Annotated in this window: 49 protein-coding genes (1 of these 49 running past the window's edge); 32 read left to right on the top strand and 17 right to left on the bottom strand. The window is 32.7% G+C overall.

All coding sequences use genetic code 11. The annotated features are described in order from the left end of the window. Positions 1-173: 173 nt before the first annotated feature. The 5 genes from IW18_RS14850 to IW18_RS14870 form a co-directional block, all read right to left on the bottom strand. The gene (locus IW18_RS14850; RefSeq protein ID WP_041518680.1) at positions 174-1589 is read right to left on the bottom strand and encodes an amidohydrolase family protein; all 1416 of its coding nucleotides are present in this window, start codon (positions 1587-1589) and stop codon (positions 174-176) included. 178 nt (positions 1590-1767) lie between these two features. Further along, positions 1768-2052: a GNAT family N-acetyltransferase gene (locus tag IW18_RS14855; protein WP_041518681.1), complete on the bottom strand. Its 285-nt coding sequence runs from the start codon at positions 2050-2052 to the stop codon at positions 1768-1770. Between the two features lie 6 nt (positions 2053-2058). Continuing rightward, positions 2059-2454: an OsmC family protein gene (locus IW18_RS14860; protein WP_041518682.1), complete on the bottom strand. Its 396-nt coding sequence runs from the start codon at positions 2452-2454 to the stop codon at positions 2059-2061. A gap of 3 nt (positions 2455-2457) precedes the next feature. Further along, complete coding sequence (locus IW18_RS14865; protein ID WP_041518683.1) at positions 2458-3339, bottom strand: pirin family protein; 882 nt, start codon at positions 3337-3339, stop codon at positions 2458-2460. Positions 3340-3607: 268 nt separating this feature from the next. Then, entirely contained in the window at positions 3608-4708 is a 1101-nt protein-coding gene (locus IW18_RS14870) for a DNA alkylation repair protein (RefSeq protein ID WP_041518684.1), read from the bottom strand. Between the two features lie 256 nt (positions 4709-4964). On the opposite strand from IW18_RS14870, the gene nadC reads away from it, so the two are divergent. The 7 genes from nadC (at position 4965) to priA (ending at position 11795) form a co-directional block, all read left to right on the top strand. After that, positions 4965-5822, top strand: coding sequence for a carboxylating nicotinate-nucleotide diphosphorylase (gene nadC, locus IW18_RS14875; RefSeq protein ID WP_041518685.1), 858 nt, complete (start codon positions 4965-4967; stop codon positions 5820-5822). 44 nt (positions 5823-5866) lie between these two features. Then, the gene (locus tag IW18_RS14880) at positions 5867-6460 is read left to right on the top strand and encodes a hypothetical protein (RefSeq protein WP_041518686.1); all 594 of its coding nucleotides are present in this window, start codon (positions 5867-5869) and stop codon (positions 6458-6460) included. 78 nt (positions 6461-6538) lie between these two features. Then, positions 6539-7462: a YihY/virulence factor BrkB family protein gene (locus tag IW18_RS14885; RefSeq protein ID WP_041518687.1), complete on the top strand. Its 924-nt coding sequence runs from the start codon at positions 6539-6541 to the stop codon at positions 7460-7462. A gap of 2 nt (positions 7463-7464) precedes the next feature. Then, positions 7465-7896 (top strand): DUF2147 domain-containing protein, encoded by a 432-nt coding sequence (locus IW18_RS14890; RefSeq protein WP_041518688.1) that lies wholly within the window; start codon positions 7465-7467, stop codon positions 7894-7896. 11 nt (positions 7897-7907) lie between these two features. After that, on the top strand, positions 7908-8660 hold the full coding sequence (bla-B1-FLAV, locus tag IW18_RS14895; protein ID WP_041518689.1) for a subclass B1 metallo-beta-lactamase: 753 nt from the start codon (positions 7908-7910) through the stop codon (positions 8658-8660). A gap of 106 nt (positions 8661-8766) precedes the next feature. Beyond that, the gene (locus tag IW18_RS14900; RefSeq protein ID WP_123902509.1) at positions 8767-9318 is read left to right on the top strand and encodes a hypothetical protein; all 552 of its coding nucleotides are present in this window, start codon (positions 8767-8769) and stop codon (positions 9316-9318) included. Positions 9319-9344: 26 nt separating this feature from the next. Next, positions 9345-11795, top strand: coding sequence for a replication restart helicase PriA (gene priA / locus IW18_RS14905; RefSeq protein WP_041518691.1), 2451 nt, complete (start codon positions 9345-9347; stop codon positions 11793-11795). 1 nt (position 11796) lies between these two features. Here the strand turns inward: priA and IW18_RS14910 are convergent, their stop codons facing one another. Next, positions 11797-12495 carry a LytR/AlgR family response regulator transcription factor gene (locus IW18_RS14910; protein ID WP_041518796.1) on the bottom strand — a complete coding sequence of 233 codons (699 nt, stop codon included), beginning with the start codon at positions 12493-12495 and terminating at the stop codon, positions 11797-11799. Positions 12496-12672: 177 nt separating this feature from the next. On the opposite strand from IW18_RS14910, the gene rpsF reads away from it, so the two are divergent. From rpsF to IW18_RS14955, 9 genes are all read left to right on the top strand, one after another. After that, positions 12673-13014, top strand: a complete 342-nt coding sequence (gene rpsF / locus IW18_RS14915; RefSeq protein WP_041518692.1) for a 30S ribosomal protein S6 — start codon at positions 12673-12675, stop codon at positions 13012-13014. A 5-nt stretch (positions 13015-13019) separates the two neighbouring features. Continuing rightward, positions 13020-13316, top strand: a complete 297-nt coding sequence (gene rpsR, locus IW18_RS14920; RefSeq protein WP_002987043.1) for a 30S ribosomal protein S18 — start codon at positions 13020-13022, stop codon at positions 13314-13316. A gap of 66 nt (positions 13317-13382) precedes the next feature. Continuing rightward, a complete protein-coding gene (rplI, locus tag IW18_RS14925) occupies positions 13383-13823 on the top strand; it encodes a 50S ribosomal protein L9 (protein WP_041518693.1) in 441 nt (146 codons plus the stop codon). Positions 13824-13962: 139 nt separating this feature from the next. Further along, a complete protein-coding gene (locus IW18_RS14930) occupies positions 13963-14436 on the top strand; it encodes a DUF6495 family protein (RefSeq protein ID WP_041518694.1) in 474 nt (157 codons plus the stop codon). Between the two features lie 1229 nt (positions 14437-15665). Beyond that, positions 15666-25397 carry a T9SS C-terminal target domain-containing protein gene (locus IW18_RS14935; RefSeq protein WP_041518695.1) on the top strand — a complete coding sequence of 3244 codons (9732 nt, stop codon included), beginning with the start codon at positions 15666-15668 and terminating at the stop codon, positions 25395-25397. Positions 25398-25444: 47 nt separating this feature from the next. Then, on the top strand, positions 25445-26377 hold the full coding sequence (locus tag IW18_RS14940; RefSeq protein WP_041518696.1) for a PorP/SprF family type IX secretion system membrane protein: 933 nt from the start codon (positions 25445-25447) through the stop codon (positions 26375-26377). 11 nt (positions 26378-26388) lie between these two features. Beyond that, entirely contained in the window at positions 26389-28326 is a 1938-nt protein-coding gene (locus IW18_RS14945) for an OmpA family protein (RefSeq protein WP_041518697.1), read from the top strand. Between the two features lie 246 nt (positions 28327-28572). Then, positions 28573-30579: an NAD-dependent DNA ligase LigA gene (gene ligA, locus IW18_RS14950; RefSeq protein ID WP_041518698.1), complete on the top strand. Its 2007-nt coding sequence runs from the start codon at positions 28573-28575 to the stop codon at positions 30577-30579. Beyond that, positions 30566-31252, top strand: coding sequence for a hypothetical protein (locus IW18_RS14955; protein ID WP_041518699.1), 687 nt, complete (start codon positions 30566-30568; stop codon positions 31250-31252). Before ligA ends, IW18_RS14955 begins: the two co-directional genes overlap by 14 nt. On the opposite strand, the gene IW18_RS14960 is transcribed toward IW18_RS14955, so the two are convergent. Together IW18_RS14960 and IW18_RS14965 are read right to left on the bottom strand one after the other, a co-directional pair. Continuing rightward, complete coding sequence (locus IW18_RS14960; RefSeq protein WP_041518700.1) at positions 31249-32160, bottom strand: bifunctional metallophosphatase/5'-nucleotidase; 912 nt, start codon at positions 32158-32160, stop codon at positions 31249-31251. The two genes, IW18_RS14955 and IW18_RS14960, sit on opposite strands and share 4 nt — an antisense overlap. 165 nt (positions 32161-32325) lie before the next feature. Continuing rightward, positions 32326-33102 (bottom strand): 5'-nucleotidase C-terminal domain-containing protein, encoded by a 777-nt coding sequence (locus IW18_RS14965; protein ID WP_041518701.1) that lies wholly within the window; start codon positions 33100-33102, stop codon positions 32326-32328. 47 nt (positions 33103-33149) lie between these two features. Here IW18_RS14965 and IW18_RS14970 point away from each other — a divergent pair, with 47 nt between their 5' ends. The 15 genes from IW18_RS14970 to IW18_RS15040 all read left to right on the top strand — a co-directional run bounded on the left by IW18_RS14970 (position 33150) and on the right by IW18_RS15040 (position 48397). Then, positions 33150-33662: a DUF6913 domain-containing protein gene (locus tag IW18_RS14970; protein ID WP_041518702.1), complete on the top strand. Its 513-nt coding sequence runs from the start codon at positions 33150-33152 to the stop codon at positions 33660-33662. A 16-nt stretch (positions 33663-33678) separates the two neighbouring features. Further along, entirely contained in the window at positions 33679-34560 is an 882-nt protein-coding gene (dapA, locus tag IW18_RS14975; protein ID WP_041518703.1) for a 4-hydroxy-tetrahydrodipicolinate synthase, read from the top strand. Between the two features lie 136 nt (positions 34561-34696). After that, the gene (locus IW18_RS14980) at positions 34697-35491 is read left to right on the top strand and encodes an outer membrane protein assembly factor BamD (RefSeq protein WP_041518704.1); all 795 of its coding nucleotides are present in this window, start codon (positions 34697-34699) and stop codon (positions 35489-35491) included. A gap of 9 nt (positions 35492-35500) precedes the next feature. Next, a complete protein-coding gene (locus tag IW18_RS14985; RefSeq protein WP_007807938.1) occupies positions 35501-35818 on the top strand; it encodes a DNA-directed RNA polymerase subunit omega in 318 nt (105 codons plus the stop codon). Positions 35819-35827: 9 nt separating this feature from the next. After that, a complete protein-coding gene (coaBC, locus tag IW18_RS14990) occupies positions 35828-37042 on the top strand; it encodes a bifunctional phosphopantothenoylcysteine decarboxylase/phosphopantothenate--cysteine ligase CoaBC (protein ID WP_041518705.1) in 1215 nt (404 codons plus the stop codon). A 64-nt stretch (positions 37043-37106) separates the two neighbouring features. After that, positions 37107-37991: a type IX secretion system protein PorD gene (porD, locus tag IW18_RS14995; RefSeq protein WP_041518797.1), complete on the top strand. Its 885-nt coding sequence runs from the start codon at positions 37107-37109 to the stop codon at positions 37989-37991. A gap of 53 nt (positions 37992-38044) precedes the next feature. Beyond that, a complete protein-coding gene (gene recN / locus IW18_RS15000; RefSeq protein WP_041518706.1) occupies positions 38045-39697 on the top strand; it encodes a DNA repair protein RecN in 1653 nt (550 codons plus the stop codon). A 104-nt stretch (positions 39698-39801) separates the two neighbouring features. Continuing rightward, the gene (gene fabV / locus IW18_RS15005; RefSeq protein ID WP_041518707.1) at positions 39802-40992 is read left to right on the top strand and encodes an enoyl-ACP reductase FabV; all 1191 of its coding nucleotides are present in this window, start codon (positions 39802-39804) and stop codon (positions 40990-40992) included. A gap of 127 nt (positions 40993-41119) precedes the next feature. Then, a complete protein-coding gene (locus tag IW18_RS15010) occupies positions 41120-42118 on the top strand; it encodes a glycosyltransferase (protein WP_041518708.1) in 999 nt (332 codons plus the stop codon). 1 nt (position 42119) lies between these two features. Continuing rightward, entirely contained in the window at positions 42120-42716 is a 597-nt protein-coding gene (gene coaE / locus IW18_RS15015) for a dephospho-CoA kinase (RefSeq protein WP_041518709.1), read from the top strand. A gap of 59 nt (positions 42717-42775) precedes the next feature. Then, positions 42776-44362 (top strand): sensor histidine kinase, encoded by a 1587-nt coding sequence (locus IW18_RS15020; RefSeq protein WP_041518710.1) that lies wholly within the window; start codon positions 42776-42778, stop codon positions 44360-44362. A 3-nt stretch (positions 44363-44365) separates the two neighbouring features. After that, positions 44366-45082 (top strand): response regulator transcription factor, encoded by a 717-nt coding sequence (locus IW18_RS15025; protein ID WP_026985497.1) that lies wholly within the window; start codon positions 44366-44368, stop codon positions 45080-45082. A gap of 705 nt (positions 45083-45787) precedes the next feature. Beyond that, positions 45788-47179: an RtcB family protein gene (locus tag IW18_RS15030; RefSeq protein WP_041518711.1), complete on the top strand. Its 1392-nt coding sequence runs from the start codon at positions 45788-45790 to the stop codon at positions 47177-47179. A gap of 11 nt (positions 47180-47190) precedes the next feature. Further along, entirely contained in the window at positions 47191-47880 is a 690-nt protein-coding gene (gene prfH / locus IW18_RS15035) for a peptide chain release factor H (RefSeq protein WP_041518712.1), read from the top strand. Continuing rightward, positions 47867-48397, top strand: coding sequence for a hypothetical protein (locus tag IW18_RS15040; protein ID WP_041518713.1), 531 nt, complete (start codon positions 47867-47869; stop codon positions 48395-48397). The genes prfH and IW18_RS15040 overlap by 14 nt, the downstream gene beginning before the upstream one ends. A 227-nt stretch (positions 48398-48624) precedes the next feature. On the opposite strand, the gene IW18_RS15045 is transcribed toward IW18_RS15040, so the two are convergent. From IW18_RS15045 to IW18_RS15080, 7 genes are all read right to left on the bottom strand, one after another. Continuing rightward, complete coding sequence (locus IW18_RS15045) at positions 48625-49371, bottom strand: acyl-[acyl-carrier-protein] thioesterase (RefSeq protein WP_041518714.1); 747 nt, start codon at positions 49369-49371, stop codon at positions 48625-48627. A 287-nt stretch (positions 49372-49658) separates the two neighbouring features. Then, positions 49659-50573 (bottom strand): tRNA (adenosine(37)-N6)-dimethylallyltransferase MiaA, encoded by a 915-nt coding sequence (gene miaA, locus IW18_RS15055; RefSeq protein ID WP_041518716.1) that lies wholly within the window; start codon positions 50571-50573, stop codon positions 49659-49661. A gap of 156 nt (positions 50574-50729) precedes the next feature. Continuing rightward, complete coding sequence (locus IW18_RS15060; RefSeq protein ID WP_041518717.1) at positions 50730-51566, bottom strand: ion transporter; 837 nt, start codon at positions 51564-51566, stop codon at positions 50730-50732. Positions 51567-51596: 30 nt separating this feature from the next. After that, positions 51597-52958, bottom strand: a complete 1362-nt coding sequence (locus tag IW18_RS15065) for an exonuclease domain-containing protein (RefSeq protein ID WP_041518718.1) — start codon at positions 52956-52958, stop codon at positions 51597-51599. Positions 52959-53016: 58 nt separating this feature from the next. Beyond that, positions 53017-53676 (bottom strand): YggS family pyridoxal phosphate-dependent enzyme, encoded by a 660-nt coding sequence (locus IW18_RS15070; protein WP_041518719.1) that lies wholly within the window; start codon positions 53674-53676, stop codon positions 53017-53019. Between the two features lie 12 nt (positions 53677-53688). Next, entirely contained in the window at positions 53689-54582 is an 894-nt protein-coding gene (locus IW18_RS15075) for a 3-hydroxyacyl-CoA dehydrogenase family protein (protein ID WP_041518720.1), read from the bottom strand. Between the two features lie 90 nt (positions 54583-54672). Next, entirely contained in the window at positions 54673-55638 is a 966-nt protein-coding gene (locus IW18_RS15080; protein WP_041518721.1) for a Gfo/Idh/MocA family protein, read from the bottom strand. Positions 55639-55781: 143 nt separating this feature from the next. Here IW18_RS15080 and IW18_RS15085 point away from each other — a divergent pair, with 143 nt between their 5' ends. Next, positions 55782-56423 carry a protein-L-isoaspartate(D-aspartate) O-methyltransferase gene (locus tag IW18_RS15085; protein WP_041518722.1) on the top strand — a complete coding sequence of 214 codons (642 nt, stop codon included), beginning with the start codon at positions 55782-55784 and terminating at the stop codon, positions 56421-56423. A gap of 27 nt (positions 56424-56450) precedes the next feature. On the opposite strand, the gene IW18_RS15090 is transcribed toward IW18_RS15085, so the two are convergent. Both IW18_RS15090 and IW18_RS15095 read right to left on the bottom strand, forming a co-directional pair. Further along, the gene (locus tag IW18_RS15090) at positions 56451-57458 is read right to left on the bottom strand and encodes a helix-turn-helix domain-containing protein (protein WP_041518723.1); all 1008 of its coding nucleotides are present in this window, start codon (positions 57456-57458) and stop codon (positions 56451-56453) included. A gap of 102 nt (positions 57459-57560) precedes the next feature. Then, positions 57561-57671: the 3' portion of a DUF4136 domain-containing protein gene (locus tag IW18_RS15095; RefSeq protein WP_041518724.1), read on the bottom strand. Its footprint extends 531 nt past the window's final position; the window shows 111 of its 642 coding nt (coding positions 532-642); its start codon lies beyond the right edge, outside the window; the stop codon is at positions 57561-57563.

Consider the following 57671-nt stretch of genomic DNA (forward strand, 5'->3'; position numbering starts at 1 on the left):
CTAAACGATGACCTAAATATCCATCAATCGATGCGATGTATTGACTTGCATTTGCAAAATCAGCCTCGAATTGAGTTGCTAAATTTGGTTTTACATAAAGAAAAGCGGCTTCTAAAATCATAATTATAACGTTTAACAAACCCGACAGGTTTTAAAAACCTGTCGGGTTTCGTTTAGTTTTTGAATTTGTCTTCAAAAGTTTTAAATTTTGCATCCAAATCTTTGAGCAATTGTTTCTTTACCGATGCATCCTGAATAAAACTGAAATTAATACTGTTGTAAACATATTGTTTTATCGTTGAGTAGGTAACATCAGGATATCTTTTGGCAAGTAAAACATATTGCTCTGTCATGTTTGTTCTTAAAATTCCGGCATCGTCAGTGCTAATTACTATAGGAACATTAAATTCTTTGTAAAGTGTAAACGGATGTCTGTTTTCTTTTACTTTCAGAATAAATTCGTTGCTGGTTAAATTGATCTCGATTGGAATATTGTTTTTAGACATATATTTCAATAAATCGTATGAATTTGCTTCGTAAGCAATATCAACTCCGTGACCAATTCTGTTTGCTCCGGCAATATAAATTGCATCATTGATATGCCAGGTTAAATCTTCTGGCTGAACCAATCCTAAGGTTAATTCGCCTGCGTGAAGCGTATATTTTACATCCGGAAATTTAGAGTGACAATATTTAAACATTACCATGTGCAACCAATAATCCTTCATTGAGTTTTGACCGTGTTCTGGAGAAACAATGTTTACACCCGCGGTCAGTTTACTTTCGCTTGACGAAATAAAAGCGATTACTAGATTTTTAAATAAATCAACTGGTTCCATAAAACGAAGCACAAAATTTTGATAACGCATAGTAAAACGTTCGTCATCAATTTTAAGGTCTTTATGTAGTTTCGCTAAGAAATTATTATTGAAATCGATGGCGTATTTTTTAGCATCTTTTTGTTGAAGAGATTTATACAATTCGTCTAAGAGTTTCAGAACAGCTTTTTCGTCTTTTTGAGATGCTGCTTGACGTAACTTTGTACTAAAATCAGTTAAGTCAGAAACGTTCATGTCGCACGGAATTGTTGATAATTGAGTTTCGATATAGCTTACATTTTCGGCAATGGCACGTTTTTTTAATTCGAGCATTCCTTCGGCAAAATGACCAGCAATAGTTGGTTCAAATTTCATAAATGAATCAAAAAACAAATCGTCTGACGGAACTGAAACTCCATTATAATCCTTAGCTGACCATGTTTGCATGATTTGCTGTTCGTAATAATCTAGTTTTCCGTTATTTTTAATAGAAGAAAAGGTTTGCCAGTTTCCTTTTGCGGGTTTGGTTTTAGAAACTTCCATCGTTTCTATATTCAAATAAAAATCTTCGGCAATAGCTCTTTCTAAAAGAGGTTCTGCATAAATTGATCCTGAAAAATGATGGTGTAAATCCCCGCCTTTAGGCATTTGTTGAAAGAAAGCTGTTAAGAGAGCTTCGTTATTTCTGATTTTTTCTAAATAGTTTCCAGCTTGTTGAGAAAAGCCAAATTGTGCTATAAAAAAACAGAAAAGTGTAATTATCCTCGTCATACTCTAAGTTTAAATTACATGCAAATGTAAGAGTTTTAGAGGAGATTTGAAAATTTTGTTTTTGAAGAAACAAAGTGGCAAAGTTTTACAGCATGAATATTATAAAAATACAAAAGACGCACAAAATGCGTCTTCAATATAAAACCTCTGAACCTTTGTTCCTTTGCAACTTTGAACCTTAAGAAAAAAGTACATCACGAATATCCGGTGTTTTATCAAAAACACTTTTTGCAAAAGGGCAAAGCGGAATAATTTTTAAATCATTTGTTCTTGCATATTCGACAGCTGCCATAAGCAGTTTTTTACCTACGCCTTTTCCGTTAAAGTCAGGACTAACTTCGGTGTGATCAATAATAAATTTTGAATCTCCAGCCCAAGTGTAAGTCATTTTTCCGGCTTCTTTGCCATCTTCGATAGCTTCAAAATTGCCTCTTTTTGTATCGTTTGTTTGTTGGATTTCCATAATTATTTATACTAAAGAAGTTTCTATTTTAATTGTTTTTACAAGTGTTTTATGAACGGGGCAACTATTAGCGATTTTCAAAATGCGTTGTTTTTGAGAATCGTCTACATTTCCTGTAATCAGAATTTTTGTTGAAAATAACGAAACGGTATGTTCTTCATTTTTTTCGAAATCTACCCAAATACTAAGTTCAGAAACATCCCATGCTTTGCGGTCAATATACATTCGTAATGTAATAAGTGTGCAGGAAGCAAGAGAAGAAGCCAAAAGCTCAAACGGACTAAAACCTAAATTTTTTCCGCCAATTTCCTGAGGTTCATCCGCAATGAGAATGTTGCCGCTTTTTGATGTTATTTCAGTACGATATTTTCTTGTATCGATTGTTGCTTTTACTGTATCCATAATTTATTTGATTCTTGGTTCAGGTAATGGAACAAATTCTGTTTCGCCTGGAACTTTTGGGAAAGTTTGTTCTGTCCAGTCTTTTTTTGCTTTTTCGATTAAGTTTTTATCTGATGAAACGAAATTCCAAAAGATAAAATGTTCTTCGGGAAATGGCGTTCCTCCAAAAATGTAAACGGTACTGTTTTCTGAAATTTCAAATTCGCATAAAGTGCTGTCGTTTGTAATTAGAATCTGTTTTGGATCGTATACATGTTCACCGCTTTTAATGCTTCCCTCTAAAATATACAAACCGCTTTCGCCGAATAAATCTTTACCGATATTGATTTTTTTGGCTTCGGTACTTTTAATTTCTATAAAATAAAGCGGACTATAAACCGGAACCGGAGATTTTTTACCAAAAGCTTCACCTGCAATTAATTTGTATGAAACTCCATATTCTTCCCAAGCCGGAATATCATCGGCTTCGACATGAGTAAAATTAGGATCCATTTGTTCCAGTTCTTTTGGTAATGCGACCCAAATTTGCAAACCGTGAAGCATTTTGTCAGAATGTCTTAAATATTCAGGAGTTCTTTCGGAGTGAACGATTCCTTTTCCTGCGGTCATCCAGTTTACTGCTCCGGGTTTTATTTCCAATTCTGTTCCTAGACTATCACGGTGCATAATGCTTCCTTCGAACAAAAAAGTTAAAGTCGAAAGTCCGATATGCGGATGTGGAGGAACATCCATATTTTCATGGTCACTTAAATGTGCAGGCCCCATATGATCGATAAATACAAATGGTCCAACGGCTCTTTTTTCGCGGAAAGGCAATAAGCGCCCTACCATAAAATTGCCAATATTGGCAGCACGTTCTTCGATAATTAAACTGATATTTGACATGGTTTATTTGATTTGAAAACAAAATTACAGTAGTCGTGCTTGTCTGTAACTTAATTTAGATTAAGAAACTTGTTATTTTGTATTATTTATAAAAGTAAGGAAAATGTTGAAGTAATTCAAACGCTTCTTTTTTGTAGTCCTGTTTGTCAGACTGAGCGAAGTCGAAGTCGCGCATGCTAAATCACTTTGTGGGACTTCGACTTCGCTCAGTCTGACAGTAGCAATTACTAAACTTGGGTGATCGCGAACTGGTGAAGCAAATTAATATTTAATCAATCAATTCAAATTCTAAAACTTCACTTTCTGTTCCATTAATAATAATCGACAATTGATGTATTCCGGTATGAAAAACACGAGTTGTTATGATTTTAAAAGACTGATTTCTGTCAACTTTTATTAATTGATTAGGGAGATAGATTTTCTCACTGATTTTGAACACTTTTTTAGCCAAATGTCCTTTTGCTTTTTTGTAATGAACAGCATATTCTAACCGAACGGTTTTAGCTTCTTCATTCTTATTATTTAAGTGAAAATGAAACTGTAAATAATCTCCAATTTTTACAATTGGTGTTTTAATTTCAAATGACGAAAGTTCGATATTGGTGCTTTCTAAACCGTAATGATTCAGAATTTTAGGATGACCTTGTTTTAATAAAGTACGAGAGCCGTGTTTTATAATTCCGTCTGTTTCTTTGCTGAGACCTTTCCATAAATTAGCTATTTCAAGTACAGTCTCAGGATTGTCTTTTGCTATATCATTTAAACTATTGGCAACGCTTCTACGCACATATTCTGAGGGATCGTTTTTTAGATTCTCTAAAATAGGCAGGATAGAAGCGGGATCTTTTTTTAGAAACGGAATTGCCATTGCCCAAGGCAATCTAGAACGGCTTCCTTCGCTTGACAATCTTCGGACATGATGATTTTCATGCAAAGACCATTTTACCATTTCATCGATCATTTTTTCTTTATACTTTAAAATAAACGGTCGAACGGCAAATTCGCAACTTATAAATTGAGTGATCGATACAAAGGCTTTTGCCGAAGTTTTAAAATCATTTAAGCCGTATATTTCGATATAATCAGCAAAGAAAATAAAAGCCAGATTTCCATCTGTGAATTTATTTTTCTTAAGATTATTAATGATTTTATCAATTGCAGCAACTGCTTCGGGAAAATTTTCAGGCATAAACTGATGAAGCACAACGGTTGTATGTTTCATGCGATCTTTCCATTCTTTTTGCGCAAAATCACCTTCATAAATAGTGTCGATAAATTTTTGTTTATCGAAAGTTGGATGTACTTCGGCTACAGCCTGACTAAAATTTTCGTAAAAAGAAAGAGAGTAAATGTCCTTGATTAAGCCCATGATTTTATATGAATGAACTTCAAAGATATTTAATGTTTTGAATTTAAGAGATAGATTTTATTTTAAAAATTATGCTTACAGAAGTAAAATAACTTTAAGTATCATTAAAAAATATGTTTTTGTCTGTTTAGAATTTTTAATACTTTTCTGCCTAATATAATGGTATATTTTGATGTTTTTGGCTTTTAAAATCGAATTGAAACTTTCAAATCCACAAAATATGTCCTACTTTAGCATCTTATAAAAACGAAGAAAAATGATTAGCGAAGCACAATTTCAAGCCGAATTACATTTATTAATTAGTAATGCAATTCGAGAAGATGTAGGCACAGGCGATTACAGCTCATTGGCTTGTATTCCTGATACGGCGCACGGACAAGCTAGATTGTTGGTAAAAGATCAGGGAATTATTGCTGGTGTTGAGTTGGCAAAAATGATTTTTGAATATGTTGACCCAAATTTAAAGGTTAGAACTTTTATAGAAGATGGAACGCATGTTGAGTTTGGGGATGTTGTTTTTGAGGTTTCGGGTAGTTCTCAATCGATTTTAAAGTCTGAAAGAGTAGTCTTGAATACTATGCAACGAATGTCTGCAATTGCATCAAAAACGGGTCAGTATGTAGCACTTTTAGAAGGTACTGGAGCTAAAATTTTAGATACTCGTAAAACGACACCAAATTTTAGGGTAGCCGAAAAATGGGCTGTGAAAATTGGCGGTGGAGAAAATCATCGTTTTGCGTTGTACGATATGATAATGCTAAAAGATAATCATATTGATTTTGCTGGAGGTATTACGCTTGCGATTAAGAAAACGAAAGAGTATTTAAAAGCAAATAATTTAGATTTAAAGATTATCGTAGAAGCTAGAGATTTAGATGAAATTCGCGAAATTCTTTTAAGCGATGGTGTTTACAGAATTTTGATTGATAATTTTAATTACGAAGATACTAAAACGGCTGTCGCATTAATTGGTAAAAAATGTCAAACAGAATCATCAGGAAATATTAGCGAAAAAACACTTCGTGAGTATGGACTTTGTGGTGTCGATTATGTTTCATCTGGAGCTTTAACGCATTCTGTTTATAATATGGATTTGAGTTTAAAGGCTTTTTAATGAGATTTTAGGGTCGGTAAATATTGTTTAAAAGGAACAGAAAAATGAAGAAATTTTTTGGATTAAGTTTTATTGTTCTTTTTATAAGTTGTTCTCATTATTTGGTGAATAATGAAGGATTTGTTCGGCCTCCAAAAAACTATAGATTTAGTTACCAAAAAAAATCTGCCAAGTTAATTGACAATAAAATAATTGACACAACTGTAATTTATTATTTGTCTAATAGTAATTATTACAGGAACACTGATGAATATAAAAATGACGATGGGTATATAAGATTTTATGCAAATGGAAAATTTAAAATGCAAGGTCTTAAAGCAGAGCCAAAGATAGAAGACGTGAATAATGTCAATTATGGAATTGTAGGTTATTTTAAAATTAAAGGAAACGTAATAAAGTTGCAGCTGTATACAGATATAAATGCCGGGTCAGACCAATTAGAATTTGGAATTATTGATGATAAAGGGGACTTAATTTTATTAAATGAAAATCCAAGAACTGATTTTGGCCTCGGATATTCTGAAGAAATGATAAAAGAAAAAATAAATGAGGTATCTGTTTTTAGACAGAATCTCAATCCGAAAATTTATAAAAAGCTAAAAATGGATGGAATGATATATACTCCTCCTAATTGGTAAAATAATAAAGAATTGTGTACTATGAGTTCTCATGGAGATTTTTAATCTAAATTCAACAATTTAAACTCTAAAAAAAATATGTCTCAAGAAATAGAAGATCGGATTGAAAAAGTTCCTGTAGTGCGGTCACTTGCCCGATTTTTAAAGAGAATAAAATTGCCTTGGTTAGAAGGTTTTTCATTATATGATTTGCTGGAAATGTATACCATCGGGATTATTGATGGTGCATTTTCATATCATGCAAGTGCGGTTTCTTTTAGCTTTTTTATGGCTCTGTTTCCTTTTGCCTTATTTATTTTAAACTTAATTCCTTTTATACCTATAGATAATTTTCAGAATGATTTTCTACTTTTTGTGCAACAAAGTGTTCCGCCAAATACGTATGATGCCATTAGTAAAATTATTAGCGATATCTTAAATAATAGTCATTCGGGATTATTGTCGTCGGGATTTTTGCTTTCGATTTTTTTGATGGCAAATGGTATTAATGGAATTTTAAGCGGGTTTGAATCTTCAAAACACGTTTTTGATAAACGAGGTTGGTTTAGCCAGTATTTAGTAGCATTGGCTATTTCGCTTGTAATGACAATAATTCTGTTTGTAACCGTTGCAACAATTGTTGTTTTTGAGGTGTTTATTCAAAAAACAATTATTCAGGATGTTCTTAGCGATCGAATTCCGCTCATTATTTTAGGACGATACTTGTTTGTTATTTTAATGATTTTGATAACATCTTCAATATTATTACGTTATGGTACAAAGCAGTATAATAAAGTGCCATTTATAAGCATTGGATCTGTTTTTACAACTATTTTAATTGTTATATCTTCGTTCTTTTTTGGGATTTGGGTTATAAAATTCTCAAAATATAACGAACTTTATGGTTCGATAGGAACATTATTAATTCTAATGTTTTATATTTGGATAAACTGTATGATACTGCTTTTGGGATTTGAACTGAATGCTTCTATCAGAAAACTAAAACAAAAAAAAAATAAATAGGTATGAAAAATTGGATTTTAACAATTGGTGTTTTTTTCTTCGCATTAAGTACAATGCAATCTCAAAGTGTTGTTGGAAAGTGGAAAACAATTGACGATGAAACAGGTGAAGCAAAATCTGTGGTTGAGGTTTATGAAAAGTCTGGAAAGATTTATGGTAAAATAGTTGAAATTCTTCGTGCTGATCATAAAAAAGATGTTTGTGTTAAATGCGACGGAGCAGATAAAAATAAGCCTATTTTAGGAATGGTTATTATGAATGGTCTTAAAAAAGATGGTTCTGAATATAATGGAGGAACAATTCTGGATCCTACAAATGGTAAAAAATACAAATGTTATATTTCATTAGAATCTGCAGATAAATTGAAACTTCGTGGTTATGTTGGAATTTCTTTAATGGGAAGAACACAATACTGGACTCGAGTGAAAAATTAATTTTTTAAAATATGCGAAAATTAGCATTCATAATTTTATTCTTAACTATTTTATCCAATAGTTTTGGACAATCTAAGAATTCGCCATTACAAATAAGTCATCTTACGGGTGACTTTTATGTTTATAAGACGTTTCATGATTATAAAGGAACATTGATTTCGGCAAATGCAATGTATTTTGTTACAGATAAAGGTGTTGTGTTGTTTGATGCACCTTGGGATAAAACACAATTTCAGCCTTTGCTAGACAGTATAAAAGCAAAACATAATAAGAATGTTATTATGTGTTTTGCTACGCATTCGCATGAAGACAGGGCAGGTGGTCTGGAGTTTTATGGTAAAAAAGGAATTAAAACGTATACAATAAAATTAACCGACGACATTTTAAAAAAGAATAATGAAAAAAGAGCCAAATTTGTAATTCCAAATGATACTATATTTACCGTTGGAAAATATAAATTTGAAGTTTTTTACCCTGGTAAAGGTCATGCTCCTGATAATATTGTAGTCTGGTTTAATAAAGAAAAAATACTTTATGGTGGTTGCTTTATCAAAAGTACTGAAGCAAAAGACCTTGGATATCTTGGTGATGCTGATGTGAAAGAATGGGAGAAATCTATTAAAAAAGTACAATCAAAATTTAAAAGTCCTAAATATATTATTACTGGCCACGACAATTATAAAGATCTAAATTCTTTAAAACATACGCTGAAATTGGTTAAGGAATATAATACGGTTTCTGGTAAGTCATCAGGTAAAAAGTAATTTTTGATTGGGTTTTATCGTGAAGTTTTTTTTGAAAAAAGAAGTTGTTTTTGCTTACTTGAAATTAAATCGAGTAGATAATTTAAAATAAAAAAAAATAATTTAAATGACTGATTATTTGCCGTATGTTTTCGGGATTTCGTCCCTTTTCTTAGGAATGACTATTCTTTTGCTTTCATTTGGTTTTTATAAGGGGAAAAATAAAACAGAAGAACAAATTGAAAAGAGTAATACTTTTTATTCTAAATACGGAATTCTAATTAAAATTTGTGGTTTTATATTGATATTTGAAGGGTGTTCAAATCTTTTATTTCCTAATCCTCATCGTTATGTAGTAGGAGTTGGTAAAGTAGTTTTAGATAAAAATGAAAAAAAAGATCAAGGTAATAAAATATGGGAAACTAAAGATAGGGAGATATTAGTAGAGAAGTGTATTAAAGAAAGTGGACTAATCGGTACTAAGTATCCTCAGATTCTTAGAGATTATTGTGAGTGTTCGATGGATAATATTATGATTGCGATGAGTAAGGAGGAATATTTGAAAAGTTTACAAAAAACAATTGAAGAACAAACAAAAGAGCAACTACCTCTTTTTCAATCTTGCTATGATGAGATGTCAATTAAATTAGATAGTTTAAATAATCAAGTTTCGAAGTAATATAATATCCTCAAAAGAAAAAAAACATGTTTTTTGTCGAAGTCGTTTTACCGCTTTCCTTAGCTAAAACTTTTACATATCGTATTTCTGAAGCCGAATTTCATTTCATTAAAAAAGGAATGCGAGTGGCAGTGCCTTTTGGTAAAAGTAAAATTTATACAGCATTGGTTATTGATATTCATGAAAATGCGCCAAGTTTGTATGATGCCAAAGAAATTCATCAAATATTAGATGAAAAACCTATTGCTACCGAAATTCAGATTAGACATTGGCTTTGGGTAGCAAATTACTATATGTGTGGTATTGGCGATGTGTATCGTGGTGCTTTTCCGAGTGGATTACTATTGGAAAGTGAAACGATTATTTCGCATAAAATTGATGTCGAGGTAAATCAAGATGAGCTTTCTGATGAAGAATTTTTGGTTTATGAAGCTTTGCAGCAACAAAGTTCTCTTAAGGTTCAGGAGATTATTGCGATATTAAACAAGAAGAATATTTTTCCAATTCTTCAAAAATTAATTGCAAAAGATATTATTGTTCTTGAAGAAGAAATAAAAGAAAGTTACAAGCCAAAACTGGTTCGTTATGTGAAATTGCATACCAAATATGAATCTGATAATGGTTTAGGAGAATTGTTAGAGGTATTGAAAAATGCGAATAAACAAAAAGAAATTGTTTTAGCTTATTTTCAAAGTATGGCTTCTGAAAAGAAACCGATTACTGTAAAGAAATTAGTTGAGGTTTCAAATTCATCTTCGGCTGTAGTAAAAGCTTTAATTGATAAAGAAATTTTTGAAGAATATCTTTTACAACACGATAGAGTATCGTTTACAGGACAAGCGACAGAAAAGCAATTGCTGTTGAGTAATGCTCAGGAAAAAGCTTTTTTGGGACTTAAAGAAAGTTTATTAGAAAAAGAAGTTTGTTTGCTTCACGGTGTTACCTCTAGTGGAAAAACAGAGATTTATATAAAATTAATCGAGGAATATCTGGTTACCGGAAAACAGGTTTTGTATTTGTTGCCAGAGATTGCTTTAACAACTCAGTTGGTGTCACGTTTGCGACTTCATTTTGGTGATAAAGTGGCTGTTTTTCATTCAAAATACAGTAACAACGAAAGAGTTGAGGTTTGGAGACAAACGCTTGAGAATTCTGATAAAGCACAAATTGTAATAGGGGCGAGGTCGGCCTTGTTTTTGCCTTTTAATAATTTAGGTTTATTGATTGTTGACGAAGAACATGAACAGACTTTTAAGCAAACAGATCCGGCACCAAGATATCATGCAAGAGATGCGGCAATAGTTTTGGCTAATTTTCACAATGCGAAAGTACTTTTAGGATCTGCAACTCCAAGTATTGAAACCTATTTTAATACCCAGGTCGAAAAATTTGGTTTGGTTGAACTTTCAGAACGTTATAATAATGTTCGAATGCCTGAAGTTGTTTTGGTAGATTTAAAAGACAAGCATTTTAGAAAAAGAATGACTGGACATTTTAGCGATCTTTTAATTGAAGAAATAGCTGAGGCTTTATCTTTAGGTGAACAAGTGATTTTGTTTCAAAACAGAAGAGGTTATTCGCCAATAATTGAATGTATGACTTGCGGACACGTACCGCATTGTCAGCAATGCGATGTGAGTTTGACTTTTCATAAACATAAAAATCAATTGCGTTGTCATTATTGCGGATATTCGATTGCTAAACCAACACATTGTCATAGTTGTTCAAGTATAGATTTGACAACAAAAGGTTTTGGAACAGAACAAATAGAACAAGAATTATTAGCTCTTTTTCCAAAGGCTAAAACAGGCAGAATGGATCAGGATACAACTCGTGGTAAATTTGGATTCGAAAAAATTATTGATACTTTTAAAAACAGAGAAATTGATATTTTAGTTGGAACACAAATGCTGGCTAAAGGCTTAGATTTTGATAATGTTAGTTTGGTTGGTATCATGAATGCCGATAATATGTTGCATCATCCAGATTTTAGGGCTTTTGAGCGTAGTTTTCAAATGATGACACAAGTAGCAGGAAGAGCAGGAAGGTCAGAGAAACAAGGGAAAGTAGTGATTCAAACTTACAATCCAAATCATAATACAATTCAGCAAGTTACAAACCATAATTATATAGGTATGTATAAGGAGCAATTGTATGATAGGCAAATCTATAAATATCCTCCTTATTTTAGAATCATAAAGCTTACTTTGAAGCACAGAGAATTTGAAAAACTAAAAGAGGGTTCAATGTGGTTGTATCAAGTTTTAAGTCAAAATTTGAATATGCCGGTTTTGGGACCAGAGGAACCTGCTATTAGTAGAATTAGGAATGAGTATATAAGAACGATCTTGATTAAAATTCCGCAAAATCTGCATTTAGCAAATACAAAAAAAACTATTCAGAAAATGCTGAATAGTTTTGAGGCTGTTGCTCAGTACAGAGCTATAAAGGTTATTACTAATGTCGACTTCTATTAAGTTACGACGATGTTGACAATGCTTTTACTAAATCTTCTTTTTTGTTTCGACTAAGTGGAATTTTGGTAATACCAATTTCGGCAAATTTACTATTAAAGCGTTCTACTTTATCAATGTTGATAATGTAGGACTTGTGTACACGAATAAATTTGTCTTTTGATAAATCGTTTTCAAAAGATTTCATAGTCGAAAGAACTAAGTTGCTATCGTCTTCAGTAACCACTCTCACATAATCTCCAAAAGCTTCAATCCATTTGATTTTGGCTGTGAAAATTTTAAGTTTTTTTAGATTGCTTTTAATAAAGATGTGTTCGCCTTCTTCTTCTTTTACATCTTTTTTTAGTAAATGCATATCTATAGCTCTTTTTACAGAGGCATTAAAGCGATCGACCGCAATAGGTTTTTGCAAGTAATCAGTGGCGTCATAGTCAAATGCTTTTAAAGCATATTCGGCTTTAGAAGTGATAAATATAATTTGAGGTTTAGTTTTAAGCCCATCAAGAAAATCAAATCCATTAATAACAGGCATTTCTATATCAAGAAATATTAAATCGATATTATTTAGAGAGATGCAACTTTTTGCCTCTATCGCATTAGAAAAGTCCCCGATTAAGTGCAAACCTGGGTGATTATTAACTAATTTTGCAATAATTGTCCTCTGTATAGAACTATCATCTACAACAACACAGTTTAGTTTCATAACATTAAAATTTAGAATAAATTCAGGATAGCAGTAGTAAATGTATGTTTTTTTTGTAAAAAAAACTAAGATGAACGTGTATTTTTTGTTATACGACGAATAAAAGTAAAAAAGTGTTGTATATTTAAATTTAATGCTTACTTTTGCACCCAATTTTAACAAATAAATATTGTATTTATGAATCATTATGAAACTGTTTTCATTTTAAATCCCGTTTTATCTGAGGTTCAGGTGAAGGAAACAGTAACGAAATTTGAAGAATTTCTTACTAGTAGAGGAGCTGAAATGGTATCGAAAGAGGATTGGGGTCTGAAAAAAATGGCTTACGAAATCCAAAACAAAAAAAGTGGTTTTTACCACCTATTCGAATTCAAAGTATCTGGAGAAGTTCTTATTGCTTTTGAAACTGAATTTAGACGTGACGAAAGAGTTATGCGTTTCTTAACTGTAAGTTTAGACAAACATGCTATTTCATGGGCTGAAAGAAGAAGAGCCAAATTAAAATCTACTAAAGCTTAATTATTATGTCTACAATAGAGCAATCTGCAAAAGGAAAAAAAGACGGAGATATCAGATATTTAACGCCTTTAAACATTGAAACTAACAAAACTAAAAAGTACTGTCGTTTCAAAAAATCAGGAATCAAATATATCGATTATAAAGATGCTGATTTCTTATTGAAATTCGTTAATGAGCAAGGAAAAATTCTTCCTCGTCGTTTAACTGGAACTTCATTAAAATACCAAAGAAAAGTTTCTGTAGCTGTAAAAAGAGCTCGTCACTTAGCTTTAATGCCATACGTGGCCGATTTATTAAAATAATTAAAAACTCTAGTCGCTGGTTTCCTGTCAAACGGAACCTAACTTCTAAAATATAAGGACAACAACATGGAACTTATTTTAAAACAAGACGTACAAAACTTAGGATTTAAAGATGATGTAGTATCTGTAAAACCTGGTTACGGTCGTAACTTTTTAATTCCTCAAGGTTTTGCTTCATTAGCAACTCCTTCTGCTAAAAAAGTTTTAGCTGAAAACCTAAAACAAAGAGCACATAAAGAAGCTAAAGTTGTTGCTGATGCAAAAGCATTAGCTGAAACATTAAAAGCTCTTGAAATTAAACTTACTGCAAAAGCTGGTGGAGAGAAACTTTTTGGTTCTATCACAAACATCGACATTGCTGAAGCTTTAGAAAAATCTGGTAACGCTATTGATAGAAAATTCATCACTAGTGGTATCGTAAAACGTACTGGAAAATATTCTGCTAGCATCCGTTTACACAGAGATGTTATCGTTGAATTGGCGTACGAAATTATCGCTGAAAAGTAATAGTTTAAAATACTATATAAAAATCCCGATGCGAGTCGGGATTTTTTTTGTTTAAGAAAGATAGATAACAGACTTAAAGTTATTTGCTTTAAGCAATTTGCTTATAGCTTATAGAGTAAGGCATAAAGCCTAATTAAAAATGAAATACGCAAGATTAACAAAAGAGCAATTTGATGAATTGCACGCAGAATTTGCCAGCTTTTTGGCTACACAAGCTATTGACAAAGCAGAATGGGATTCTCTTAAAATAAATAAACCAGAAGTTGCAGAACAAGAATTGGATGTTTTTTCAGATTTAATTTGGGAAGGTGTTTTGACAAGAGCAGAATTTTTGGAGCATTTTTCTAAAAACCATATCTTCTTGTTTAAATGCTTTGAAACTGATGTGCAATCAATAGTTTTAAAATCATTGATTCCTGAAACAGATTTTTTAACAAAAGAAGGATTGCAATGGTTAAGTGATAATATGTTCACTGAAAATATAGAAATGAAAGTTGGAAAAAAAGTATTTACTGAGGATAGAAATGCTTCTATTTTTGAATTAATTCAACAAGGTGCGTTCTTAAGTGAGGGACAATTATTTACCCAAATTAATACCATTATCGAGTCATAAATTTATTCCAAGATATTTTGAAAAGGCAAACAATTGATTATTAAATTGTTTGCCTTTTTTTTTGTTTTTTAACTTTTGTTTAAACTTTATTGTTTTTTTTACCAGGTATTTCTACGTGTTTTTTTCGAATAATTTAATAAACTATATTTTATTACTTTTAAATGTAGGATTTGTTTTTCATTTGTCGATTAAAAGTTAGTTTTTGTCGTCAAAATACATATTAATGTAGTTAATAACTTACTTTTTGAATATTTAACAGAAAAGTAATATCTTTTTTTAAACTCCTAAAAGAGTTCTTTTTGCACGAAAAAGTGTAGGTTTTTCGCATGTTAAAGCTTTTTTTAGAACTGGTGTCTCTTTAAAAAATAAGAAAAATATTAATTTTGAGTTTGTTTTATGTTTTCAATTTTTCTAATTTTAGGATAGAAAAGTTAAACAAAGTATTTCTGAGTAATTAGACAAAGACTTTTAAAAGGTTTTGTTTTTAGTAGAACTTGTTTTTCTTTTTAGACACAATTTAAATTTGAAGTTTTTATAATAACTTAATAAGTTTGCGTATGGAATTGATCATTACTTTTTTTATCAACTTTGCATTTGGCTTTATTATTATTTTAGCTTTATTTTTTATGAGTTTGAATAAAATTTTATTTATCATCAAATTAAATTTTAGTTCCACTTCAAACTTATTTTATGGATTTCCCAATCATGTAAATTTTTTATTTTCAAATTCCTCACGGCGAATTTGTTAATGAATGGTGTTTTTGTTTTTAGCTTTAAATTCAAGAATACCGATTATTAAAAATAATGGAATCAATTTTTAGAATATTATTCTAAAGCAACAAAGTTTATTGATGGAGTTATCAACCATCTATGAATATTGAGACCTACTATATATTTAATAGAATACCCCAGTTCTACTTAAACTTAAATTTTCTTTTATGAAAATTAATACCACAACAAATCACTCCTTCTGGAAGACTGGTTTAGATCAGTACATCCAATTTTTTTTAAGACATCGTTTATTCAAAAAGAATAAAACATGCTCTTAAGCATACTTCGGTATGCACAATACAACATAATTTTTTTAATGAAATGAATTTTACAATCTTAGTATACTAGGAGTTTAAAATTCATTTAACTAGTTGATTATTAATAATTTTTAGAATTGCCTAAGCATACGTGCTTATCGCAACAGGTATTTTATTGTCCATTTTCTAATCTTCCAAATTATGAAAAAAACTTTTACTTTTTATGATCTCATCGAAAAGAAGAGATTATTTTGTTTGCTGTTTTTATTGCTACTGAGCAATATAAGTTTTTCGCAAACTTTTTGTAGACCAACTTCGCATGCAACCAATGGCGGAGGAGGACTTTTGTGTTTAGGATTGAATGTAGATTTTCCTGCCAGAGCTTATGATCAGGATGTTAATTCCTATGCGACAATTGCAATGGGAGTTAGCTTAGGGTGTTTTGCCGAAGAAACTTTAAGTTTCGATCAGACTGCAAAAGCCGGAGATCAGATAGTTCTTTATCTGGGTGATGGTAATCCATTATTAAGTGCAGGAGTATTATCAAATTCTACTGTTCAGGCTTTTCTTTCTGGAGAAGAGGCAGGTAGTGCAGTTGCTCTAAATGGATTAATTAATATTCAGCTTTTAGCGGGCACCAATATTCAGATCTTAAAATTTACACTGACTAAAGATGCAAATCAGGTAAAAATTAGGACTAGTGGAACTCTTTCGGTATTAAATAGTTTAAGAATATATGATGTACGATTACAATTTGCAAAACCAACTATTGTTGGGGGCGAAACTCAATCAGTATGTGTAGGTCAGTCTCTTGCTCTTACGGCAACTGCGGCAGCCGGTACAAGTGTAGCTTGGTATAGTTCGCCAACGGCAACTATACCTCTTTCAAGTGTTGGAACATATACAACTCCAGCTTTAACTGGTACAACTACGTATTATGTTAGTACTTCAAGAAGTGGAGGTTGCGAAAGCGACGAAAGGTTACCTGTAACTATTAATGTTATAAATCCGATAAAACCAACAATTAGTGCTACAGGAACTGCAATTTGCTCGGTGGGAGCTACGCAAGTAACTACTTTATCTGTTATAAATCCAGTATTAGGAACGACTTATAATTGGTACAATGATCCAACTGCAGGAACACTCCTAAGTACAGGTAGTACTTACGCACCAATTGTACCAACGGGAGTTTCTAATTTTTATGTTGAAGCGTCAATTGGTTCATGTAAATCTGCTCGCACACAGGTTACGGTTAATTCTATTGGAGTTCCTGGACTTGCTACTATTTTAACACAAAGTGTATCTATAATATCTGGTCAAAATGCAACTTTAAATGCTTCAACTGCAGAAGCAGGTGTTTCTGTAGATTGGTATGATGTGCCTACCGGAGGAACTAAATTATTAGGTAATTCAAATACTTTTACGACACCTATTTTAACGGCAACGACATCAACTGTAATTAAGACTTATTATGTTGAGACAAGTTCTACTCTTGGAGGCTGTGTTAGTGCTACGAGAGTACCTGTAACTGTTACCGTGTTGCCTAATGCATTAGGAGGTTGTCTAGAAGCAAATAGCCAACAAACTACACAAGACGGAATTTGTTTGCTATGTTCTTCAACAACTCCAAACAATTCTGTTGACGGGAATAGCGCAACATCAGCAAGATTGACTCTTCCTGCTGGTTTACTAGGCGGATCAATACAACAAGTATTACAATTCAATAATCCTGGGAAAGCTGGTGATATTGTTGATGTTGAATTGGCATTACCGGGTGGTATTGCTGATGTCTCATTATTAGGTGGAGTTAGCTTAGCAACTTATAATGGAGCAACTTACAACGGTGACAGGGTTTTTATTAATAATTCGTTGGTTACTTTACAATTATTATCCGGAAACCGATTTAAAGCAAGCATTGTTGCTCGTGCTAATTTTGATCGTATAGAGATTAGATTTGGAGCAGTAGTAACTCTTTTAACCAGCTTAGATATCTATCAGGCTACTTACAGATATAAAGCTCCAACAGTTTCTGGTAATACTACAATTTGTGGTAGTCAAGCAGTGACTTTAAATGCTAATCCTGCATTGGGGGAAACTATTAAGTGGTATGATGCTGTAACTGCTGGAAATTTATTGAGTAGTTTACCTGTTTATACAACTCCGATTTTAAGTTCCAATACAACATATTATGTTGAAGTTACTCGAAATGGATGTATAAACAGTGAAAGAAATCCTATTCCTGTTGTCGTAACAAATCCGCTTGCACCAGCGACTGTTGTTGCTAGTCCTTTAAATATATGTACTGGAAGTGGAACAACTATTACAGTTCAATCTCCTGTTGTTGATACAACTTATAAGTGGTATGATACGGCTACCGGCGGAACATCATTGTTTACAGGTACGTCTTTTGCAACACCTAGTCTAATTACTACTAAAGATTATTATGTTGAAGGTGTAATTGGAAGTTGCTCAAGTACAACTCGTACAAAAGTCACTGTTAATGTTAATTCTAGACCGGCAGCACCTGTTCCTGTATCATCGAACATTATTACCCAATCAGGTCAGAGTGTACAGTTGTCTGTTGTTAGTAATTCTGGAGAGTCCTATTTATGGTATGATGCCGCAATTGGAGGAAATCTTTTACAAGGAACAGGTAGTAACACCTATACTACTCCGATTTTGAATGCAAATAGAACATTTTATGTTGAAACAAGAGATTTATCTTCAGATTGTACGAGTAGTACAAGGGCTGTGATTAATGTTTCGATAGTTGCCGCGCCAGTTATTACTGGTTGTTTACAAGCCAATAATCAAACGACATCGAGTAATGGAGTATGTATTGGATGTGGTGCTTTGCCTGGTACTGAGGGGCGTTCTGTTGATGGTGATGATGCAACAGCAGCAGTCTTACAGAATACTGTTGGTTTAATCAATGCCTATACACAACAAAGATTGGATTTTGCTAACCCAGGATTTGCTGGAGATATTATAGAGGTTGATCTTGAAGTTGCAGCACCTTTACTGAATATTAGCGCCCTTTCTTACATTAGTTTAAGTAGTTACGGTGTTTCTGGTGATAATGCAGATGGCGGAAGTATTAATACGCTTGTAAATATTCAGCTTTTGGGAGGAAATCGTTTTAAAGCAAGTTTTATTGCAGGAGCAAATTTTACGGGAGTACAAGTACGATTTGGAGGAGCAGTATCTGCAATAAGCGCATTGAATATTTATGGAGCTTCTTTTTCTTATAAAAAAGCTACAATAAATGTATCAACAGCACTAATATGTTCCGGGCAACCAGTTTCTTTAACGGCTAGTTCAACTGCTACAGGCGAAACATATAAATGGTTTACTGCTGCAACGGGAGGGACTGCAATTTCGACTGCAGCCACATTTAACATACCATCTATTACTTCTACGACAACTTATTATTTGGAAGCAACACGTTCAGCTCTACCAATTGATTGTTTAAATAGTAATCGCCAGCCGGTAGTGGTAAACGTTAATCCTATCGGATTGGCTTCTGATATTATAATAGCAAGTCCAGTCTCGGCTTCTTGTGCGGGAACAGCGGTATTATCTCCAGCATCTAATTTAAGTGGAGCAAAATTTAAGTACTATAGAGATCAAACTCAAACAACACCAATAGTGGATGGTGAAATTGGTTCATTTGGAGAAGTTTATGCAATCAATGCCTCAACTTCTGTATTAACTGTTACGGGACTGACTGCGCTGGGAACTCCTTACAATTACTTCGTTTCAGTTATTAGTGCAAGTACATGTGAAAATGTAGCGGGAGATAGAAAACAAGTAGTGGTAAATTATGCTCCAATACCAGCTTTAACAGTTACTGGAACTTTAGCTGGTTGTGCCAAAGTAAATTTAAAAGATGCTATCACCAATTTTGATGCAACAGGAAATACAACATATACTTTTTTTGATGCTTTAAGTAATCCAATAACAGATATTGCTGCTTCAAATATTATTGCTAGTGGCACTTATTTTATTCAGGCTCAAAAAATTGGTTTTGATTGTCCATCAGTAAAATTACCGGTAGTTGCAACTGTAACTGCACTACCAACTTTAACAGGTGTTACTAGTTCGATAGTAGTTACAAAAGGTTCTCCGGTTACATTAAATGGAACATCAAGCGGAACCATTAGCTGGTATGACCCACAAGGAAATGTTTTGGGATCAAACAGTACAGGACCACTTAATACTGTTGGCGTATTTACTTATACAGTAGTTGCCAGCAATGGAACTTGTAGCACTAGTCAGACAGTAACAATTAGTGTTATTGACCCTGCTACTTGTGATACGTTATTAGAGAGAGTATATGCTAATACTGAATTGTCAGGATCCATTATTACAGGAGCAGTAACAAGCGGTCCATTGGCTGTTGATAAAGATCCAAGCACTTATTCTACAATTACTACTGGTTTAGGACTTTTAGGTATTGGTACAACATGGCAAAATTTGCAATGGCCAACAACCATTCCTAAAGGAACTCCAGTAACAGTAAAATTAGGTTTAGATAATAGCTTAATTTCTGTTGGACAAAGTATTTCGGTAATAGGAACTAAACGTGATGGAGCGAATAATCCAATTGATATTGGAACTTTACAATCTGTATCAGGATCATTAGTGAATTTATTGCCTGGACAAAATTCATTCGAATATACATTTGTACCTTCTAATTCTTCTGGAGTTCAGAATTACGACGGTATCCGAGTTCAATTAGGATCGATTTTAAGTGTCGCTCAAAATATTAAGGTTTATGATGCTTATTATGAAAATCAAGTTTCTCAAATTGCTTGTGGACAAGGTGATATCGAAGATATCTTCTCTGGTGTAAAAGAACAGGCGGGACTTGGAGTACTAACTGCTACTGTAGGTGTTTCTAACCCATGGAATGTTGCTGATGGAGATGTAGCTACATACGCAACAATGTTCAATGGAGTAGGAGTGCTTGCCGACGCTGAACTTACAGCAAAGTTTAGAACACCATCTATGGTAGGTGATAGTTTAAGAATCACGATTTCAAAACCTGGAGCACTTTTAAGTCTAGGTGTACTTTCGGGAATTAATATTCAGCTTTATTCAGGAAATATTCCTGTTGGTCCAAAAATACAAGGTAATGACGGAAATTTGTTGAGTTTAAAATTACTTGCCGGCGATAGTATGGCGATGACAATTGTTTCGCCTCAAACACAACCATATGATAAAGTTGTGATTAGTTTAGGAGGACTTGCAAATGTTTTAGATCAACTTAGAGTTCATACTATTGATCGTGTAACCAATACGAAAATCAATGGAGGAGATCTAAATAATAGTATTACAGTTTGTCCGAGTGCTACAATTACGCTCACGGTACCGCCAAAGTCTTGTGCTGATTATGCTTGGTACGATTCTCCAACGGGAGGAAATAAAGTAGCCGATGGTCAAACATATAAACTTCCTGTTACATTGGCAGCGGGTACTTATAAATATTATATTCAACCAATTCGTTACGGTTGTCCAGCTTTATCAAGAGGAGAAGTAACAGTTGTTGTTAAAGCAACTACTCCTGCATCTGCAATAGCAAGTGTAACAATAAACGGTGGAAATAGTACAATAATTTGTTCTGAAGATGGGAAAGTAACATTAGACGCAGTATTAAGTACTACGCCAGTACTTACAACTCCAGTATATTCTTGGTATAGTTTTGATGGAACAACTAGTAATTTAGTAATTGATGAAACAACTTCTAAATTAAGTTTAACAGGATTAGCGCCTGGAACTTATACTTATTTTGTTGGAGTTAGTTCAACAGTGTTTTGCGAAACAGCACCAACTGATAGAAAGCAAGTAACATTTACAATTTTACCAAGCTCTCTTGAAAATGATATTACAGTAAATAACGCTTTGATTTGTTTAGGTACAATTGCGACATTAACACCAACAAGTACATTGGCAAATCCAGTTTTCTTTTGGTATTTTGATGAAAATAAAACACAACCTATTTTAAACAGCACAGTAACTGGTGTAACTTATGCAGTAGATAATATTACAGGAGTTTTAACGGTATCGGGTCTTAAGGCTACGGCGACTCCAATATCTTACTATGTGGCTGTTAAGAGTGATAATACTTGTCAAAATAAAAATGGAGAACTTAAGGCTGCAACAGTAATTGTTAGCGATCCGGCCATTCCAACTTCTACAACGTATAATCAAAGTTTCTGTTTGGTGAATAAACCAACAGTTGCGAATATTCAGGTAAATGAGCCGAACGTAATCTGGTATACTTTATCTGCGGGAGGAACAGCATTAGATTCAACAACTTTATTAGCAAACGGTACTTACTATGGAGCAATAAAAGATGTAAACGGATGTGAGAGCTCAGTTCGTTCAATTGTAACGGTGACCGTAACAGATCCTTTAAAACCAACAACTGTTGATGATACACAAGATTTCTGTTTGGTAAACAATCCAAAAGTTTCAGATCTTAAAACAAACGAAACAAATGTAGTTTGGTATAATTCACTTGTTAGTGTGACACCATTAGATCCAACTACAGCATTAGCAAATGGAGCTTATTATGCAACATTAAAAGATGCAACAACAGGTTGCGAAAGTTCTAATCGTTTATTGGTAACAGTGACAATTACTAATCCATTAACGCCTACAACGACAGATGATACACAAGATTTCTGTTTGGTAAGCAATCCAAAAGTCTCAGATCTTAAAACAAACGAAGCAAATGTAGTCTGGTATAATTCACTTACAAGTGTTACACCATTAGCCCGAACAACAGCATTGGCAAATGGAGCATATTATGCAACACTAAAAGATGCAATTACAGGTTGTGAAAGTTCTGGTCGTTTATTGGTTACGGCTACTATAATAGATCCGGGAACGCCAACATTGGTAACAGCAGGCACTCAAACTTTTTGTTTGGTAAATGCACCAACATTTGCAAGTGTTCAATTTAATCAAGCAAATATTGTTTGGTACGATGCTATAACTGCCGGAAATCCAATTGCATCAACTACAGCATTAACAAGTGGTGTTTATTTTGCAGCGATAAAAGATGCAACATCAGGATGTGAAAGTAATACAAGATTACAAGTAACAATAGATGTTAAGAATCCGGCAACACCAACATTGGTAAATGCAGGAACGCAGAACTTTTGTTTGGTAAATGCAGCAACATTTGCAAGTGTTCAGTTAAACGAAGTAAATATTGTTTGGTACACAGCTTCAGCAGGCGGAACATTGATTCCATCAACTACACTTTTAACAAGCGGAATTTATTTTGCAGCGATAAAAGAGCCAGTATCAGGATGTGAAAGTAGTATAAGATTACAAGTAACCATAAATGTTACAGATCCGGGAACACCAACATTAGTAACAGCAGGAACGCAAAACTTCTGTTTGGTAAGTGCACCAACATTTGCAAGTATAAAAACAAACGAAGTAAATATCGTTTGGTATGATGCTATAACGGGAGGAAATTTAATTGCGTCAACTACAGCATTAACAAGTGGTGTTTATTTTGCAGCAATAAAAGATCCAACATCTAGATGTGAAAGTAAAACAAGATTGCAAGTAACCATAAATGTTACAGATCCGGGAACACCAACATTGGTAACAGCAGGTACTCAAACTTTTTGTTCGGTAAATGCACCAACATTTGCAAGTGTTCAATTCAATCAATCAAGTATTGTTTGGTACGATGCTATAACTGGCGGAAATTTAATTGCGTCAACTACAGCATTAACAAGTGGTGTTTATTTTGCAGCGATAAAAGATGCAACATCAGGATGCGAAAGTAATACAAGATTACAAGTAACAATAGATGTTAAGAATCCGGCAACTCCAACATTGGTAACTGCTGGAACACAGAACTTTTGTTTAGTAAATGCATCGACTTTTGCAAATATTCAAACAAACGAAGTTAATATCGTGTGGTACACAGCCTTAACAGGCGGAACATTGATTCCATCAACAACAACTTTAACAAGTGGAGTTTATTTTGCAGCAATAAAAGATCCAGTATCTGGATGCGAAAGCGCTACAAGATTGCGAGTAACTATTAGTGTAACTGATCCAGCTACACCAACAACTAGTTCACTTACTCAAGTTTTTTGTTCAGGAAACAATCCAACCGTTGCTAATATTCAAACCAATCAAAGTAATGTAGTTTGGTATAATGCAGCAACAGGCGGTACAGCAATTGCGTCTGCTACAGCGCTAACAAGTGGAGATTATTTTGCAGCATTAAAAGATGCAACAACAGGTTGTGAGAGCAGTATAAGATTAAAAGTGACAATTACGGTTGGAAACACCATTAATCCTACAACAAACAATGCAGCTCAAAACTTCTGTTCAACAAGTGCACCAACTTTTGCTAATATTCAGGTAAATCAAACAAACGTGTCTTGGTTTAATAGTGCTACTGGCGGAACAGCAATTCCGTTAACATCACCTTTAACTTCAGGTACATATTATGGAGATATTATCGATCCGGTAACAGGATGTGCAAGTACAACTCGTTTACTAGTTGCGGTAACCATTGTTAATCCAATGCCAACACCAACTACAAATGCGACAACCCAAAATTTCTGTTCATTAAATGCACCTAAAATTTCAAATATTCAGGTAAATGAGCAAAATGTAATTTGGTATAGTACAGCAACGGGAGGAACTGCAATTCCAGCAACCACAGATTTAACGACTGGTACATACTACGGTGTTATTGCAAGCGGATCAGGTTGCGAAAATCCTGCAAGATTAATGGTTGTAGTTAATGTAAATACGCCGGGTATTGTAACGACGCCAAAGACAACTCAAACATTTTGTTTATCTGCGGTACCAACAATTGCAAATATAGTAGTAAATGAAACTAATGTACAATGGTACAGTTCGGCAACTGGCGGGACTCCTTTGGCAACAAATACACCACTTGTAGCTGCGACTTATTACGCAGGAGCAATTAACAATGCAACAAATGGTTGCGACAGAGCAGCAAGATTGGGAGTAACAATTGCTTTTGAAGATGATGCCTTAGTTCCAATTACGACTACTGATGATACGCCATGTGTTTTCCAAGGAATTACTTATTCAGTTGCAAACGGAAAATCAAATTATGTTTGGACAATTACTAATGGAAAAATTACTTCTGGCGGTGGAAATGCCGATGGATCTGTAACCGTTTCCTGGTCAGATATTGGACAAGGTAAAGTTCAGGTAACGTATATCAATACTTGTAATGATACGACAACAAAATCATTAAATGTAAATGTAGCAACCTGTTCAGATCTAACGATAACCAATACAGTTAGCAATCCTACACCAAATTTTGGTGATCAGATTACATTTACTATTACGGTGAATAATGTAGGTCAGGGTAACTTTATCAACACAATAGTTAGTGAATTAATTCCAAGTGGGTATGATTTAATAAGTGCCAGTACAAGCGCAGGTACGTACGATCCGAAAACGCAACTTTGGACAATTCCAACTTTAAATGCTGGACAAAGTGTTACACTTACAGTTGTTGTAGAAGTGCTACAAAGCGGAAATTACTTAAACGTTGCTACAATCGAAATTTCGACTCCTTTAGATGTTGATGCAGCAAACAACTCGGCTTCAGCTACGGTTGAACCAATTTGTCTGACAGTTTACAATGAATTCACTCCAAATAATGACGGAGCAAATGATCTGTTCAGAATTGATTGTATTGAATCATATCCAAATAACGAGTTGAAAGTGTATAATAGATATGGCGCATTAGTATATAGTAAACAACATTATGAGAATGATTGGGACGGGACTGCCAATGTATCCGGAGTTATTAATAGAGGAGATATGTTGCCAACAGGTACTTATTTTTATTTGATATCCATTGGAGATGGAACGGTTAAAAAAGGATGGGTATCTATAATGAGATAAACAGCCAAAGTCAATCATCTAATTAATTAAACTTAATAAGTATCGTTATGAAACTATATATAAAATCATTAGAAACATATTTCATTTTAGTATGTTCTTTTATTACACTTTGTGCCAGTGCACAACAAGATCCGGAGTACACACAATATATGTACAATACTATGGCAGTAAACCCAGCTTATGCTGGGTCTACTGGAACCTTAGAAGCAACGCTTTTACATCGTTCTCAATGGGTTGGAATCGATGGAGCACCACAAACGCAATCCTTTTCTGTACATTCACCTCTTAGAAACGAAATGCTAGGAGTTGGATTAAGTATTGTGAATGATAAAATTGGTCCATCAAATGAATTGTACATGGATGGGAATTTCTCGTATTCAATTCCGCTAGGATATGAAAAAAGACTAGCATTTGGTTTAAAAGCCGGAATGCGAATGTTAAACGTAGACTGGTCTAAAGGGAAATATTATAATAATAATGATGCATTACTGAATCAGAACATTTCTAATCAGGCAAAAATCGCAGTTGGAGCAGGAGCTTATTACTATACAGACAAATGGTATGTAGGATTCTCGATACCAAGTTTTATCCAAAATGATTATTATGATGATGTTCAGGAATCCATAAACTACGATCGTTTACATTATTATTTAATGGGAGGTTATGTTTTTGATTTGAATCCGAATTTAAAGTTCAAACCGGCATTTTTAGTAAAAGCAGTGAGTGGAGCCCCACTTACTGCCGATATTTCGGCGAACTTTATGATTGCAGAAAAATTTGTAATTGGTGGATCTTATCGAACAGATGATTCAGTGAGCATACTAGCGGGGTTTCAAATTTCCAGAAGCTTCTACATAGGTTATGCTTTTGATTATACTGTAAGCGAATTGAACAAATACAACGATGGATCTCACGAAATCATCTTGCGTTATCAATTGACTAAGAATCAAAGTAAAATCAAATCACCAAGATTCTTCTAAAAAATAAACCTATGAAAAAATTATATATCCTAAGTTTACTTTTGAGTTTTACATTTGGTTTTGCTCAAAAAACTAATTTAAAAAAGGCAGATGCATTGTTTAAGAATTACTCTTATGTCGATGCATCAAAAGCCTACGAAGAATGTTTGCAGAACATAAAGAATCCATCGGCACAAACCTTAAAAAACGCTGCCGATTCGTATTACTTTATTTCTGATGCGAGAAATGCCCTTAAATGGTACAAAAAACTATACGAGGTACAAGGTAATAATTTGACCGATATCTATTATCTGCGTTATATTCAGTCGATGAAAGCAGTCATGGATTATGAAGATGCAGATAAAATCACAAAAGAATATCTAAATAAAAAAGGAGAGCAAAAAGAGATTAGCAGATATGTGACACAAAAAAAGCAAATGGACAGTTTGTCTAAAGCAAAATCTCTTTACGAAATCAAAAACTTAGATATCAATACCAGTAAGTCAGATTTTGGAGCTACCTTTTATCAGGACAAAATTGTATTCACGTCGGCAAGAGACACTACAAAGTTTAGCCAGAAATTGTATACCTGGAACAATCAGCCTTTTCTAAATTTATACGTTGCCGAAAGAAATCCTGCTGATGGAAGTCTATTTAATGAAACCTTGTTTATACCTAATTTAATGACCAAGTATCATGAAGCAACCGCAAGTTTTGATGCCAGCGGAAAAACCATGTACTACTCATCAAATATTGTAAAGAAAAACAAATTAGTTATTGATGAAAACGAGATCAATAATTTTCAAATCCTAAAAGGTTCAATTGTAAATGGAAAATTAGAAAATCCGCAAAAAGTGTTCTTCGATAGCGACGATTATTCAGTTGGACATCCTTCCTTAAGTGACGACGGAAGTTTGCTATTCTTCGCGTCAGATATGCCTGGCGGTTATGGAGAAACAGATCTATATGTGGTAAGAATTGCAGATGATGGCACAATGAGTTCACCACAAAATCTAGGGCCAAAAATCAATACCATTGGTAACGACCTGTTTCCTTTTTTCAGAAATGGAATACTCTACTTTTCGTCAGATGGACATTATGGTTGGGGAGATTTAGATGTTTATGAAAGTAAAATGTCATCAGATGGAAGTTTTTCGGCACCACGAAATCTAGGAGCACCAATAAATAGCAACAAAGACGATTTTACGTTTGTAATAGATAAAACAGGAAAATACGGTTACATATCTTCCAATAGAGCTGGAGGTAAAGGCGATGATGATATTTATTCTTTTACAAAAGGAGATCCCGTTTGCAACCAAAATATTTCAGGAAAGGCAACAGATCGAAAATCAAAATTACCACTAACAGATGTTACAATTATCGCATACAATTCCTATAACGAAGTTTTAGCAGAAACAAAAACAAACTTCGACGGAAAATATGCAGTAATAGTTCCTTGTAACAAAAAAGTTCGTATAGTAGCGAGCAAAACAAATTACAGCGACGACGAAAAAACTGTTGAAACCACAAAAGAAAACGAGGGTGAAATTACCGATGTTAATTTTGAATTGAGTAACTATGATGATTTAGTAGTAAAAAAACAAGGTGTTGAAAAAGTAGACGTCAACCCAATTTATTTTGATTACGATAAATTCGATATTACACCTTTGGCAGTTGAAGAGTTGTCTAAAGTAGTTTTTATCATGAAAAAATTTCCGAACATAAAAATTAAAATAGAATCACATACAGATTCGCGAGGAAAAGATTCATACAATCTAAAACTTTCTGACAATAGAGCAAAATCTACACGAGATTATATTGTTTCGCAAGGTATCGACGCATCAAGAATTGAAAGTGCAATTGGTTATGGTGAAACCCGACTAATTAACAAATGCAAAAATGGTGTAAAATGTACCGAGGCAGAGCATTTATTAAACAGACGCTCAGACTTTATCATTATTCAAAAATAGTTCTATGTTAATGTGTAGATTTTTTGGTTGTCTACATAAAAGTATAAAACGAAGAAACCATTTGGAAGTTGGTTTTTATTAATTCTTTTTTAAGAATAATGGGCAAGAAGAAAATCAAGTTGCATCCTTTGCAACTTGATTTTTGATTTTATAAAACTTTCTGTTTTTTGATGAATGTAAACAAAAATAATCCTAATTTTGATACACAGTTATTCAAAATCACAACTTCCAGTATTTTAATATTATATGAATATTCAAGAAACAATTCAGACATTACGAAATGAACTTAATCAACACAATTATAATTATTATGTGTTAGATAATGCCACAATCTCTGACTATGATTTTGATATAAAACTAAAAGAACTTCAAGATTTAGAAAACAAACATCCTGAGTTTTTTGATGAAAATTCTCCAACACAACGCATAGGAGGTACAATTACTAAAAATTTTAAAACCATCCCGCATCAATATAGAATGTATTCTTTGGACAATTCATATTCCAAAGAAGATTTATTAGATTGGGAAAACAGAATTCAGAAAGTATTAGGAAATGTTGATTTGCAATATACTTGCGAATTAAAATATGATGGTGCTTCGATAAGTATAACCTACGAAAACGGAAAATTAGTTCAAGCTTTAACGCGTGGTGATGGTTTTCAAGGAGATGAGGTTACCAATAATATTAAAACAATAAAATCAATTCCGTTACAACTTAAAGGAAATTATCCTGAGAAATTCGATATTCGGGGAGAAATCATTTTACCCTTTGCAGGATTCGAGAAAATGAATCAGGAATTAATAGAAATAGGCGAAACACCTTATTCAAATCCTAGAAATACAGCTTCGGGAAGCTTAAAATTACAAGACAGTGCTGAGGTTGCAAAACGTCCATTAGAATGTTTATTATATTTTGTAACCGGTAATAATTTACCTTTTTCGACTCAATTTGACGGATTAGAATCGGCAAGAAAATGGGGGTTCAAAGTTCCAAAAGAAGCGAAATTAGTCAATAACATGCAAGAAGTTTTTGACTTCATTGATTATTGGGATACACACAGACACAATTTGCCATACGAAACAGATGGTGTTGTGATAAAAGTAAACAGTATTCAGCATCAGGAAGAATTAGGATATACAGCAAAATCGCCTCGTTGGGCAATTGCCTATAAATTCAAATCAGAACAAGTTTCAACAAAACTAAAATCAATTTCGTACCAAGTTGGACGTACAGGTGCAATTACGCCAGTAGCAAATTTAGAACCTGTACAATTAGCAGGAACTATTGTAAAAAGAGCTTCGTTGCATAATGCAGATCAAATAGAAAAATTAGACATCAGAATAAATGATACCGTTTTTGTTGAAAAAGGTGGCGAAATTATTCCAAAGATAATCGCTGTAGATTTAGAAAAACGCCCAGAAAATTCAGAAGTAACACAATACATCACACATTGTCCGGAATGTCAAACCGAATTGGTGAGAAATGAAGGCGAAGCAAATCATTATTGTCCAAATTTTTACGGATGTCCTCCGCAAATTATCGGCCGTATTCAGCATTATATTTCAAGAAAAGCAATGGATATCGAAGGTCTTGGTGGCGAAACAGTTGCCTTGCTTTTTAAGAACGGACTGGTTCATAATTATGCCGATTTATACGAATTGAAAGTCGAAGACATTTTGCACCTAGAAAGAATGGCGCAAAAATCTGCCGAAAATTTGGTAAACGGTGTTCAGAAATCAAAAGAAATTCCGTTTGAAAGTGTTCTTTTTGCACTCGGAATCCGTTTTGTTGGAGAAACAGTTGCTAAAAAATTGGCGAAGCATTATAAAAACATAGATGCATTAAGTCAGGCTACATTAATGGATTTGGTTCTTGTAGATGAAATTGGCGAAAGAATTGCCAAAAGTGTAATTGAATTTTTTGAAAACGAAGAAAATAAAAAAATCATTGAACGTCTAAAAAGTTACGGAGTTCAATTTGAAATAGTAGAAAAAATAAATCCAAATGCTACAGAGAAGTTTGTAGGTAAAACATTTGTAGTTTCAGGAGTTTTTAGTCAATTCTCAAGAGACGATTTAAAGAAAACCATTGAAGACAATGGAGGAAAAGTTGGAAGCTCAATATCAGCAAAAACAGATTTTGTTGTTGCAGGAGATAATATGGGGCCAGCAAAATTAGAAAAAGCTAATAAATTGAATATTCCTATACTATCAGAAGAAGATTTTATAAATAAATTAAATGAAAGCGAATAAGCCGTCGTTAATTTTATTCTTTTTAGCATTACTCTGTACAATCATTTTTGATTGGGCAGGGCAGGATTTTTTTTCCACTTATGCCAAGGCCATTGTACTTCCGGCAATCTTTTTCTATTTTTTAATAAGTAGCGAATTTAAAATTAGAACAACAGAAGCTTTTATTTTTTTATTCTGTTTTATAGGTCAGGTTTTCGATTTAATGGATATCGAGATTTCAGAAATAGGAGCATTAATAAGCTTTCTGGTAGTTTACCTTTTAATTATAAAGCTGTTTCTGCAAGAACACGAAAAAATAAAACTGGCAAAAAAAGATATTTTGCCAGTTTCTATAGTTGTTATTTTTATTGTTTACCTACTAATTTCAGTACTTAGCTTGCAATTTGACAACATGAAAAGGTTTAGCATGCTTTATACCTTTTACGGAATAGTACTAAGTGTTTTAAGCTATTTTTCATTCGTAAGTTATATCACTAAAGGTACACATATAACACTATTAATGTCGCTAATGGCAATTAGTTATATATTTTCGGACATCTTCTATATTTTCAACGAATATTTTTCGTACTCTATAGTTTTAGTTCTAATTCGCGATGTTACACAAATTTTGGCCTACTTTTTTATGGTAGAGTATTTCCTCGAAAAAGTTAAAATTCAGCAGAAAAAAGATTAAACAATAATTGATCTTCCTTGGTTTGTATGTGCTTTGTCCTTATCGAAGTAAAAGTCAATTCTACCTAAATTTATACCGTAACAACCCACTTGGTTTACCAATACATTTTCGCCAGCCTTATTTTTTACAATAGTTGGTTTATCTAAAAAAGTATGAGTATGACCGCCAATAATCAAATCGATATCCTGAGTTTGTTCAGCCAATTTTAAATCACAAATTTTTGTTGCATCATCTTTGTATTTGTATCCTAAATGCGAAAGACAAATAACCAAATCGCACTTTTCATCCTTTTTAAGCAACTTCGTCATATCCTGAGCAATTTCTACAGGATCGTTGTAAACCGTTTCCTTGTACATTTGTTTATCAACTAAACCAGCAAGCTCAATACCTAAACCAAAAACACCAACCTTAATTCCGTTTTTATTAAAAATCTTGTAAGGTTTTACAAGACCATTCATAACAGTATTTTTAAAATCGTAATTAGAATTGATAAATTCAAAAGTAGCGTGAGGCATTTGTGCATACAAACCATCCAAACCATTGTCAAAATCATGATTTCCTATAGTCGATGCATCATATTTCATCATACTCATCAATTTAAATTCAAGTTCACCACCATAATAATTAAAGTACGGAGTTCCCTGAAAAATATCTCCTGCATCCAGCAAAAGTACATTTGGATTTTCTTGACGAATAGTTTCGATAAGTGCAGCTCTGCGCGATACGCCACCTTTATTTGGATTACGAGGATCATCAGCCGGAAAAGGATCTATATGGCTATGAACATCATTAGTATGTAGAATAGTTAAGTGTTTAATATCGTTGCTTTCAAAACTGCTCAATGATAAACCTAAGCTTAATAAAGCAGTACTTGCAGCAGTTTTTTCGATAAATTCTCTTCTTTTCATTTTATATATTTTTTGCGGAAACTGTAATGTTATTTGCTAATGTTTTTTTTGCCACAGATTAAAATATTTGCATAGATTTTAAATCTTTTAATCCTTTAATCTGTGGCTAAACTTTTTATGCGTTTACAAATGATTTATTTTTAATCCTGAGTATACGCTTGCTTTTTATTCTTCAGTAATTCTGATATCTTTTGGTACTGGAATTGTGTCTACCTGTTTAAAGTAATCAATCAATACATCACGAAGCTTGTAATTCAAATCAAACTTTTGAACACCTTTAGCAAAAAAAGTCATACTATCACCACCATTAGCCAAATAGTCATTTGTTGCTACATTATAAATCTTATTAACATCAAGAGGTTTTCCCTGAATTAGAATGTTTTTAGCTTTATTGTCTTTCGTAATCGTAAAAGTCATTCCAGACAAAGGTTGAGGTTTTCTTTCCTTAATAATATAAGTAGCGATTTCAAGAATTTGATCTCCTTTTAATGCGACAACAACCAAGTTGTTTTCAAAAGGCATAATTTCAAAAGCAGTTCTCGTAGTTACATTTCCTTTTGGTAAAATAGCACGAATTCCTCCGTGGTTTAAAAGACATAAGTCAATAGTTTTTTTCTCACGAGCTTTAAAAACCAGATTTCCTCTTTCAACACATACATCGGCCAACAAACATCCAATAGTAGTTTGCCATTTTCCTGTACTTTTATCCAAAGTTTCCGGACAATAAGCAAGAACGCTGTCTAAATCCTTATTAATATGATCACGATAAGGTTTAATGAAATTTTCAATTGCTGGAGTTTCAGCATTTTTTTCGGTGATCGGGAGTTGTTTTCCTTCTATCTTCGTCAGATTGTAATTTTTCTGACTGCAAGAAGAAATAAAAAGTGTTAAGAATATAACAAAAAGTTTTAAAAATCCGTTATACTTTTTTAGTTTTACCATCTTAAATGCGACTTAAATAATTAATTTTGTAATCGAGTAAAAGTACTATGTTTTTAAATTATATAAAGGAATTTTTTGTAAAAAAATCATTAAAAAATCACTTATATAATGTGCAAAACAAAGTTTTTACAAATAATGTACAAACAATTGGTTTACTGGTTGATGAGAGTAAGTATAAACATTCAGAAGAGCTTCTAGGAGAAATAATTTCTAAAGGAATAGTGCCTCAGAATGTTAAGATTGCAGCGTATAGAAATAAATTTGATGCAAAAACTACGTATTCAAGACCTACATTTGGTAAAAAAGACATCAATTGGCAGGGAGAGATTACAGCAGATTTTCTGAACGAATTTATTAAAACAGAATTTGATCTCTTAATTAGTTACTACGACAGTGAAAATGCTATTTTGATGTCAGTAACTAATAAATCAAGAGCAAAATTTAAAGTAGGATTTGCATCCGTAGATCAAAGATTGAATCATTGGATGATTAATACCGCTGTAGAGAATTATCGACTTTTCGTTTTCGAATTGTTTAAGTATTTAAAAAGTATAAAATAAAATTATAAATTAGAATATGCAATCATTAATAGGAACTGGTGTTGCGCTTGTAACCCCATTTAAAAAAGACTTTTCAGTAGATATCGACGCTTTACAGCGTATCGTAAATTTTTCTATAGACGGAGGAGTTGAATATCTTGTAGTTATGGGAACCACAGCAGAAAATGCTACTCTAACGCAAGCCGAAAAAGAATTGGTTATAAAAACAGTAATCGATACTAATAAAGGAAGATTGCCGTTAGTTCTTGGAGTTGGAGGTAATAATACAATGCAAATAGTAGAAGAGCTAAAAACAGGAGATTTTTCTGCATTTGAAGCAATACTTTCTGTTTCCCCTTATTACAATAAGCCAACACAAGAAGGAATTTATCAGCATTTTAAAGCAATTGCAGAAGCATCTCCAATACCAGTAATTTTATACAATGTTCCAGGTAGAACATCAAGTAATATGTTGCCATCAACAGTAATTCGTTTGGCAAATGATTTTAGCAATGTAGTTGCAATAAAAGAGGCAGCCGGAGATATGGCACAAGCCTTACAATTGATTAAAAATGCACCAAAAGATTTCTTGGTAATTTCAGGAGATGATATGATAGCTTTGCCAATTGTTTTAGCTGGTGGAGCAGGTGTAATTTCGGTAATTGGACAAGGTTTTCCGAAAGAATTTTCAGAAATGATTCGTTTAGGATTAAATAGAAAGGTTAATGAAGCCTTTAAAACACAATATTTTTTATCAGATTGTATCGACATGATTTTTGAGCAAGGAAATCCTGCCGGAATCAAACAAATCTTTCAAGCCCTTGGTATTGCTGATAATACAGTGCGTTTGCCTTTGGTAACCGTTGATGAATCATTGGCAAATAGATTGAATGAATTTGTAAAAAACAGCATAAATTAAACGTGAGATTACCGGTATTTTATTATACCAAAAAAATATTTTGTAGTAGCTAAATTAATAACTAAATTTGCCACCGGAACTTCGGTGTGATTTTGCTTTGGCATAATTGTCTAAGAAATCATAATAAAATAAGAAAATGAAAAAAATAGTATCTCTATTAATTGTTGTTGTCCTTTTTTGTTCTTGTAGTGAATACCAAAAAGCATTAAAAAATGAAGATGTTGCAGCAAAATTTGATGTGGCAACAAAAATGTATGATGCTGGGAAATATTCTAAAGCCATTCGTCTTTTTGAACAATTAGCTCCTTCTTATAGAGGAAAGCCTCAGGCCGAGAAACTATTTTACATGTTTTCGCAGTCTTATTATAAGTCAAAACAGTATTATTTAGCTGGTTATCAATTTGAAAGCTTTGTTTCAGGATATCCGCGTAGTGAGAAAGTTCAGGAAGCAGCCTTTTTAGGTGCTTATAGCTACTCAAAATTGGCTCCTGTTTATAGCTTAGATCAAACAGATACAGTAAAAGCATTAGAAAAATTACAAGCATTTATAGATAATTATCCAAATTCAGAATACATTGTTCAAGCTAATGCAGCTGTGCAGGTTTTGAATGGAAAACTAGAGAAAAAAGCTTTTGAAAACGCAAAAGGATATAATACGATTTCAGATTATAAATCAGCATTAATTGCTTTTGATAATTTTATCGCAGATTTTCCTGGAACACCATTTAAAGAAGATGCATTGTTTTACAAATACGATTCAGCATACAAATTGGCAATAAACAGTATTCCATCAAAAATGGAAGAACGTTTAAATGTTGCAAAAGTAGCTTACAATAACTTGGTTAAGTTTAAAAGCGATACGAAATACAAAAAAGAAGCAGACGAAATGAATGCTAGAGTTGAAACTGATTTACAAAAATTTACTAAATAAAATAAAGTCATGGATTTAAAAAAGACGAATGCTCCTGTAAATACAATAACTTACAATAAAACAGTTATTGAAGAGCCAACAGGAAATGTGTATGAGGCAATTACCATTATGGCTAAAAGAGCAAATCAAATTAATTCTGAAATTAAAAAAGAATTAACTGAGAAATTAGAAGAGTTTGCTACTTATAATGACAGTCTTGAAGAAGTTTTTGAAAATAAAGAACAAATTGAAGTTTCTAAATTTTACGAAAAATTACCAAAACCACATGCTTTAGCAGTTCAAGAATGGTTAGATGGTAAAACATACCACAGAGGTTCAAACAAATAATATAGTATAATGTCAGTTTTAAACGGGAAGAAAATTTTACTAGGAGTTTCTGGTGGAATTGCAGCCTATAAAACAGCCCCATTAGTACGACTTTTTATAAAAGCAGGTGCACATGTCCAAGTGATAATGACACCTGCTTCTAAGGATTTTGTAACGCCACTTACGTTATCAACCTTATCAAAAAATCCAGTACATTCCAGTTTCTTTAATCAAGATGATGAAGATGCCGTTTGGAACAATCACGTTGAATTAGCGCTTTGGGCCGATTTAATGTTAATTGCTCCTGCGACAGCTAATACCTTATCTAAAATGACCACGGGAAATTGTGACAATCTTTTAATTGCTACTTATTTATCGGCAAAATGTCCAGTTTATTATGCTCCGGCAATGGACTTGGATATGTATAAACATCCCTCAACTTTATCTAGTTTTACTGCATTAAAAGAGTTTGGAAACATCATGATTCCTGCTGAAAATGGAGAGCTGGCAAGTGGATTATCTGGCGAAGGCAGAATGGCAGAACCAGAAAATATTATTGCTTTTCTTGAAGCCGATTTAGAAAGTAAATTACCCTTAAAAGGAAAGAAAATATTAATTACCGCAGGTCCAACATATGAAGCGATAGATCCTGTACGTTTTATAGGAAATCATTCGTCAGGAAAAATGGGTTTTGATATTGCGAATGAAGCTGCAAAATTAGGCGCACAAGTTATTTTAGTCGCTGGCCCAACTCATTTAAAAGCAAAAAGTAGTGCAATAGAAGTTGTAAATGTAGTTTCTGCTCAAGAAATGTACGATGCTTGTCATTTGTATTATAATGATGTTGATGTTACAATCGCTGCAGCCGCAGTTGCAGATTATAGACCAAAAGTTGTGGCATTGCAAAAGATTAAAAAAACTACAGACGAGTTTTCAATAGATCTTGAAAAAACAAAAGATATTTTAGCTTCGTTAGGAGCGATCAAAAAAAATCAGTTTTTAATTGGGTTTGCTCTGGAAACTCAAAATGAAATTGAAAATGCTAAGCTGAAAATTCAGAAAAAAAACTTAGATTTGATTGTTTTAAATTCCTTGCAAGATGAAGGTGCAGGTTTTAAAAAAGAAACCAATAAAGTAACATTTATTGATAAAGATTTTAAAATCGAACCAATGGAATTAAAAACAAAAGAATCTGTTGCAACTGATATTTTAAATAAAGTAATTTCTTACTTTGGTAAAATATAATATTTTTAGAAAATATAAGTTATGCATCTAGGCGTTTATGGCGCTAACACAAAAAGTATCTTTTATGAATAGAATATTTGCTCTTTTAGTTTTCTTTATTTTTGGCTTTACACAGGCGCAACAGTTAAATTGCACAGTAACAATTAATACAGAAAGACTACCGAATCCAAATCAACAAGTTTTTAAAACACTCCAAACATCTTTGTCGGAGTTTGTAAATAAAACAGATTGGACAGGTTTAGCTTTAAAGCAAAACGAGCGAATTAATTGTTCGATGTATATCACATTGTCTTCAAATAGTTCAGATCAATTTACGGGAACAATTCAAGTACAATCGTCAAGATTAATTTTTAACTCTACATATTCGTCGCCAATATTAAATTATAACGATAAAGATTTTAACTTTCGTTATATAGAATATGAGCCGTTGTTGTTTAATCCGGCAACATACGATTCCAATTTAGTTTCAGTTGTTTCTTTTTATAGCTATCTAATTTTGGCTATGGATGCAGATTCTTTTCAAATGGGCGCAGGGAATCAATATCTTGAGATAGCTCAAAATATTGCAAATGTTGCACAGCAAGGTGGAGCCAAAGGTTGGAGTCAATCTGACGGACTTCAAAATCGCTATTATTTAATAAATGATATGATTTCTCCAATGTATAGTGATTTACGTCAAACTACATTTATGTATCATACAGGTTTAGATGGTATGAGTGAAGATTTGAAAGGCTCGAAAGAAAAAGTGAAAGCCGCAATAATGAATCTTCAAAAATTGAATGCTGTAAAACCAAATGCTTTTTTAACCCGAGTATTTTTTGATGCAAAATCAGATGAAATCGTTTCTATATTTTCAGGAGGACCAAGTATTTCTGTTACTGATTTAACCGATGTTCTAAATAAAGTTTCGCCACTAAACTCGACCAAATGGTCACAGATTAAGTTCTAGATTGATTGAATCAATTTAAACTCTTTTATAATTTTATATCCACACAATCCCCTATGATAACCTCCTTGTCGATTAAAAACTACGCTCTGATTGAAAAATTAACTATAGATTTCTCAAAAGGATTCTCTATAATTACGGGAGAAACCGGTGCGGGTAAATCTATTATTTTAGGAGCTATAGGACTAGTTTTAGGAAAAAGAGCTGATCTTACTTCGTTAAAAAATAAAGAAGAGAAATGTGTTATTGAAGCGCATTTCGAAATTTCTAAATATAATTTAAAAGGCTTTTTTGAAGCAAACGATCTCGATTATGAAGATGAGACTATAATTAGAAGAGAAATTTTGCCATCTGGAAAATCTCGTGCTTTTATTAATGATAGTCCGGTAAATCTTCAGGAATTGCAAGATTTAAGTTTGTTTTTAATAGATATTCACTCTCAGCAGCAAACGCAGGAATTATCAGACGAGAGTGTTCAATTTAAAATTATTGATGCTATTGCAAATAATGCCGAAACGATTCAATCTTATCAGGAATTGCTAAAAGCATATAAATCTGATAAATCGAAATTGAATGCATTGTTGAAAAAACAAAGTGATTCTCGAAAAGAGCAAGAATACAATACTTTTTTGTTGAATGAATTGATTTCGGCTAAATTAAAATCAGGTGAACAAGAAGAATTGGAAGCTGATTTTGAAAAGTTGAATAATGTTGAAATTATCAAAGAATCAATAGATAAATCTCTTGCGATTGCAAATGAAGAGCAATTTGGAGTATTTCATAATTTAAATGAAATCAAAGCTTCTTTGCAAAAAATAGCGCTTTTTTCGCCAGAATATCAAAGTATATTTGAAAGAGTTACAAGTTTGGCGATCGAGTTTGATGATGTGTCAAAAGAGCTGCAAAATTCATCTGAAAAATTATTAAACGATCCTGCGCAGTTAGAATTAGTAAGTCAAAAAATACAATTGATTTATAATTTGCAAAGAAAACATCAAGTAAACACTGTAGATGAATTAATCGAAATTCAGACTACTTTAGGTAATACGTTGCTTGAACTTGATAATATAGAGGAGGAAATAGCTATTCTGTCAAAATCAATAGAGCAAAAAGCTTCAGAATTAGATATTTTTTCTGCAACAATACATCAAAACAGAACAAACGCAATTCCGGTTTTATCACAAAAACTAATTTCGATATTAGAAACTTTAGGAATGCCAAATGTGCGTTTCAACATGGAATTATTGCCTTCAGAAACTTATTTTCAAAATGGAAAAGATGAATTGCAATTTTTATTCTCTGCAAATAAAGGAACTGACTTTGGATTATTGAAAAAAGTAGCATCAGGAGGGGAGATGTCTCGTATTATGTTGGCAGTAAAAGCAATTTTAGCCCAATATTCTAAACTTCCAACTCTTATTTTTGATGAAATTGATACTGGAGTTTCTGGAGAAATTGCCATTAGAATGGGAGAAATTATGAAAGAAATGAGTACGACAATGCAAATTTTTGCCATTACGCATTTACCGCAAATTGCAGCCAAAGGAGATTCGCATTTTAAAGTTTCAAAATCTACAATAGACGATGATACACAATCAGAATTAAAGCTTCTGTCTCAGGACGAAAGAGTTATCGAAATTGCTCAAATGTTATCAGGAGCAGTAGTTTCTGATTCGGCTTTAAATCATGCTAAAGCCTTGTTGAACTAAAGAAATACTTTATATTTGTCATCTCAAAAAGAAATTAAACAAAACGTAAATAAGTTAATCATTTGTCTTATTGGCATATTAAATTAACGAATAAACAGAAAAGTATGATTATAGAACCTAGAATGAGAGGATTTATTTGTTTGACATCACACCCAAAAGGATGCGAGCAAAATGTTAAAAATCAAATAGAATATATAAAATCAAAAGGACCAATTGCAGGTGCAAAAAAAGTATTAGTTATTGGAGCTTCAACAGGTTTTGGATTAGCCTCAAGAATCACTAGTGCTTTTGGATCTGATGCTGCAACCATTGGAGTGTTTTTTGAAAAACCACCAGTTGAAGGTAAAACAGCTTCACCAGGTTGGTATAATTCTGCTGCATTTGAAACAGAAGCTCACAAAGCAGGTTTGTATGCAAAAAGTATCAACGGAGATGCTTTTTCAAACGAAATAAAAAGACAAACTCTAGATTTAATCAAAGCAGATTTAGGTCAGATCGATCTTGTAATCTACAGTTTAGCATCGCCAGTTCGTCAACATCCGGTAACAGGAGTTTTACACCGTTCAGTTTTAAAACCAATCGGACAAACTTTTACCAATAAAACAGTTGATTTTCATACAGGAAATGTAACTGAGGTTTCAATTGCTCCGGCAAATGAAGATGATATCGAAAATACAATTGCTGTTATGGGCGGTGAAGACTGGACTATGTGGATTGACGCTTTAAAAGCCGAAAATTTATTAGCAGACGGAGCTACAACAGTTGCTTATTCATACATTGGGCCATCATTGACTGAAGCGGTTTATCGTAAAGGTACAATTGGTCGTGCAAAAGATCATTTGGAAGCTACTGCATTTACTATTACAGATAGTTTAAAATCAATAGGAGGAAAAGCATATGTTTCAGTAAACAAAGCTTTAGTTACTCAGGCAAGTTCTGCAATTCCGGTAATTCCATTGTATATCTCTCTTTTATATAAAATTATGAAAGAAGAAGGAATACATGAAGGTTGTATTGAGCAAATTCAACGTTTGTTTCAAGATAGATTATACAACGGATCTGAAGTTCCTGTTGATGAAAAAGGTAGAATTAGAATTGACGATTGGGAAATGCGTGATGATGTTCAGGCAAAAGTGGCTAAACTTTGGTTAGAAGCAACAACTGAAACATTACCTGCAATTGGAGATTTAGCAGGATATAGAAATGATTTCTTAAATCTATTTGGATTTGAATTTGCAGGTGTTGATTATGCTGCTGATGCAAATGAGGTTGTAGAAATCGAAAGTATCAAATAAATTAAGAAAATAGCATTATAAATGAAAAACCATTCGTGTGAGCGAATGGTTTTTTTATGAATATAACATATCTTTGTTAAAATTTTGAAATTAAAAAAATTGCCACTCTAATACCGCATATTCTGCTATGATTTTTTCTTTAATTATACCCGTGTATAATCGTCCAGATGAAGTTGATGAACTTTTAGAAAGTTTGTCTAAATCTGATTATAATGAAGCTTTTGAAATTGTTCTTGTTGAAGACGGATCGACAATACCATGTAAAGATGTGGTAATGACGTATCAGGGAAAATTGAATATTTCGTATTATTTTAAGGAAAATTCAGGACCTGGGGATTCAAGAAATTTCGGGATGCAAAAAGCACGAGGTGATTATTTTATCATTTTTGATTCAGACTGCATTATTCCACCAAATTATTTAACCGAGGTTCGAAAAGCTTTAAATGAAGATTATGTAGATTGTTTTGGAGGTCCTGATCGAGCATTAGATAGTTTTTCGGATATTCAAAAGGCAATTAATTTTGCTATGACATCTTTCCTTACAACAGGAGGAATTCGTGGTGGTTCTGAAAAAATCAGCAAATTCCAGCCAAGAAGTTTTAATATGGGAATTTCTAAAAAAGCCTTTGACGCATCAAAAGGTTTTGGAAATATTCATCCGGGTGAAGATCCTGATTTGTCTATTCGCTTATGGAATTTAGGATTTGAAACAAGGCTTTTTCCAGAAGCCTATGTATATCACAAACGCAGAATTGATTGGGAAAAGTTTTCGATTCAGGTTCATAAATTTGGTATTGCCAGACCTATTTTAAATAGTTGGTATCCAGAACATAATAAGTTAACTTTCTTCTTTCCCTCAGTTTTTATACTTGGGTTATTATTAGCTTTTTTACTATTAATTTTTAATATTGACCTATTATTACAATTATATTTTGTATATTTCGTTATTATTTTTCTTACATCATCTTTTCAAAATAGAAGCATTAAAATTGGTTACCTGTCGGTAATTGCTGTTTGGAAACAATTTTATGGCTACGGAACGGGATTTTTAAAGTCATTTGTAAAGATTATTGTTTTAAAGAAAAAACCACAAGAGGCATTTCCTCGTATGTTTTTTAGAATATAGTATGGTAAAAGTTATTGGCTTAACAGGTGGAATAGGAAGTGGAAAAACAACTATTGCGAACTATTTTAATGAATTGGGAGTTCCTGTTTATATTGCTGATGATGCAGGTAAGAAAGTAATGCAATTTGAAAGTGTTAAGACGCAAATTAAAACCACATTTGGAGATGCGCTTTTTGAGAATGAAATTTTAAATAGGGCAAAACTTGCCGAAATTGTTTTTAATAATGCAGATAAATTAGCGGAATTAAATGCTATAGTACATCCGGCAATTAAAAAAGATTTTGAATTATGGTTGCAAGAAAAAGCATCATTTCAATATGTAATTTACGAAGCAGCAATTTTATTTGAAAGTGGTCGTTATAAAGACTGCGATGTAATTATAACCGTTACGGCACCAGAAGAGATAAGAATTGAAAGAGTTGTAAAGCGAGATAATACCACACGAGAACAAGTTTTAAGCAGAATGAAAATGCAGTGGAATGACGAAAAACGAATTTCTCTAAGCAATTTTGTAATTAATAACAGTAATCTTAAAATTGCTAAAGAAGAAGTTGTTAAAATTCTTAAAATTTTAAATATAAAACAAAATCAGTCTTAAATGTTAATATTTGGTTAATGTATTATTTAGTATATTGTTAAAATATTAATTTTGTTTCGATGAATAAATTATTTTTTAGAATACTTGTTTTATTAATGAGTTTGTCCTTAATCGGGATAATTCTGGTTCAGGTATATTGGTTCAATTCTTCATTTAAGAATAACGATGAGCAGTTTAAATACCACGTTACACAAGTTATTGGGAATGTTGCCGATAAACTTGAACAACAAGAAGAGTACAGTTTTTACGACAAATATAACCGTATAAAAGATAGTACCGGAAAAACTCCAAAAAAAGAAGATTTGTTGCAAGTCTTTTATGTACAAAGAAATACAAAAACAAATAAAACTATAATCTATTCTAATACTCTTACATCTGAGGATTATGATATAAGTGGTTCACTTTTCAATAAAAAATTCAGTAGCGAAAGATTTAAAAATTTCAGTACCAAAAGAGTAACCGAAGTTTATAATAACAATCATTTAATTGATAATAATAGTTTAGGTCAAAGTATAATACCAGATCTAAAAATTGAAAAATCGGGAAGTTTAGATATCTTAAATAAAGTTCAACAGCAAATTCAGTATAAAGATATTGCATCGTTGACACCAATAGAAGGAAGAATAACGAAAGATAAACTTCAAAAGCTTTTAAAGAAAGAATTAGAAGAATATGGTGTAAATACCAAATTTGAGTTTGGAGTTCTTAGCAGTGGTCTTGCGACAAAAGTAAAATCTGATGGATTTCATTATGATAAAGATGCAAGTTATCATATTCCAATTTATACGGATAATGAAGGAAATAGCAAATATGAATTGTTTATTACGTTTCCACATAAAAAGAAATTTTTATTATCTGAATTGTTGAGTATTACAATACTCTCTATAATTTTTACATTGATTATTATAGTTGCTTACACAAGTGCATTAAATCAATTGTTGCGTCAGAAGCATATTTCTGAAATCAAAACAGATTTTATAAATAATATGACGCATGAATTTAAAACGCCAATCGCGACTATAAATTTAGCGTTAGACGCCATTAAGAATCCGAAGATTATTGAAGATAAAGAAAAAGTATTTCGATATCTGCAAATGATTAGAGATGAGAATAAAAGAATGCATGCGCAGGTTGAAAATGTTCTTCGTATTTCTAAATTAGAAAAAAGAGAATTAGATATTACAAAGGAACCAACTGCCATTCATGAAATAATTGACGATGCAATTGAGCACGTAAATTTAATTTTAGAAGACAGACAAGGAACAGTTGTAAAGCACTATAATGCGGCAAGAACAACTTGTTTAATTAATGAAGTGCATTTTACAAATGTGTTGGTTAATATTTTAGAAAATGCTATAAAATATTCACCGGATATTCCTGAAATTGAGATTTTTACAGAAAATGTCAAAGACATGATTCTGATAAAAGTTAAAGATAATGGTCTTGGTATGAGTAAAGTGGCTCAAAAAAGAGTTTTTGAAAAGTTTTACAGAGAACATACAGGAGATTTACATAACGTTAAAGGACACGGTTTAGGTCTTGCTTATGTAAAAAGAATAGTAGAAGATCACAATGGTCAAGTATATGTTGAAAGCGAAAAAGGAAAAGGTAGCACCTTTATAATAAAAATACCATTAATAAATTAAAATATGGAAAATAATAACAAAAGAATACTTTTAGTAGAAGATGACCTTAATTTTGGGGCAGTTCTTAAAGATTATCTAATGTTAAATGACTTTGAAGTTACTTTAGCTAAAAACGGTATGGAAGGTTTCGAGAAATTCAAGAAAGATGTATATGATTTATGTATTCTTGACGTAATGATGCCTTATAAAGATGGTTATACTTTAGCGAAAGAAATTAGAGAAAAAAACAGTGAAGTGCCAATTATCTTCTTAACAGCTAAGTCTATGAAAGAAGATGTATTAAAAGGATACAAAGCTGGAGCTGATGATTACTTAAATAAACCTTTTGATTCAGAAGTTTTATTAATGAAAATCAAAGCTATCATTCAAAGAAAATCTGCGGATACAAAAGCAGAGCAAGTTCAGTTTGAGTTTAACATTGGTAAATTTCATTTGAACTCTAAATTAAGATTCTTAACGTTCGAAAATGACGAACCAATAAAACTATCTCCAAAAGAGAATGAATTGCTTAAAATGTTGATTCTTCATGAAAATGATTTAATGCCAAGAGAATTAGCATTGACAAAAATCTGGAGAGATGATAACTATTTCACTTCAAGAAGTATGGATGTTTACATCGCTAAGCTTAGAAAATATCTAAAAGCTGACGAAGATGTTGAAATTCTTAACATTCACGGTGAAGGTTTTAGATTAGTTGTTAAAAGCAAAGTAACAGAATAAAACAAGCAAAATTCACAAAAACAAAAGCATAAAAAAAGCTCTGAGAAATCAGAGCTTTTTTTTATGCTTAGATCGTAAACTTTGTTATTTAGACCGAAGAGAAAAATCAAACTAGAAACTCTGTATAGATCAATGTCAATCTTTAGTGAATTACTTATGGGATTTTTCCCTTCGGTCTAAATGACACAGCAGAAGAAAAAAAATAGAATTTAGTTTTTTAACAGCGAAATTTTAGTTTTCCAGATTTTATTTTTATTGACTTTATGTGTTTGGTTGTTAAGTTTTTAGTTGTGTTTTTTTAAGCCTTTAGAATATAAATATTATTTTTTAAACGGATTTTTCTTAAAATAAATTTGGAAAATCAAAAAACTATTCTGAATATTTGCAGACGAAAAAATAATAACCCTTTAATAACGAAGAAAAATGTTTGTACTTACATCGACATCACAAAGCTTCACACCAAATGGATTTGGTGCAGCGCTTCTTCGTGGCTTATTTCAATCTTAGAAATACATTTTTAGATATATAAAAAAGCCCGAAGACATTTAGTTTCGGGCTTTTTTTATTCTAGACACTTCAAATTTTCCCGAATAACAGTTCAATTATTGATCCTAAAGGATAAAAGATCGCGTACACTAATATTTTTCAAATCATTAAGTTTTGAAGAATGTTTGTTTGCAAAACAACAAGAATATTAAAAAAATTATGGGAAATAAATTATCTGGAAAAGACCTGATTAAATTAGGCTTTCCAAAAAACAATTCAATAAATATTGCTTTAGGGCAAATAAACAGATATAGAAAAAGAGAGAAAAAAGAATCCATTCTAACAGAGGCAAAAGACGTTTTACTTCATCCTGAAAAGTTCGAAGGACATGGAACTTGGGGGAAAGTTGCCGAGAGTCTAATTAAGCCAGTACAAGTAAGAATGCATGAGCTTAAAACAACAAGAGTTCCGTTTACCATTTTTGGTGAAAATGAAATCGATGAACAAGCTAAATTTCAGTTGTATGATTCTTTAAAATTACCAATTTCAGTTGCCGGAGCTTTAATGCCAGATGCACATTCAGGTTATGGATTACCAATTGGTGGAGTTTTAGCAACAGATAATGCGGTCATTCCGTATGGAGTTGGAGTAGATATTGGCTGTCGAATGAGTTTGTCAATTTTTGATTTGCCGGCGTCACACTTTAAAGGAAAAGAACACCAATTGCAGGCGATTTTAAAAGACAATACAAAATTTGGGATGAATGAAACACACGCTATAAAAGCAGATCATGAAGTTTTTTACAAAAGCGAATTTCAGGATATTCCATTGTTAAAAAATCTTTTGCCTAAAGCCTATAAACAATTAGGGAGTTCTGGCGGAGGAAATCATTTTGTAGAATTTGGGATTGCCAAAATTGATAATCCAGAGAACGAATGGAAGTTGGGTGTTGGAGAATACTTTGCAGTTTTATCGCACAGCGGATCTCGTGGTTTGGGGGCAAACATTGCCAAACATTATACGTATTTGGCAACAAAGCAATGTCCGCTTCCCAAAAATGTGCAGCATTTGGCTTGGTTAGATCTCAACACGCACGATGGACAGGAATATTGGTTAGCAATGAATTTGGCCGGAGAATACGCTAAAGCGTGTCACGATGATATTCATAGACGAATTGCCAAAGCGATAGGAAAAAGAGTTGTGGTTACGATTGAAAATCACCACAATTTTGCATGGAAAGAAATGGTAAACGGGCAAGAATGTATTGTGCACAGGAAAGGTGCAACTCCTGCCGCTGTAGGTCAATTGGGCATTATTCCGGGTTCTATGACAGCGCCGGGATATATTGTAAAAGGAAAAGGAAATGTGGAGAGTTTAAACTCAGCTTCGCATGGAGCAGGACGTTTGTTTTCGAGAGCAAAATGCAAAGCTACTTTTACTCAAAGTGAGATTAAAAAAGTACTACAAGCTAATGATGTAACATTAATTGGCGGAAATATTGACGAAGCACCAATGGCTTACAAAGACATTGCAAAAGTGATGGGGAATCAAAGTGAGTTGGTTGAAGTTTTGGGAACTTTTACACCAAAAATCGTTAGAATGGATCGATAAGGTAATTAAAAATGGAAAAAATAATTCAGATAACAGCGGGTCGCGGACCTGCAGAATGCACTTGGGTTGTCGCCCAAGTGCTTAAAAAAGTTTTGGACGAAGCGCAAGAGAAAGGTTTGGAAACTATTTTGCTTCAAAGAGAAGTTGGTCAGGAAAATGGAACTGTTGAAACCGCAACTATCGCAGTAAAAGGACAAAATGTATTGCCATTTGTGAATTCTTGGGTAGGAACAATTCAATGGATTGGTCAAAGTCAGTTTAGGAAAATGAACAAACGCAAGAATTGGTTTATTGGCATTTTTGAAATTGAGCCACAAAAAAATGCATCGATCTCAGAAAATGATATTCAATATCAAGCTATGCGAAGTTCTGGTGCTGGAGGGCAACATGTCAATAAAGTGAGTTCGGCTATAAGAGCAACTCATATTCCAACCGGAATTGCTGTTGTATCGATGGACAGCAGATCGCAGCACCAAAACAAGAAACTGGCAACAGAAAGATTATTAAAAAAATTGGAAGACGAAACTTTGCAAGAACTAAAGAATCATGTTGGAAAACAATGGGAAAATCAACTGAATATTCAGCGTGGAAATCCTGTTAGAGTTTTTACTGGTTCTGACTTTAAAAAGAATATAGTAGAGAAAAGTTACAAAGAAACGCGTCAGAAATTAAAAAACGATTTACGAAATGAAAACAATTGATAAATACCTTTTTCAGGCTTTGGATAATTATCCATACTCGCTTGAAGAAACGATAGAATCTTTAGATTATGCTTTTTCTTATGATGCCAAAAATACTATGGTTTTATGTTTGTACGGTAGAATTCAGGCTGAACAATTATTGAATTATGAGGAGGCAAAGCATTATTTTCAAGAAGCCTTGGCTATTAATATTCATGCGCTTGAAGTTTATCCTCATTATTTGCAAACTTTAATAGTTAACGAAGATTACGACGAAGCACAAAGACTTATTGATTTTGCCTTAACGATAAAAGGAATAAATAAGTCTGATATTTATGTTAAGAAATCTATTCTTTGCGAAGCACAACAACAATTTGAAGAGGCATTAGCAGCAATTAAAAAGGCAAAGCTTTCTACTTTACAATTTCCTTTTGAATTTGATATTACTGAAGTCGAGAAAAGAATTCAGGGTAAAATTGATTTACTCAAAAATAAGAAACAGAAATCGAAAAAAGATTCAAAAAAGAAATCAAAGTGATTTTGATAGAAAGTAAAAACGATGCGAAATTGCATCGTTTTTTTTTTTTTTTAAGCAAGAAGAAATACACAAAGCTTGTCATTTCGACTTAAGGAGAAATCTGCGTAAGTAACTCCGCATCGAAAGTCCAATCTTTGCAGAGTTTCTTGTGGAGATTTCTCCTTAAGTCGAAATGACAAGATTGTGGTAATATTGCGAGCAAAAGAAATATTAGTTATTAATTTCGATTATTTCCAGTGCAGTTCTAAAGCAAAGCAAGTTTTCTCTTCTTTTGTTATGCTGAAGGTTGCTGTTGTATGATCGTCGTCTTCGCTTTCATGAATTACGACATTGTCTTGTAATGAAAGTTCTTTCATGAAATTCATTTCGAAGCTTTTTACTTCTTGTTTTAGAATTCTTTTTGGGTCAACGTGATCTAAGCACCATTCGAGATATTTAACGTTATTAACATGGTTTACAATATCTAAATCTGATAAATAAACCGTTTTTTCAAAAACAGCTTCTTTTTCGTGGTTGATGTTTATTTTAGAAAATCCTTCAGTAGTTGCTCTTTTTTCTGGAAATAATTCAAAGTGTTCAAATGGTAAAGCCAAAGCTTCGGGTCTACGCAATTGAGTGTTAAATACTGCCCAATAGGTTTCGCATCCTACAATTTTCTTTCCATTTACATGCATTTCTAAAGCACGAACTGAACGGGAATTTTCTAAACTATTGATCCACGTTTTTACAGTTACAACGTCTTGCCATTTTGGTAAAGCGCTGATTTCAACACGCATTCGGCTTAAAACCCATGCCTGATGAAATTCTTGCATGTCATAAAAACTGATACCGCCAACTTCTGAATGTGCGGCTGCTGTTAATTGTAAAATATTACATAAGTCTGTATATTTTAAAAAACCAGTTGGAGTACATTGTGTAAAATTGATTTCCCAGTCTTTACTTAAAACCGAAGTGAAATTAGGAGATATTGGCATTTGTGAATTTTAGATTTAAGATTGTTGATTTTTTTTTAGAGAATAGAAGAAAGATGAAAGAAAATAAATATTAGTTTTTGGATTTTTTGAAATATGCTGTTATTATTTTTGAACTAATGAAAATGAAAATAAATACAGTTATTCCAAAAAAAATAAATTCTGTTGTGTTTAGATTTTTAAAATGTGGCTTTTCAATTTTCTCTTTTAATACTATTGAAAAAGTGAAAGTTAAAACTACTGTACAAAATACAAAGAAAATGTTTCCTAAGAGTTTTAAATTTTTCATTCTAGTATATTTCTATATAATCTATAATTTCTTTTCGATCTGTGGCGTAATCAAACCATTTCGTGTTTTCGTTTCGTTTAAACCAAGTTAATTGCCTTTTAGAAAATCGTCTCGTGTTTTTCTTGATTTCTTCTATTGCAAAAGGCAAAGTGAAATCTCCCTCAAAATAACTGAATAATTCTCTATAACCAACGGTTTGTAGCGCATTTAACGCTTTATTAGGATATAATGCTTTTGCTTCTTCTAGTAATCCTTCGTTCATCATGATATCAACACGTTGGTTGATTCGATTGTAAATTATTGGCCTGTTGGCATCTAAACCAATTAAAATTGGAGTGAAGTCCCGATTGTTTTTCTTTTGATTTAAAAATGAAGAATATGGCTTTTGTGTGCCGATACAAACTTCTACAAAGCGCATCATTCGTTGTGGGTTTTGCAATGTTTGCGGATTTTCGGCTGTTATTTTTTGATAATAATCTGGATCTAGATTTAGTAATTGTTCTTGTAGATAATTAATTCCAAGTTTTTCGTAGTTAGAATTTACTTCTACACGAACTTCTGGATTAATTTCAGGAAATTCATCAAAACCTTTTAAAATTGCATCAACGTACAATCCTGAACCGCCAATAAGAATTACATAATCGCTGGTTTCAAACAATTCGTCGATTTTTTTTAGTGCTTCTTTTTCGTAGTCTCCAACAGTGTAGTTTTCGAAAATTGATTTATTTTGGATAAAATGGTGTTTGGCTGCTTGTAATTCTTCTTGATTAGGAACTGCTGTGCCTATTGTCATTTCTTTAAAAAACTGACGACTGTCGCAAGAAATTATCTCACATTTAAAATGTTGTGCCAAAGCAATGCTTAAGGCTGTTTTGCCTATGGCTGTTGGCCCGACGATGGTAATTAAGTGTTTCATAGTTTTTAGCCCAGATGGAAATGGAAACCCCGGACTTATATTTGTTAGTTTTTTTGGTGTAAAAGAGCGACTATAGAAGCTCCTTTTATGCCTTAAAAAAACAACAAAGATAAGGAGGAGTTGAAATGTACAGCTGGAAATCGCTCCTTAAATTAATTATTTTGGCAATTTAGTTCCGCACTCATAACAATATTGTGCATTGTCAAAGTGTACTTGTGAATTACATCTTCGACACGTTTTTTTTGTGCTAACTGAATTGTTTTTTAGACTACTTTTTGCAAATTCGGCTGTTACTATCCCGGTAGGAACGGCTATTATTCCGTAACCTAAGATCATAACAAATGCGGCAATGAATTGTCCTAGAGGTGTTTGTGGGGATATGTCTCCATAACCAACAGTTGTTAAAGTTACAATTGTCCAGTAAATCGACATTGGGATACTGGTAAATCCAGATTCTTTACCCTCAACTAAATACATTACCGAACCAATTATAATGGTGCTGATGAGGACAAAATAAATAAAAACAAGGATTTTTTCTTTACTCGCATCGATAGCCTCACGTAGTTGCACGGACTGATGAGAAATTTGTGGAATATGCAATATTTTGAATAATCTAAAGAAGCGTAATGCTCTTACAACAGAAAGTACACTTGCTCCTGGAAAAAATATCGATAAATACATTGGTAATACAGCAAGTAGGTCGATAATGCCATAAAAACTGAAAGCGTATTTTACTGGTTTTTGAATCGAAATGATACGTAGGATGTATTCTATTGTGAAGAATATTGTGATGATCCATTCGCAGATAATAAGTTGGTTGTGGTATTTTTGGTTGATACCCTGAACGGTTTCCATCATTATCAATAGAACGCTCAGTAAAATTAAACCAAGAAGTACTAAATCGAACATTCTTCCTAAAATGGTATTTGTGCCATATAGAATGATTCTGATTTTTTCTCTGAAGATTTCGTATTTAGATTTTGATTTTTTCATATCAGCGAAGATAATGAAAGTTTTGTTGTGTTAAAAATGTAGTATTTTTAGCGATTTTGTTTTTCGGATGTAATTTTGAATAATATTTTTTACATCACGATTGTTTTGCATCGGAATTAGGATGTTTCTTAGGATTTCGATATTGTTAATTTGATAGTTCAAATCGTAATAGGCATATCCTTTGTAAATTCCGTTTTCGATTAATATTGCGCTTCTCTCGTTTACATTTCGACCTCTGTCGAGTAAAATCATGCTTTTGTTTTCGAAACTGTTTTCAGAAATAAATTGCTGAACGCGTGCGTTGTAAATTTCAGGGCTGATTTCGCCAATACAAGCTCCGTCACATTCTTTTATTTTATATTGAAAACATTCTTTTTTAGTTTGATATAAACCTGTCAATTTTTGACATAAATGGTATTTTGCGGTGAACTTGAATAATGCATTTTTTCCTTCTTGTAAAGTTGCAAATGAAGTAATTTCTTTTTTTCGTCCATCGGCCTTTTCAAGTTTGAGATTGATGTAGCCATTTGCATCTTTTTCAGAGTATAATGCGTAAAGAAAGATTGTTTTTCGCTGTGAGCGATTGTATCTTGGTCTGTTTATTTTTATTTCTTCACTTTCCTTTAGCAACGCAATAAGTTCGCTTCCGGTTTCATCGTAAGTTATTGTGAAAACTTCGGCTTGTATTTTTTTGCTTTTAGTGGTAATTCCAGTAAAATGCTGATTGATTCTTTTTTTTATATTTTGACTTTTACCAATATAAATGAGAGTTCCACCTTCATTATAAATGTAATAAACACCAGTTTTTGCAGGCATTTGTTGCAATAAATCCTGAAGTTTTGGTGCAATCCCTTTTTCGATTTCGAGTTTTATAAAGTCCTTTACAATCGTTTTTTCAAGGTCTTTCTCTAATAGCATTTTAAACAACTTTGTAGTTGCCATAGCGTCTCCGCTTGCGCGATGTCTATCTGCCATTGGAATGCCTAGGGCACGTACCAATTTTCCTAAACTGTAAGATGGTTGTTCTGGAATCAGTTTTTTTGCCAATTCAACTGTACAAAGTGTTCTGGCTTCAAAATTATAACCTAAACGTCTAAATTCTGTACGTAGAATTCTATAGTCAAAAGAGGCATTATGCGCTACAATAATGCAATCTGAGGTAATTTCTATAATTCGCTTTGCTACTTCAAAAAATTTGGGAGCAGTTTGTAGCATAGCGTTATTTATTCCGGTTAGCTTTACTACGAAAGGCTGAATCGGAATTTCAGGATTAACAAGGCTAATGAATTGGTCAACTACTTCATGTCCATCAAATTTATAAATGGCTATTTCAGTAATTCCTTCTTCATTAAACTGGCCTCCAGTGGTTTCTATGTCTAGTATTGCGTACAAATTTAGTCTTCAGTCTCGGTATTTAGTAATCAGTTTAAATCTTAAATCTACAATTATTTTATCGTCCTCCAAAGATGCTGCTTCCAATGCGTACCATTGTACTTCCGCATTCTATGGCAAGCTTGTAATCGCCCGACATTCCCATCGAAATGGTATTTAAGTTGCAGTTTTCGGTTTCAAGTTTTTGAATTGAATCAAAAATCGTTTTTAAATGTGTAAATTCTTTTTTTATTTGGTTTTGATCTTCTGTAAATGTTGCCATTCCCATCAGTCCTAAAATACGAATATTTTTCATCTCTTTAAAATCGGATGAAGAAATAAGTGCATTTAATTCATTTTCGTCTAAACCAAATTTTGTTTCTTCTTCAGCGATGTGCATTTGAAGCAGGCAATCAATAACTCTATTGTTTTTTAAAGCTTGTTTATTAATCTCCTGTAATAATTTTAAACTGTCAACTCCATGAATTAAGCTTACAAAAGGTGCCATGAATTTGACTTTGTTCGACTGAACATGACCAATCATGTGCCATTGAATATCTTTTGGCATTTGTTCCCATTTTTCAGTCATTTCTTGGATTTTGTTTTCTCCAAAAATACGTTGACCAGCTTCGTAGGCTTGTATTAAGTCTGAAACGGGTTTGGTTTTAGAAACCGCAACTAATGTTACATGTTCAGGTAAACTTGCTTTAATAGTATTTAAATTCGATTGAATCGACATGATATTTCTTTTTTATGAAAGAATAAATTGCTTCGAAATTTTTTCTGCTTTTTTACTTTCGCTATAATCATAAAAACCTTCTCCAGATTTCACTCCTAATTTTCCTGCTCTAACCATATTTACTAATAATGGGCAAGGCGCATATTTAGGATTCTTGAAACCTTCGTACATTACATTTAAAATGGCAAGACAAACATCAAGCCCAATAAAATCAGCCAATTGAAGTGGTCCCATAGGGTGTCCCATTCCTAATTTCATTACGGTATCAATTTCGTAAACTCCAGCCACTTTATTGTATAATGTTTCGATGGCTTCGTTTAGCATTGGCATCAAAATTCTATTGGCAACAAACCCTGGATAATCGTTAACTTCAACTGGAGTTTTTCCTAGTTTTTCAGATAAATCCATGATAATCTTAGTGACTTCATCGCTGGTATTGTAACCACGAATAATTTCCACTAATTTCATAATTGGCACCGGATTCATAAAATGCATTCCGATAACTCTTTCAGGATGTGAAACAACTGCTCCAATTTGTGTAATAGATATTGAAGAAGTATTGGTTGCCAAAATTGTATTATGAGAACATGCTTCGTTTAATTGCTTGAAAATATTTAGTTTTAATTCTACATTTTCTGTTGCGGCTTCAACTACTAAATCAACTCCAACTACACCATCTTTAATATCAGTATACGTAATAATATTGGTAATAGTTTTGGCAACTTCTTCTTGAGTAATTGTTCCTTTAGATAACATTCGATCTAGATTGGCAGCAATAGTTGCCATTCCTTTGTCCAATGATTTTTCAGAAACATCAATTAGTTTTACAACAAAACCACTTTGTGCAAAAGTATGAGCAATTCCGTTACCCATTGTTCCTGCACCAATTACAGCTATAGTTTTCATTTTATATTGGTATTATATTTATAATTTAGCCACGAATTCACCAATTAATTCGTGAATTCGTGGCTAATTTTTATTTTTAAAATATTTCAATTATTTGTCGAAACAATCGATGATCTGATAAGCAACTCTTAAAGCGTCTGTTGCTTGTTCAAGTGTTACCACTGGAGTTGTATCTGTTTTTATTGCATTTGCAAATGACTCTAATTCATCTAGAATTGCATTGTTTTGCTCGACATCAGGATTGGTAAAATAAATTTGCTTTTTTACGCCTTCGGCATTTTGCAAAATCATATCAAAATCACCAGGAGTTTCTGGAGCATCTTTCATACGAACTACTTCACATTTTTTTTCTAAAAAGTCAACTGATATGTAAGCATCTTTTTGGAAAAAACGTGTTTTACGCATATTTTTCATCGAAATTCTGCTTGCTGTAAGGTTAGCAACGCATCCATTTTCGAATTCGATTCGGGCGTTGGCAATATCTGGTGTTTCACTTATAACAGAAACTCCGCTTGCATGAATATCTTTTACTTTTGAATGTACAACGCTTAAAATTGCATCAATATCGTGAATCATTAAATCTAAAACGACAGGAACATCTGTACCACGTGGATTAAATTCGGCCAAACGATGTGTTTCGATAAACATTGGATTTTCGATCATGTTTTTTGTAGCAATAAACGCTGGATTAAAGCGCTCAACATGACCAACCTGACCTTTTACGTTGTATTCTTTTGCTAAAGCGATAATTTCTTCAGCTTCTTCAACGGTATTGGCAATTGGTTTTTCTATAAAAATGTGTTTTCCTGATTTGATAGCCACTTTAGCACATTTATAGTGCGAAAGGGTTGGTGTTACAATATCGATTACATCAACAGCGTGGATTAATTTTGCAATAGTGCTGAAGTTTTTATAGCCAAACTCTTTTGAAATTCTTTCGGCATTTTCTTGATTTTCGTCGTAAAATCCAACTAATTCATATTTGTCAGATTGTTGTAATAAACGTAAATGTATTTTACCAAGATGACCAGCACCTAAAACTCCTACTTTTAACATGAGAATGTATTTTAAACAAAAATATAATTTATTTGTTGAAAGTAAAAACGAATGCAATAAAGATTTAGCGATTTAATAATTAAAAATCAATATTTGATTTACTGTTTTGTTTCTTATTTTTGCCGAAATAAAACCTACTCATTTTGAAAGATACTGCCAAACATCAAGGACTTCGTAATCAATTAGTAAGCACTTTAGAACAAAAAGGAATTACTGATAGAGCGGTCTTGGATGCGATAAAAAAAATCCCAAGACACCTTTTTTTGAATTCAAGTTTTGAAGATTATGCTTATCAGGATAAGGCTTTTCCTATAGGCGCTGGTCAAACCATCTCACAGCCGTACACCGTTGCATTTCAATCGCAATTATTAGAAGTTAAAAAAGAACATAAAATTCTTGAAATTGGTACCGGTTCTGGGTATCAAACTGCTGTTTTATGCATGTTGGGCGCTAAAGTCTTTAGTGTGGAAAGACAAAATGAATTGTTTAAAACAACTTCAAATTTGTTTCCAAAATTAAATATCCGACCTAAACATCTCTCTTTTGGTGATGGTTATAAAGGGTTACCAAGTTACGCACCGTTTGATAGTATTATTGTAACGGCAGGCGCGCCATTTATTCCGCAGCCTTTAATGGCTCAGTTAAAAATAGGAGGAAGGCTTGTTATTCCACTTGGTGAAGATGTACAGATTATGACATTATTGATTCGTAAAAACGAAACACAATTCGAGAAACATGAGTTTGGAGAATTTAGATTTGTTCCGTTATTAGAAGATAAAAATTAATAAAAAAGCCCATTTAGTTGGGCTTTTTTATTTTGAAACCAGTTCGATTGCCCGAATTAAATTTTCCTTTTCTATTCGAAGTATATAATTTATAAAAAAGGATTTGTCGTTTTTATTCTGGCATTCTTCAAGAACTTCCAGATATTCATTTATGTCGCTTTCGTTTCCTTGAATTGTAGCGAAAACGTAACTGTTTTGAAGTAAAATCCAATTCATTAATAGATTAGCAATTTGCACGTTTCCGTTTTCAAATGGGCTAATTGTCATGATTTTTAAATGTGCTTCTGATGCTAAAAGTATTGGATGTAAATTGTTTTTATTGGCTTCATACCAGTTAAAAAACAAATTCATTTCGCGAATAATCAAAGGGTCATTTTTATATTTTCCTGAATTTTCGGGTTTTATTCCTCTAAGTATTAAAGTATGAATCAATAAGAATTCTTTTTCTGTAACTGGTACTTTTTTCTGATTTAAGTCTTTAATGTAACCAATTGCTTCCTGAAGATTTACGGCTTCAAGATGTTCGTGCATACTTTTTCCAGAAATTGTTAATCCTTCATTAATTACTGATTTTGTTTCTTGAAATGTTAAAGAGTTTCCGTTTAAACGGTTGCTTTCTGAAATGAATTCCAGTTCTAAAATTTTTGATATTCGATGCAAATCAAAATGTTGAAAGGATATTATTTGTTTTTTTAACGTTTCGATTTCATCCAAAATAACTTGCAGGCTCGATAGAACAGCCGAATTTATTATTTTTTTGTTATTCTGTATTTCCTGTTCAACTAAAAGTAAAGCTTTCAATGCAAATTCTTCTTCGCCAATTTCGTACATGATTTTTTCTTTTAACCATGCAATCATTATGGTTTCGAAGTCTATTTCTAAAAGCTGGGAAAGTCTAGAAATTTGATCTTTTGTTGGTCTTCTGGTTCCAGATTCAAACTTGCTGATTAATGCCTGATCGATACTTAGAATTTGTGCTACTTCTCGGGTTTTTAGACCTTTTTGTTCTCGGGCGTTTTTAAGAAGTGATTTCATTTAGGTAATTGTTCCGTATTGTCTTGACTAAATTAGTCATAATATTATCGAAGAAAAAAGCAATATCAATGAGATATTGCTTTTTCTAAATTTTTTATTTTTTTATTTTGGAGGAAGAGAACCGTCTTTTCTCATTTCTTTAATTACAGCTTCCATAATTGCATCTACAGTTGAGCCTAAATCATTAACATATTCAGATTTTGTAGTTCCTGT

The organism is Flavobacterium hibernum (assembly GCF_000832125.1).
Taxonomy (GTDB): domain Bacteria; phylum Bacteroidota; class Bacteroidia; order Flavobacteriales; family Flavobacteriaceae; genus Flavobacterium; species Flavobacterium hibernum.

Coding starts and splice junctions, on each gene's coding strand:
- IW18_RS14850 (WP_041518680.1), bottom strand. CDS start 1,589: ATGACGAGGATAATTACACTTTTCTGTTTTTTTATAGCACAATTTGGC.
- IW18_RS14855 (WP_041518681.1), bottom strand. CDS start 2,052: ATGGAAATCCAACAAACAAACGATACAAAAAGAGGCAATTTTGAAGCT.
- IW18_RS14860 (WP_041518682.1), bottom strand. CDS start 2,454: ATGGATACAGTAAAAGCAACAATCGATACAAGAAAATATCGTACTGAA.
- IW18_RS14865 (WP_041518683.1), bottom strand. CDS start 3,339: ATGTCAAATATCAGTTTAATTATCGAAGAACGTGCTGCCAATATTGGC.
- IW18_RS14870 (WP_041518684.1), bottom strand. CDS start 4,708: ATGGGCTTAATCAAGGACATTTACTCTCTTTCTTTTTACGAAAATTTT.
- nadC (WP_041518685.1), top strand. CDS start 4,965: ATGATTAGCGAAGCACAATTTCAAGCCGAATTACATTTATTAATTAGT.
- IW18_RS14880 (WP_041518686.1), top strand. CDS start 5,867: ATGAAGAAATTTTTTGGATTAAGTTTTATTGTTCTTTTTATAAGTTGT.
- IW18_RS14885 (WP_041518687.1), top strand. CDS start 6,539: ATGTCTCAAGAAATAGAAGATCGGATTGAAAAAGTTCCTGTAGTGCGG.
- IW18_RS14890 (WP_041518688.1), top strand. CDS start 7,465: ATGAAAAATTGGATTTTAACAATTGGTGTTTTTTTCTTCGCATTAAGT.
- bla-B1-FLAV (WP_041518689.1), top strand. CDS start 7,908: ATGCGAAAATTAGCATTCATAATTTTATTCTTAACTATTTTATCCAAT.
- IW18_RS14900 (WP_123902509.1), top strand. CDS start 8,767: ATGACTGATTATTTGCCGTATGTTTTCGGGATTTCGTCCCTTTTCTTA.
- priA (WP_041518691.1), top strand. CDS start 9,345: ATGTTTTTTGTCGAAGTCGTTTTACCGCTTTCCTTAGCTAAAACTTTT.
- IW18_RS14910 (WP_041518796.1), bottom strand. CDS start 12,495: ATGAAACTAAACTGTGTTGTTGTAGATGATAGTTCTATACAGAGGACA.
- rpsF (WP_041518692.1), top strand. CDS start 12,673: ATGAATCATTATGAAACTGTTTTCATTTTAAATCCCGTTTTATCTGAG.
- rpsR (WP_002987043.1), top strand. CDS start 13,020: ATGTCTACAATAGAGCAATCTGCAAAAGGAAAAAAAGACGGAGATATC.
- rplI (WP_041518693.1), top strand. CDS start 13,383: ATGGAACTTATTTTAAAACAAGACGTACAAAACTTAGGATTTAAAGAT.
- IW18_RS14930 (WP_041518694.1), top strand. CDS start 13,963: ATGAAATACGCAAGATTAACAAAAGAGCAATTTGATGAATTGCACGCA.
- IW18_RS14935 (WP_041518695.1), top strand. CDS start 15,666: ATGAAAAAAACTTTTACTTTTTATGATCTCATCGAAAAGAAGAGATTA.
- IW18_RS14940 (WP_041518696.1), top strand. CDS start 25,445: ATGAAACTATATATAAAATCATTAGAAACATATTTCATTTTAGTATGT.
- IW18_RS14945 (WP_041518697.1), top strand. CDS start 26,389: ATGAAAAAATTATATATCCTAAGTTTACTTTTGAGTTTTACATTTGGT.
- ligA (WP_041518698.1), top strand. CDS start 28,573: ATGAATATTCAAGAAACAATTCAGACATTACGAAATGAACTTAATCAA.
- IW18_RS14955 (WP_041518699.1), top strand. CDS start 30,566: ATGAAAGCGAATAAGCCGTCGTTAATTTTATTCTTTTTAGCATTACTC.
- IW18_RS14960 (WP_041518700.1), bottom strand. CDS start 32,160: ATGAAAAGAAGAGAATTTATCGAAAAAACTGCTGCAAGTACTGCTTTA.
- IW18_RS14965 (WP_041518701.1), bottom strand. CDS start 33,102: ATGGTAAAACTAAAAAAGTATAACGGATTTTTAAAACTTTTTGTTATA.
- IW18_RS14970 (WP_041518702.1), top strand. CDS start 33,150: ATGTTTTTAAATTATATAAAGGAATTTTTTGTAAAAAAATCATTAAAA.
- dapA (WP_041518703.1), top strand. CDS start 33,679: ATGCAATCATTAATAGGAACTGGTGTTGCGCTTGTAACCCCATTTAAA.
- IW18_RS14980 (WP_041518704.1), top strand. CDS start 34,697: ATGAAAAAAATAGTATCTCTATTAATTGTTGTTGTCCTTTTTTGTTCT.
- IW18_RS14985 (WP_007807938.1), top strand. CDS start 35,501: ATGGATTTAAAAAAGACGAATGCTCCTGTAAATACAATAACTTACAAT.
- coaBC (WP_041518705.1), top strand. CDS start 35,828: ATGTCAGTTTTAAACGGGAAGAAAATTTTACTAGGAGTTTCTGGTGGA.
- porD (WP_041518797.1), top strand. CDS start 37,107: ATGAATAGAATATTTGCTCTTTTAGTTTTCTTTATTTTTGGCTTTACA.
- recN (WP_041518706.1), top strand. CDS start 38,045: ATGATAACCTCCTTGTCGATTAAAAACTACGCTCTGATTGAAAAATTA.
- fabV (WP_041518707.1), top strand. CDS start 39,802: ATGATTATAGAACCTAGAATGAGAGGATTTATTTGTTTGACATCACAC.
- IW18_RS15010 (WP_041518708.1), top strand. CDS start 41,120: ATGATTTTTTCTTTAATTATACCCGTGTATAATCGTCCAGATGAAGTT.
- coaE (WP_041518709.1), top strand. CDS start 42,120: ATGGTAAAAGTTATTGGCTTAACAGGTGGAATAGGAAGTGGAAAAACA.
- IW18_RS15020 (WP_041518710.1), top strand. CDS start 42,776: ATGAATAAATTATTTTTTAGAATACTTGTTTTATTAATGAGTTTGTCC.
- IW18_RS15025 (WP_026985497.1), top strand. CDS start 44,366: ATGGAAAATAATAACAAAAGAATACTTTTAGTAGAAGATGACCTTAAT.
- IW18_RS15030 (WP_041518711.1), top strand. CDS start 45,788: ATGGGAAATAAATTATCTGGAAAAGACCTGATTAAATTAGGCTTTCCA.
- prfH (WP_041518712.1), top strand. CDS start 47,191: ATGGAAAAAATAATTCAGATAACAGCGGGTCGCGGACCTGCAGAATGC.
- IW18_RS15040 (WP_041518713.1), top strand. CDS start 47,867: ATGAAAACAATTGATAAATACCTTTTTCAGGCTTTGGATAATTATCCA.
- IW18_RS15045 (WP_041518714.1), bottom strand. CDS start 49,371: ATGCCAATATCTCCTAATTTCACTTCGGTTTTAAGTAAAGACTGGGAA.
- miaA (WP_041518716.1), bottom strand. CDS start 50,573: ATGAAACACTTAATTACCATCGTCGGGCCAACAGCCATAGGCAAAACA.
- IW18_RS15060 (WP_041518717.1), bottom strand. CDS start 51,566: ATGAAAAAATCAAAATCTAAATACGAAATCTTCAGAGAAAAAATCAGA.
- IW18_RS15070 (WP_041518719.1), bottom strand. CDS start 53,676: ATGTCGATTCAATCGAATTTAAATACTATTAAAGCAAGTTTACCTGAA.
- IW18_RS15075 (WP_041518720.1), bottom strand. CDS start 54,582: ATGAAAACTATAGCTGTAATTGGTGCAGGAACAATGGGTAACGGAATT.
- IW18_RS15080 (WP_041518721.1), bottom strand. CDS start 55,638: ATGTTAAAAGTAGGAGTTTTAGGTGCTGGTCATCTTGGTAAAATACAT.
- IW18_RS15090 (WP_041518723.1), bottom strand. CDS start 57,458: ATGAAATCACTTCTTAAAAACGCCCGAGAACAAAAAGGTCTAAAAACC.